Annotated in this window: 68 protein-coding genes and 1 pseudogene (1 of these 69 only partly in view); 23 read left to right on the forward strand and 46 right to left on the reverse strand. The window is 73.0% G+C overall.

The features are described 5' to 3' along the window. Positions 1-73: 73 nt before the first annotated feature. Positions 74-334 (reverse strand): hypothetical protein, encoded by a 261-nt coding sequence (locus QRT03_RS13405; protein WP_286053368.1) that lies wholly within the window; start codon positions 332-334, stop codon positions 74-76. A gap of 41 nt (positions 335-375) precedes the next feature. On the opposite strand from QRT03_RS13405, the gene QRT03_RS13410 reads away from it, so the two are divergent. After that, positions 376-633 (forward strand): hypothetical protein, encoded by a 258-nt coding sequence (locus tag QRT03_RS13410; RefSeq protein ID WP_286053369.1) that lies wholly within the window; start codon positions 376-378, stop codon positions 631-633. A gap of 2 nt (positions 634-635) precedes the next feature. Here QRT03_RS13410 and QRT03_RS13415 read toward each other — a convergent pair whose 3' ends face one another. From QRT03_RS13415 to gatC, 14 genes are all read right to left on the reverse strand, one after another. Further along, positions 636-923, reverse strand: a complete 288-nt coding sequence (locus QRT03_RS13415; RefSeq protein ID WP_286053370.1) for a gas vesicle protein K — start codon at positions 921-923, stop codon at positions 636-638. Continuing rightward, a complete protein-coding gene (locus QRT03_RS13420) occupies positions 916-1,206 on the reverse strand; it encodes a gas vesicle protein (RefSeq protein WP_286053372.1) in 291 nt (96 codons plus the stop codon). Before QRT03_RS13420 ends, QRT03_RS13415 begins: the two co-directional genes overlap by 8 nt. Continuing rightward, entirely contained in the window at positions 1,203-1,946 is a 744-nt protein-coding gene (locus QRT03_RS13425) for a GvpL/GvpF family gas vesicle protein (protein WP_286053373.1), read from the reverse strand. Before QRT03_RS13425 ends, QRT03_RS13420 begins: the two co-directional genes overlap by 4 nt. After that, on the reverse strand, positions 1,943-2,338 hold the full coding sequence (locus QRT03_RS13430) for a gas vesicle protein (RefSeq protein WP_425604836.1): 396 nt from the start codon (positions 2,336-2,338) through the stop codon (positions 1,943-1,945). Before QRT03_RS13430 ends, QRT03_RS13425 begins: the two co-directional genes overlap by 4 nt. An 11-nt stretch (positions 2,339-2,349) precedes the next feature. After that, complete coding sequence (locus QRT03_RS13435; protein ID WP_286053374.1) at positions 2,350-3,072, reverse strand: gas vesicle protein GvpO; 723 nt, start codon at positions 3,070-3,072, stop codon at positions 2,350-2,352. Beyond that, positions 3,069-3,314: a gas vesicle protein GvpG gene (locus QRT03_RS13440; protein WP_286053375.1), complete on the reverse strand. Its 246-nt coding sequence runs from the start codon at positions 3,312-3,314 to the stop codon at positions 3,069-3,071. The genes QRT03_RS13435 and QRT03_RS13440 overlap by 4 nt, the downstream gene beginning before the upstream one ends. Before the next feature lies 1 nt (position 3,315). Next, positions 3,316-4,152, reverse strand: a complete 837-nt coding sequence (locus tag QRT03_RS13445; protein ID WP_286053376.1) for a GvpL/GvpF family gas vesicle protein — start codon at positions 4,150-4,152, stop codon at positions 3,316-3,318. Continuing rightward, complete coding sequence (gene gvpJ / locus QRT03_RS13450) at positions 4,149-4,532, reverse strand: gas vesicle protein GvpJ (protein WP_286053377.1); 384 nt, start codon at positions 4,530-4,532, stop codon at positions 4,149-4,151. Before gvpJ ends, QRT03_RS13445 begins: the two co-directional genes overlap by 4 nt. Before the next feature lie 66 nt (positions 4,533-4,598). Beyond that, entirely contained in the window at positions 4,599-5,852 is a 1,254-nt protein-coding gene (locus QRT03_RS13455; protein WP_286053379.1) for an SRPBCC family protein, read from the reverse strand. Then, positions 5,845-6,807 (reverse strand): hypothetical protein, encoded by a 963-nt coding sequence (locus tag QRT03_RS13460; RefSeq protein WP_286053380.1) that lies wholly within the window; start codon positions 6,805-6,807, stop codon positions 5,845-5,847. Before QRT03_RS13460 ends, QRT03_RS13455 begins: the two co-directional genes overlap by 8 nt. 772 nt (positions 6,808-7,579) lie before the next feature. After that, entirely contained in the window at positions 7,580-8,137 is a 558-nt protein-coding gene (locus QRT03_RS13465; RefSeq protein WP_286053381.1) for a hypothetical protein, read from the reverse strand. A gap of 306 nt (positions 8,138-8,443) precedes the next feature. After that, complete coding sequence (gatB, locus tag QRT03_RS13470; protein ID WP_286053382.1) at positions 8,444-9,961, reverse strand: Asp-tRNA(Asn)/Glu-tRNA(Gln) amidotransferase subunit GatB; 1,518 nt, start codon at positions 9,959-9,961, stop codon at positions 8,444-8,446. Further along, entirely contained in the window at positions 9,958-11,478 is a 1,521-nt protein-coding gene (gene gatA, locus QRT03_RS13475) for an Asp-tRNA(Asn)/Glu-tRNA(Gln) amidotransferase subunit GatA (protein WP_286053383.1), read from the reverse strand. The genes gatB and gatA overlap by 4 nt, the downstream gene beginning before the upstream one ends. Next, on the reverse strand, positions 11,475-11,771 hold the full coding sequence (gene gatC, locus QRT03_RS13480; RefSeq protein ID WP_286053384.1) for an Asp-tRNA(Asn)/Glu-tRNA(Gln) amidotransferase subunit GatC: 297 nt from the start codon (positions 11,769-11,771) through the stop codon (positions 11,475-11,477). The genes gatA and gatC overlap by 4 nt, the downstream gene beginning before the upstream one ends. 306 nt (positions 11,772-12,077) lie before the next feature. On the opposite strand from gatC, the gene QRT03_RS13485 reads away from it, so the two are divergent. Further along, positions 12,078-12,755 carry an ACT domain-containing protein gene (locus QRT03_RS13485; RefSeq protein WP_286053385.1) on the forward strand — a complete coding sequence of 226 codons (678 nt, stop codon included), beginning with the start codon at positions 12,078-12,080 and terminating at the stop codon, positions 12,753-12,755. 52 nt (positions 12,756-12,807) lie between these two features. On the opposite strand, the gene QRT03_RS13490 is transcribed toward QRT03_RS13485, so the two are convergent. The 3 genes from QRT03_RS13490 to QRT03_RS13500 form a co-directional block, all read right to left on the reverse strand. Next, positions 12,808-13,620, reverse strand: coding sequence for a 3-keto-5-aminohexanoate cleavage protein (locus QRT03_RS13490; RefSeq protein WP_286053386.1), 813 nt, complete (start codon positions 13,618-13,620; stop codon positions 12,808-12,810). A 183-nt stretch (positions 13,621-13,803) separates the two neighbouring features. Beyond that, positions 13,804-15,930 (reverse strand): NAD-dependent DNA ligase LigA, encoded by a 2,127-nt coding sequence (ligA, locus tag QRT03_RS13495; RefSeq protein WP_286054359.1) that lies wholly within the window; start codon positions 15,928-15,930, stop codon positions 13,804-13,806. A gap of 89 nt (positions 15,931-16,019) precedes the next feature. Continuing rightward, on the reverse strand, positions 16,020-17,099 hold the full coding sequence (locus tag QRT03_RS13500) for a uroporphyrinogen decarboxylase/cobalamine-independent methonine synthase family protein (protein WP_425604837.1): 1,080 nt from the start codon (positions 17,097-17,099) through the stop codon (positions 16,020-16,022). A 25-nt stretch (positions 17,100-17,124) separates the two neighbouring features. Between QRT03_RS13500 and QRT03_RS13505 the strand changes: the two genes are divergently transcribed. The 6 genes from QRT03_RS13505 to QRT03_RS13530 are packed head-to-tail and all read left to right on the forward strand — an operon-like array spanning position 17,125 to position 21,512. Then, positions 17,125-17,946: a TSUP family transporter gene (locus tag QRT03_RS13505; RefSeq protein WP_286053387.1), complete on the forward strand. Its 822-nt coding sequence runs from the start codon at positions 17,125-17,127 to the stop codon at positions 17,944-17,946. Positions 17,947-17,974: 28 nt separating this feature from the next. Beyond that, positions 17,975-18,799, forward strand: a complete 825-nt coding sequence (locus QRT03_RS13510; RefSeq protein WP_286053388.1) for a ferredoxin reductase domain-containing protein — start codon at positions 17,975-17,977, stop codon at positions 18,797-18,799. A 10-nt stretch (positions 18,800-18,809) separates the two neighbouring features. Further along, on the forward strand, positions 18,810-19,070 hold the full coding sequence (locus QRT03_RS13515; protein WP_286053389.1) for a FitA-like ribbon-helix-helix domain-containing protein: 261 nt from the start codon (positions 18,810-18,812) through the stop codon (positions 19,068-19,070). After that, on the forward strand, positions 19,067-19,480 hold the full coding sequence (locus QRT03_RS13520) for a type II toxin-antitoxin system VapC family toxin (protein ID WP_286053390.1): 414 nt from the start codon (positions 19,067-19,069) through the stop codon (positions 19,478-19,480). The genes QRT03_RS13515 and QRT03_RS13520 overlap by 4 nt, the downstream gene beginning before the upstream one ends. After that, the gene (locus QRT03_RS13525; protein ID WP_286053391.1) at positions 19,477-20,121 is read left to right on the forward strand and encodes a nucleoside/nucleotide kinase family protein; all 645 of its coding nucleotides are present in this window, start codon (positions 19,477-19,479) and stop codon (positions 20,119-20,121) included. Before QRT03_RS13520 ends, QRT03_RS13525 begins: the two co-directional genes overlap by 4 nt. Continuing rightward, the gene (locus QRT03_RS13530; RefSeq protein ID WP_286053392.1) at positions 20,118-21,512 is read left to right on the forward strand and encodes an ATP-dependent 6-phosphofructokinase; all 1,395 of its coding nucleotides are present in this window, start codon (positions 20,118-20,120) and stop codon (positions 21,510-21,512) included. Before QRT03_RS13525 ends, QRT03_RS13530 begins: the two co-directional genes overlap by 4 nt. Here QRT03_RS13530 and QRT03_RS13535 read toward each other — a convergent pair. Genes QRT03_RS13535 through mrf form a run of 3 tightly spaced genes read right to left on the reverse strand, consistent with a single transcriptional unit; the run spans position 21,509 to position 23,330 of the window. Next, positions 21,509-21,850, reverse strand: a complete 342-nt coding sequence (locus QRT03_RS13535) for a hypothetical protein (RefSeq protein ID WP_286053393.1) — start codon at positions 21,848-21,850, stop codon at positions 21,509-21,511. The two genes, QRT03_RS13530 and QRT03_RS13535, sit on opposite strands and share 4 nt — an antisense overlap. After that, positions 21,847-22,098: a type B 50S ribosomal protein L31 gene (locus QRT03_RS13540; protein WP_286053394.1), complete on the reverse strand. Its 252-nt coding sequence runs from the start codon at positions 22,096-22,098 to the stop codon at positions 21,847-21,849. The genes QRT03_RS13535 and QRT03_RS13540 overlap by 4 nt, the downstream gene beginning before the upstream one ends. Beyond that, a complete protein-coding gene (gene mrf, locus QRT03_RS13545; protein WP_286053395.1) occupies positions 22,095-23,330 on the reverse strand; it encodes a ribosome hibernation factor-recruiting GTPase MRF in 1,236 nt (411 codons plus the stop codon). The genes QRT03_RS13540 and mrf overlap by 4 nt, the downstream gene beginning before the upstream one ends. A gap of 62 nt (positions 23,331-23,392) precedes the next feature. On the opposite strand from mrf, the gene rpmG reads away from it, so the two are divergent. The 5 genes from rpmG to QRT03_RS13570 are packed head-to-tail and all read left to right on the forward strand — an operon-like array spanning position 23,393 to position 24,466. Further along, the gene (gene rpmG / locus QRT03_RS13550) at positions 23,393-23,557 is read left to right on the forward strand and encodes a 50S ribosomal protein L33 (RefSeq protein ID WP_286053396.1); all 165 of its coding nucleotides are present in this window, start codon (positions 23,393-23,395) and stop codon (positions 23,555-23,557) included. Next, complete coding sequence (rpsR, locus tag QRT03_RS13555; RefSeq protein WP_286053397.1) at positions 23,557-23,796, forward strand: 30S ribosomal protein S18; 240 nt, start codon at positions 23,557-23,559, stop codon at positions 23,794-23,796. The genes rpmG and rpsR overlap by 1 nt, the downstream gene beginning before the upstream one ends. After that, positions 23,793-24,029: a 50S ribosomal protein L28 gene (gene rpmB / locus QRT03_RS13560; protein WP_286053398.1), complete on the forward strand. Its 237-nt coding sequence runs from the start codon at positions 23,793-23,795 to the stop codon at positions 24,027-24,029. Before rpsR ends, rpmB begins: the two co-directional genes overlap by 4 nt. Then, positions 24,029-24,334, forward strand: coding sequence for a 30S ribosomal protein S14 (gene rpsN, locus QRT03_RS13565; RefSeq protein ID WP_286053399.1), 306 nt, complete (start codon positions 24,029-24,031; stop codon positions 24,332-24,334). The genes rpmB and rpsN overlap by 1 nt, the downstream gene beginning before the upstream one ends. Before the next feature lie 9 nt (positions 24,335-24,343). Beyond that, on the forward strand, positions 24,344-24,466 hold the full coding sequence (locus QRT03_RS13570) for a ribosomal protein bL36 (protein ID WP_286053400.1): 123 nt from the start codon (positions 24,344-24,346) through the stop codon (positions 24,464-24,466). Here the strand turns inward: QRT03_RS13570 and QRT03_RS13575 are convergent. The 6 genes from QRT03_RS13575 to QRT03_RS13600 all read right to left on the reverse strand — a co-directional run bounded on the left by QRT03_RS13575 (position 24,457) and on the right by QRT03_RS13600 (position 29,585). After that, a complete protein-coding gene (locus QRT03_RS13575) occupies positions 24,457-24,666 on the reverse strand; it encodes a hypothetical protein (RefSeq protein WP_286053401.1) in 210 nt (69 codons plus the stop codon). The genes QRT03_RS13570 and QRT03_RS13575 overlap by 10 nt on opposite strands. 53 nt (positions 24,667-24,719) lie before the next feature. Further along, positions 24,720-25,073 (reverse strand): PRC-barrel domain-containing protein, encoded by a 354-nt coding sequence (locus QRT03_RS13580; RefSeq protein WP_286053402.1) that lies wholly within the window; start codon positions 25,071-25,073, stop codon positions 24,720-24,722. Between the two features lie 284 nt (positions 25,074-25,357). Then, the gene (gene mnmA, locus QRT03_RS13585) at positions 25,358-26,398 is read right to left on the reverse strand and encodes a tRNA 2-thiouridine(34) synthase MnmA (protein WP_425604838.1); all 1,041 of its coding nucleotides are present in this window, start codon (positions 26,396-26,398) and stop codon (positions 25,358-25,360) included. A 56-nt stretch (positions 26,399-26,454) separates the two neighbouring features. After that, the gene (locus QRT03_RS13590) at positions 26,455-27,675 is read right to left on the reverse strand and encodes a cysteine desulfurase family protein (protein WP_286053404.1); all 1,221 of its coding nucleotides are present in this window, start codon (positions 27,673-27,675) and stop codon (positions 26,455-26,457) included. Between the two features lie 128 nt (positions 27,676-27,803). Beyond that, positions 27,804-28,763 (reverse strand): electron transfer flavoprotein subunit alpha/FixB family protein, encoded by a 960-nt coding sequence (locus QRT03_RS13595; protein WP_286053405.1) that lies wholly within the window; start codon positions 28,761-28,763, stop codon positions 27,804-27,806. 36 nt (positions 28,764-28,799) lie between these two features. Next, entirely contained in the window at positions 28,800-29,585 is a 786-nt protein-coding gene (locus tag QRT03_RS13600) for an electron transfer flavoprotein subunit beta/FixA family protein (protein ID WP_286053406.1), read from the reverse strand. Positions 29,586-29,810: 225 nt separating this feature from the next. On the opposite strand from QRT03_RS13600, the gene QRT03_RS13605 reads away from it, so the two are divergent. Beyond that, on the forward strand, positions 29,811-29,969 hold the full coding sequence (locus QRT03_RS13605; RefSeq protein ID WP_286053407.1) for a hypothetical protein: 159 nt from the start codon (positions 29,811-29,813) through the stop codon (positions 29,967-29,969). Positions 29,970-29,982: 13 nt separating this feature from the next. Here QRT03_RS13605 and QRT03_RS13610 read toward each other — a convergent pair whose 3' ends face one another. Genes QRT03_RS13610 through QRT03_RS13630 form a run of 5 tightly spaced genes read right to left on the reverse strand, consistent with a single transcriptional unit; the run spans position 29,983 to position 34,605 of the window. Continuing rightward, positions 29,983-31,194 (reverse strand): metal-dependent hydrolase family protein, encoded by a 1,212-nt coding sequence (locus QRT03_RS13610; RefSeq protein ID WP_286053408.1) that lies wholly within the window; start codon positions 31,192-31,194, stop codon positions 29,983-29,985. Further along, positions 31,191-32,615: a sodium:solute symporter family protein gene (locus tag QRT03_RS13615; protein WP_286053409.1), complete on the reverse strand. Its 1,425-nt coding sequence runs from the start codon at positions 32,613-32,615 to the stop codon at positions 31,191-31,193. Before QRT03_RS13615 ends, QRT03_RS13610 begins: the two co-directional genes overlap by 4 nt. Next, entirely contained in the window at positions 32,612-32,845 is a 234-nt protein-coding gene (locus QRT03_RS13620) for a hypothetical protein (protein WP_286053410.1), read from the reverse strand. The genes QRT03_RS13615 and QRT03_RS13620 overlap by 4 nt, the downstream gene beginning before the upstream one ends. A gap of 14 nt (positions 32,846-32,859) precedes the next feature. Next, positions 32,860-34,044 (reverse strand): M20 metallopeptidase family protein, encoded by a 1,185-nt coding sequence (locus QRT03_RS13625; RefSeq protein WP_286053411.1) that lies wholly within the window; start codon positions 34,042-34,044, stop codon positions 32,860-32,862. 33 nt (positions 34,045-34,077) lie between these two features. Continuing rightward, positions 34,078-34,605 carry a hypothetical protein gene (locus QRT03_RS13630; RefSeq protein ID WP_286053412.1) on the reverse strand — a complete coding sequence of 176 codons (528 nt, stop codon included), beginning with the start codon at positions 34,603-34,605 and terminating at the stop codon, positions 34,078-34,080. A gap of 429 nt (positions 34,606-35,034) precedes the next feature. Between QRT03_RS13630 and QRT03_RS32180 the strand changes: the two are divergent. The 4 genes and pseudogenes from QRT03_RS32180 to QRT03_RS13645 all read left to right on the forward strand — a co-directional run. Further along, positions 35,035-35,235: pseudogene (locus QRT03_RS32180) on the forward strand (helix-turn-helix transcriptional regulator); the annotation flags it as partial. 222 nt (positions 35,236-35,457) lie between these two features. Beyond that, positions 35,458-36,267 (forward strand): hypothetical protein, encoded by an 810-nt coding sequence (locus tag QRT03_RS13635; RefSeq protein ID WP_286053413.1) that lies wholly within the window; start codon positions 35,458-35,460, stop codon positions 36,265-36,267. 44 nt (positions 36,268-36,311) lie between these two features. After that, positions 36,312-37,115, forward strand: coding sequence for a hypothetical protein (locus tag QRT03_RS13640; RefSeq protein WP_286053414.1), 804 nt, complete (start codon positions 36,312-36,314; stop codon positions 37,113-37,115). A 35-nt stretch (positions 37,116-37,150) separates the two neighbouring features. Next, positions 37,151-37,858, forward strand: a complete 708-nt coding sequence (locus QRT03_RS13645; protein ID WP_286053415.1) for a hypothetical protein — start codon at positions 37,151-37,153, stop codon at positions 37,856-37,858. Between the two features lie 2 nt (positions 37,859-37,860). On the opposite strand, the gene QRT03_RS13650 is transcribed toward QRT03_RS13645, so the two are convergent. The 5 genes from QRT03_RS13650 to QRT03_RS13670 form a co-directional block, all read right to left on the reverse strand. Continuing rightward, positions 37,861-38,256 carry a hypothetical protein gene (locus QRT03_RS13650; protein ID WP_286053416.1) on the reverse strand — a complete coding sequence of 132 codons (396 nt, stop codon included), beginning with the start codon at positions 38,254-38,256 and terminating at the stop codon, positions 37,861-37,863. Between the two features lie 378 nt (positions 38,257-38,634). Next, positions 38,635-39,594: an iron-siderophore ABC transporter substrate-binding protein gene (locus QRT03_RS13655; protein WP_286053417.1), complete on the reverse strand. Its 960-nt coding sequence runs from the start codon at positions 39,592-39,594 to the stop codon at positions 38,635-38,637. A gap of 67 nt (positions 39,595-39,661) precedes the next feature. Continuing rightward, positions 39,662-40,516, reverse strand: a complete 855-nt coding sequence (locus QRT03_RS13660; RefSeq protein WP_286053418.1) for an ABC transporter ATP-binding protein — start codon at positions 40,514-40,516, stop codon at positions 39,662-39,664. Then, positions 40,513-41,586, reverse strand: a complete 1,074-nt coding sequence (locus QRT03_RS13665; RefSeq protein WP_286053419.1) for a FecCD family ABC transporter permease — start codon at positions 41,584-41,586, stop codon at positions 40,513-40,515. The genes QRT03_RS13660 and QRT03_RS13665 overlap by 4 nt, the downstream gene beginning before the upstream one ends. Beyond that, positions 41,583-42,629 carry a FecCD family ABC transporter permease gene (locus QRT03_RS13670; protein ID WP_345783250.1) on the reverse strand — a complete coding sequence of 349 codons (1,047 nt, stop codon included), beginning with the start codon at positions 42,627-42,629 and terminating at the stop codon, positions 41,583-41,585. The genes QRT03_RS13665 and QRT03_RS13670 overlap by 4 nt, the downstream gene beginning before the upstream one ends. A 109-nt stretch (positions 42,630-42,738) precedes the next feature. On the opposite strand from QRT03_RS13670, the gene QRT03_RS13675 reads away from it, so the two are divergent. Next, the gene (locus QRT03_RS13675) at positions 42,739-43,491 is read left to right on the forward strand and encodes a class I SAM-dependent methyltransferase (protein ID WP_286053420.1); all 753 of its coding nucleotides are present in this window, start codon (positions 42,739-42,741) and stop codon (positions 43,489-43,491) included. Here QRT03_RS13675 and QRT03_RS13680 read toward each other — a convergent pair. Genes QRT03_RS13680 through QRT03_RS13690 form a run of 3 tightly spaced genes read right to left on the reverse strand, consistent with a single transcriptional unit; the run spans position 43,469 to position 44,430 of the window. Further along, positions 43,469-43,867: a type II toxin-antitoxin system VapC family toxin gene (locus QRT03_RS13680; RefSeq protein ID WP_286053421.1), complete on the reverse strand. Its 399-nt coding sequence runs from the start codon at positions 43,865-43,867 to the stop codon at positions 43,469-43,471. The two genes, QRT03_RS13675 and QRT03_RS13680, sit on opposite strands and share 23 nt — an antisense overlap. Beyond that, positions 43,864-44,130, reverse strand: coding sequence for a type II toxin-antitoxin system VapB family antitoxin (locus QRT03_RS13685; protein WP_286053422.1), 267 nt, complete (start codon positions 44,128-44,130; stop codon positions 43,864-43,866). The genes QRT03_RS13680 and QRT03_RS13685 overlap by 4 nt, the downstream gene beginning before the upstream one ends. Positions 44,131-44,175: 45 nt before the next feature. Next, a complete protein-coding gene (locus QRT03_RS13690; RefSeq protein WP_286053423.1) occupies positions 44,176-44,430 on the reverse strand; it encodes a hypothetical protein in 255 nt (84 codons plus the stop codon). A 71-nt stretch (positions 44,431-44,501) separates the two neighbouring features. On the opposite strand from QRT03_RS13690, the gene QRT03_RS13695 reads away from it, so the two are divergent. Together QRT03_RS13695 and QRT03_RS13700 are read left to right on the forward strand one after the other, a co-directional pair. Then, on the forward strand, positions 44,502-46,016 hold the full coding sequence (locus QRT03_RS13695) for a 1,4-alpha-glucan branching protein domain-containing protein (RefSeq protein WP_286053424.1): 1,515 nt from the start codon (positions 44,502-44,504) through the stop codon (positions 46,014-46,016). Continuing rightward, on the forward strand, positions 46,013-47,242 hold the full coding sequence (locus QRT03_RS13700) for a glycosyltransferase family 4 protein (RefSeq protein WP_286053425.1): 1,230 nt from the start codon (positions 46,013-46,015) through the stop codon (positions 47,240-47,242). The genes QRT03_RS13695 and QRT03_RS13700 overlap by 4 nt, the downstream gene beginning before the upstream one ends. A 62-nt stretch (positions 47,243-47,304) precedes the next feature. Here QRT03_RS13700 and QRT03_RS13705 read toward each other — a convergent pair whose 3' ends face one another. Continuing rightward, a complete protein-coding gene (locus QRT03_RS13705; protein ID WP_286053426.1) occupies positions 47,305-48,018 on the reverse strand; it encodes an acyltransferase in 714 nt (237 codons plus the stop codon). Between the two features lie 29 nt (positions 48,019-48,047). On the opposite strand from QRT03_RS13705, the gene QRT03_RS13710 reads away from it, so the two are divergent. Both QRT03_RS13710 and QRT03_RS13715 read left to right on the forward strand, forming a co-directional pair. After that, positions 48,048-48,905, forward strand: coding sequence for a ribokinase (locus QRT03_RS13710; protein ID WP_286053427.1), 858 nt, complete (start codon positions 48,048-48,050; stop codon positions 48,903-48,905). Further along, positions 48,893-49,831: a nucleoside hydrolase gene (locus QRT03_RS13715; RefSeq protein WP_286053428.1), complete on the forward strand. Its 939-nt coding sequence runs from the start codon at positions 48,893-48,895 to the stop codon at positions 49,829-49,831. The genes QRT03_RS13710 and QRT03_RS13715 overlap by 13 nt, the downstream gene beginning before the upstream one ends. A 3-nt stretch (positions 49,832-49,834) precedes the next feature. On the opposite strand, the gene QRT03_RS13720 is transcribed toward QRT03_RS13715, so the two are convergent. The 5 genes in view from QRT03_RS13720 to QRT03_RS13740 are tightly spaced (at most 33 nt apart) and all read right to left on the reverse strand, a layout consistent with a single transcriptional unit that may run on beyond the window. Continuing rightward, a complete protein-coding gene (locus tag QRT03_RS13720; RefSeq protein WP_286053429.1) occupies positions 49,835-50,398 on the reverse strand; it encodes a hypothetical protein in 564 nt (187 codons plus the stop codon). A gap of 10 nt (positions 50,399-50,408) precedes the next feature. Then, positions 50,409-51,575: a class I SAM-dependent methyltransferase gene (locus tag QRT03_RS13725; protein ID WP_286053430.1), complete on the reverse strand. Its 1,167-nt coding sequence runs from the start codon at positions 51,573-51,575 to the stop codon at positions 50,409-50,411. 1 nt (position 51,576) lies between these two features. Then, the gene (locus QRT03_RS13730; protein WP_286053431.1) at positions 51,577-52,521 is read right to left on the reverse strand and encodes a class I SAM-dependent methyltransferase; all 945 of its coding nucleotides are present in this window, start codon (positions 52,519-52,521) and stop codon (positions 51,577-51,579) included. After that, complete coding sequence (locus QRT03_RS13735) at positions 52,521-53,300, reverse strand: enoyl-CoA hydratase/isomerase family protein (RefSeq protein ID WP_286053432.1); 780 nt, start codon at positions 53,298-53,300, stop codon at positions 52,521-52,523. Before QRT03_RS13735 ends, QRT03_RS13730 begins: the two co-directional genes overlap by 1 nt. A gap of 33 nt (positions 53,301-53,333) precedes the next feature. Next, positions 53,334-53,385, reverse strand: partial view of an ABC transporter ATP-binding protein gene (locus QRT03_RS13740; RefSeq protein ID WP_425604839.1) — the 3' end only. It continues 782 nt past the right edge of the window; 52 of the gene's 834 nt are visible here — the last part of the coding sequence; the start codon falls outside the window, past its right edge; its stop codon occupies positions 53,334-53,336.

The raw sequence follows: 53,385 nt of genomic DNA on the forward strand, positions 1-53,385 counted from the left end.
CCTTCACCTGGACCAAGACCGCCGAAGAGATCCTGCCCCACGCCACCCGTCAGCGAACTTCAGACGCGCGACACTAGCGGGGTCTCGCCGCCGCCTGGGTCACGTAGCGCTCCACCGCGTCGCGCGCCTCGTAGATCGTCCGGGCGTGGCCGTAGCGGTTCGCGTCGAGCGTGGAGTGCGTCCAGCCGCCGGGCGGCACCCGGGTGCCGAGGGTCAGATACCCGATCTGGCGGTCCCAGAGGATTTCCGACTCGAATCCGCGCGGATCGTCCCAGCGCCACGAGTACCCGTGGTCCTCGGACGACTCGAACACCTCGATACCGTCGATCTCCATGATTTCTTCCTCCCCGTCGAAGTGAATCGTAGAGTCGATGCGTGACCGTCTACGTCTCGATCCCGCAGGTTCCGTTGACCCTCAAGTTCGAGGAGTCGATGGACGAGGTCGCGGCGCACCTGCAGGAGCTCGTCGAGGGCGCGAAGGTGCACCGCTACCACCTCGACAACGGAGCGATGGTGCTCGTGGCCTGGGGCGTTATCCAGGCGCTCACCATCAACGAGGGTCCGCGGACGCTGGAGCTCGACGAACTCAACCGGGGGTTGAGGGCGTCGGTGCAGACGATCGCGGACGGCTGACATCAGCGGTCCCGCGGCAGCAGCGACCCCAGCGGACCGAGATCGAGATTCAGGTCCGCCGGGGTCAGCCCGAACTGCTCGGTCAATTCGTCCATGGCATCGGACAGGTGCATGAGCGCGGTCCCGAGTTCCTCCTCCTGCTGCTCGGTGAGATCCTCGCTCTCGACCCGCCGAATGGCCTGACGTTCCATCAACTGGCGGAGCAGTTCGACGATCGTCAGGACCAGTTTCATGAGGTCCCGCCGGACCGCGTCCTTGTCGATCTCGATCCGGTTCGCGTCGTCAGCCATCGCGCACCCGCCCGGACTCCACCCGCTCGGACTCCACCCGCTCGGACTCCACCCGCTCGGACTCCACCCGCTCGGCCGGCACGGCCAGGGGCACGGTCGGCTCCGCGGGCGTGATCGAGGTGATCAGCGCTCGCAGCGACACGCGGACGAGGTCGACCCCTGCCAGGGAGATCGTCAGGTCGCCGGTGAGCACGACCCCGCCCGCGAGGAGCCGGTCGAGCAGGTCGACCAGCGCCACCTCGCGGTCCCCGAAGAGCGAGGTCTCGCGTGACTGGACGGTCACGTGGCACCCCCGGCGAAGGAGTACGGCACCCACGGGCCGGTGAGCTCGAGGTCCAGCCGACGGTCCTCGGCGAGCCGTCCGACCAGGGCACGGAGGTCGTCCGCGGCCGACCGGTCCACGAGGTAGGCGCCGTTGAGCACCATCCGCTCGGACCGCCCGGTCAACGACCGGTCCTGCGGCGCGTGCCGACGCGCCGCGACGGCGAGGTCCGCGAGGGCGGCGTCGATCTCGTCGGCGACCCGCTCGGCCTCGGTGACCGCGGCGTCGCCCTCGCGCAGCGCCGTCCGGCGGGCGCGCAGGTACGCCGCGCCCGACGTGGGCCGCTCCGGACCGGACCCGGAACCGGACGCCGAGGACGGCCGCATGAACGCCTTGACACCCCACTCGTCGCGGTCGGTGATCCGGTCGAGCACCGCGGTGAACGCCTCGTGGCCCTCGCGCAGCACCGCGCGGACCCGGTCGTCGTCGAGGTAGACGGTGGCCAGCGCCAACGGGGCGATCGCGTGCTCGCGCCCGGCCGCCTCCACCACCCCGTGGTGGGCGCGCGCGACCGTCGCGAGCCACGCCAGGTCCTCGCGGTGCTCGTCGAGGTCCTCGAACGCCTCCCGCTCGACGTCGGAGACGATCGCCTGCAGCCCCGCCTCCCCGACCAGCCGCAACGCGCCGCCGCCGACCCCACCCGACCCGACGTCGGGAATCTCGGACAGGTCGCGGCCGACGGCGTAGAGGTAGGTGATCATCCGTCGTCCTCCTCCTGCGCCACCGGCTTGCGACGACGGCGGGCCGGCGCCCTGGTCTGCGCCTGCTCGAGGGCCGCGATCCGCTCGCGCAACCGCTCGTTCTCCTCCTCCAGCTCGCCGCGACCGGCGGAGAGCGTCGGATCGCGCTCCCACCAGTCGATCCCCATCTCCTTCGCCCGGTCGACGGAGGCGACGACGAGGCGGAGCTTGATGGTCAGGAGCTCGATGTCGAGCAGGTTGATCTGGATGTCCCCCGCGATGACGATGCCCTTGTCGAGCACGCGCTCCAGGATGTCCGCGAGGTCGGTGCCCCCCGGTTGCCGCACGGTCTCCGGACCCTGGCGGCCACCGGCCTGGGGCATCGAGCCCGTCCACCGGACCGGCTCGTTCATGCAGCCTCCTCTCAGTCCTCGTCGCCGCGGCCGCGGGTGTACCGCGACACGCGGCGGTAGCCGACGAGCTCCCCGTCGGCGTCCATCTCGACCTCGTAGATGGCGAGCAGATCCGTGGAGTCCGGGATGCGGCGGCTCTCGACGACCTCCAGCCCGACCGTCCAGCCGTCCTCCTCACGGCGCACGGACGTGACGCTCTCGGACTCCTTGCCGGTCATCTCCATGACCTGCTCGGCGGCCCACCGGGCCACGACACGCGTCGGGACCTTCTTCGGCCGCTGCGGCTCGGGCTCCGGCTCGGGCTCCGACTCGTCCTCGACGTCGTCGAACTCGTCCTCGTCGTCCTCGAACTCGTCCTCGTCGTCGACGAACTCGTCCTCGTCCTCGTCGCCGTCCTCGAGGTCCTCGTCGAGGTCGTCCTCGGGTTCCGGCTCCGGTTCGGGTTCCCGACGACGGCGGCGCGGACGCTCCTGGTCCGTCGGCGCCGGCTCCGGTTCCGGCTCCCGACGACGACGGCGCGGGCGCTCCTGATCCGTCGGCGGTTCCGGTTCCGGCTCCGGTCGACGGCGACGCCGGGGTCGTTCCTGGTCCGTCGGTGACTCGGCCCCGTTCTCCGACCGGCGCCGACGCGGCCGCTCACCACCCGCCGAGGAGTCCGTGGCCCGTCGCGTCCGGCGGCGGTCGGACTCCTCGAGCGGGCTGCGGCGACGGCGGGGGCGTTCGGTCCCGCTCACGTACCACCGCCCCCGGGCTCACGTCCGGTCAGCCGGGCCAGCAGGACGTCCTGCTGGGCGTCGCGCTCCTCCTCGGTGATCTCGCCGCGCTCGAAGGCGTTGTCGAGATCGTCGATCTGCGCGCGGATGACCCCCGGGTCGTTCAGCCGGTGGTCGACCTGCTCCTCGATCCGCTCGGCCACCCACACCACACCGCGCACCGGGGCGAGCGGCAGCAGGAGGAGTTCGGTGAAGAGCCCCACCTCAGCCCCCGTCCCCGGCCGCGCCCGGCTGCGTGTCGCCGTCGGGGACGTCGTACTCCGGCAGGAAGTCGAAACACGCCGTCGGCCCGAACAACCGCAGGTCGACGCGCCCGGACCACTCGTCCCCGAGGTCGTCCACGGCCCGCTCGAAGTCGGTCCGGTGATCGCGCCGGATGAGGAACGCGACGTGGACCGCTCCGGTCTCGCCGCTCACCTCCTTGACCACCGTCGCGACGGCGTACCGCCCGAGGGCGTCCACCACGGCCTGGGCGTCAGCCGCGCGAATGGCGTCCATGGCCTGGGAGACGGCCTCGCCGAGCTTGACGCGGTCGTAGTACGAGGCGTCCTCGTCCATTCCGCTGATCCGCTCGCGCAGATCCCGGATCGACGGGTTCTCCTCGACGATCCGCGTCAGCACCACGTCCTGCTCGTAGTCCCCGCGCAACGAGAACTGCACGAGCTCGGCCATGTCCTCGAGCGCCCGGGAGAAGTACTCCCGGTGCGGGTCCAGCAGTTCCGCACGCACCGCGTCGTCGTCGGTCAGGACCGCGCCGAACCGCATCGGCAGCACGGCGGCGTCGGCCGCGATCGCGTTGAGCACGCGTTCGTGGGCGAGCAGGTGCTGACGGGTCCCGAGCGGCCGGTCGACCGCGACGTCGCTGATGACGGCCGCGAGCGGACCCGAGCTGACCAGGCCCAGCCCGGACTCCCCGCTCTCGCTGCCGGTGTCGACGGCCTCGAGGTCCTCGGGGATGCGCTGCCCGGAGCGCAGGATGCCGTACACGTAGGAGCCGATGCGCTCCCCTCCGGAGTCCTGCTCCGGAGCCTCGGCGCTCACTGCTCCTGCTTCCGGCTCGAACGACGCTCGTCGCGGAGCTCGTCCCACTTCTCCTTGCCGGCGTCGAGGACCCCCTTGGTCTTCCCCTTGGCGCCGCCCTTCATGGTGTTCTCGGTGAGCCCACCCATGAACTCGCCGAGGTCCTTGCCGCCCTTGGCGTGCAGGTCGAGACGGTTGGTCGCCTCGGCGAACCGCAGGTAGGTGTCGACGCTCGCCACCACGATGCGGGCGTCGATCGTGATGAGCTCGATCCCGACGAGCGAGACCTTGACGAACGCGTCGATCACCAGGCCCTTGTCCAGGATCAGATCCAGGACCTCGGCCAGGCCACCCTGCGGGGCCTTCTGCACCCCACCGCCCTGTCGTTGGCTGACGGTCACGTTGCCTCCTTGCACCACCTGGTCCGTGACCCGGGCGCGCTGCTGCACCCGGAGGGGCGTCGGGGATCAGGCCGGGGTCGGCTCCCGGCGGCCCCGGCGGCGGCGCGGCCTGCTGTCCCGGTCCGCGCCCTCCTCGTCGTCCGCGACGTCGTCCAGCTCGTCGTCCGGCTCGTCGTCGGCGAGATCCTCGTCGTCGGCGACGTCCTCGAGGTCGTCGTCGGCGAGCTCGTCGTCCGCGAGCTCGTCGTCGAGGTCGTCCTCGTCGGCCGCGAGCTCCTCGTCGGCCAGTTCGTCGTCGTCGAGCTCCTCGTCGGAGGGCTCGTCGGAGAACTCGTCGTCGTAGACGTCCTCGCCGTCGTAGTCCTCGTCCTCCTCCTCGGCGGCGCGCTCCTCCTCGAGGGCCTCCTCGTGGGTCTTGACGACCTCGCTGTCGCGAATCTCGCCGCGCCAGCCCTCGATCTGGTCGCGATTCACGAGGGAATCCATCATCACGTAGCGGCAGAAATGCTTGAACTCCAGGCGCGCCCGGCGCCCGACCGCCCGCCAGATGTTCCCGGTCTTCTCGAAGAATCCCTGCGGGTAGTACTCCATGATGAGCACGATCCGCGTCAGGTTCGGCGCGAGCTCACTGAAGGTGACGATTCCGTCCGCGCGACCCTTCTGCCCCGACGAGGTCCAGAGGATGTGCGAGTCGGGAATCTGTTCGACGATCGTCGTCTCCCAGGACCGCTTCGACCAGAAGACCTTGGCGTGCCACGTGACCTTCTCGTCCGAGGACTGGTCGACGTTCTCGACCTTCTTCATGAAGCTCGGGAAATCGGCGAACTGCGTCCACTGGTCGTAGGCCAGACGCAGCGGGACCCCGACGTCCTGGGCCTCGAAGATGTTCATGAACTTGAACTTGCCGCGGGCCCCTGCGGCCCCACCGCCGCCCGAACCGCCGGAGCCGCCCTCGCCGTCGTCGTCCCCGTCGTCGTCCGAGCCCCCGAGCCCGGGGATGACGTTGCCGAGCGCGCCGGTGACCCGGTCCTTGAGTGCCCCGGCCCCGGCGCTGAGGGCGCCCTTGATCGGGCTCTCGCCCTGGAGGGCGGAGGCGCCTCCGCCGAGCGCGCTGGTCAACCCGACCCCGCCGTTCTCCGCGACGTCGGACAGCCGATCGGCCAGTCCCTCCACCTGGGTCAGCGCGGCCTCGCCGAGCTTGCCGACGAGCCGGGTCACCAGGGTCTGGGCCGCCTCCTTCAGCCGGTCGGTCGGCAGGGCATCGGCGATCGAACCGGGCGCGCTCGTCCCGTTCGTCGTGTTCGTCGCGGTCTCAGTCATCGCTTCCCCTCGACCGTCGGGTCGACGAGGCGGCGGCGCCCGATCGCGAGCGGCCACCCCCCGACGAGGTCCGGGACGTCCGCCCCGAGGAGGCCGACCGCCCGTTGCTCGACGACCCCGACTTCGCGGAGCCCGCCTTGGTGGAGCCCGACTTGGCGGAGCCGGACCTGCTGCCCGACGAGCCGGCCTTCGTGCTCGTCCGCACCGCGGGCTTGCCCGAGGAACCGGCACCACCCGACGGGGCACGGCGGGCGCGCCGCGGCCGTTCCTGGTCCGTGACGGGACCGTCCGACGCGGCGGCCTCGTCCGGCTCGTCCGTGTCCTCCTGCGCCACCTCGACGGAGCCGGCGTCCGCGTCCTCCGCGTCCTCGGTGTCGTCGATGTCCCCATCGACGACATCGTCGACGGCGTCCTCGTCGAGCACCTCGTCGTCGGCCGGCGCCTCCTCGACCGTCTCGGGCTGCTCCTCGGCGGCGTTCTTGCGGCGGCGGCCCAGCCCCTTGCGTGCGGACCCCGCGACCCCGCCGACGGCCTTGCCGGTCTTCCCCACGGTGTCCCCGACGGCCCCTCCGGCCTCGGTCACCGTGTCACCGACGGCGCCACCCGCCTGCCCGGCCGCCTGCCCCGCGGCCTGGGCGGCGCCCGCGGCCGGCTTGCCGAGGTTCTCGACCCGGTCCACGAGGCTGTCGGTCAGGGACTCCATGCGGGACGAGGCGGCGGCCATCACCGCCTCCCGGCCGACCTCGAGCAGCCGGCCCCGCACCGCCGTGTCGAGCCGCTGGAGCTCGGGCGACGAGTCCACGAGCTTCGACGCGGCCGCGAGCAGCTGCGTGGGATCGGTGGGGAGCTTCTTCCCGACGAGGGCCCCGCCCAGCATGATCGCGAGCTTCATCTTCTTGGTCCGCCCGAGCAGATAACCGCCCACCACGGCGAGGACCAATTTCGCGCCACCCATCAGCACATACCCCGCATTCCCCTAGGGCGCGTGGGCACGACACCTCGCGCGTCGTCGACTTTCTTCCCGGACACTTGCGGCCTCCAAACGTCACCGGCCGAATCTCTGGATCATTCCGATCCGAGCCGGAGGGGCGGACCATACAAGTCGTGATCCATTGAGGCGACACCGGCGGCCGCGATCGGAGAATGTTCGGCCGTTCAGCCCTGGACCCGCCCTGGTAAACCATCCGGTGAATGCGCACTGATCCACAGCGAATGCACGAGAAATGCCGAGCAATTGGCTCCGCGACAGTTCGCAGAAGAATCCTCGCGCTGGACCTGCTGCATCGTCGCGGTTGGTCCGAACACGGAGCACGATCATGTCTCGGACCGGCAACGTCTTCCACGTGGCGAGAGAGTGGCCCAGATCACTAGAGCATGCGGGCCAGACGACGACGCGTGACGGCCGTCCCGTCGGTGCGCCGTCCGCGCCAACCGACTGCGGCCGTTCCCCGAGGTGACCGAGTGGTCACGGCGCGAGACCACGACCCGGCGGCGACCCCCGGACATGCCACGGCCCCGTGGTCCCACCCGGGGCAGCGGGAGGGAGCACGGGGCCGTGGTGCGGGGAGCGGACGAGCGGGAGGGGATGCCCCGCCGACCGGGTCGGAGTCGGTCGGGAGGGGCGCGTCCCGCGTTCGCCGCGGTGGTGCCGGACGGGGAGTTCCGGCACCGCCCCGCGTCGTTCGAGCCGGTCGGGGAGGGCCGGCGGACGCGGGGAGGCGTGCGGGTTACGAGAAGGAGAGCACGCTCGGCAGGCCGGCGGGGGCGGCCTTCGCGGCCCAGTGCTGCACGTCGGCCTTGCCGTTGGAGACGGCGTGCTGCACGTCGTCGCCCATCAGGCCGACCTGCTCCCGCGCCTCGTCGGCGGTCAGGCCGTCCTTCACCGCGGCGGTCCAGTTGTGCTGGGCGTGCGCGATGTCGTTCTTGGCGTTGTCGCCGGCGTGGCCGAGGTCCTTGACCATGTCCGCGACCGGCAGCTCCGGCAGCGACTCCGCGCTCGGCGCCGACTTCTTCAGCGACTCCGAGACGTCCTTCGCGTGGTGCTGCAGCTTCTCGCCGTGACCCTTGACCGAGTCGGCGCTGATCTTCTCGGTGCTGACCTTCTTCGAGGCGTCCGAGACCTTGTGCGCGCCCTCGGTGACCTGGTGCGCCACCTCGTGACCCATGGACTGGGGCGACGGCGCCTCGTGCGCGAACGCCATGGAGGCGGTGCCTCCGGCGACCGCCATGACGGCGGCGGCCGTGAAGGCGCCCCGTCCGGCGATGCGAGCGGCCTGGGACGCCACGTGGGGAGCGTGGGGAGCGAGATGAGCGCCCATGCGGAAGGCCTCCTCCTATCGGTGTCTACAGATACGACCTGTCGGCGGATCAAGCACTGATCCGACCGGAGCCTCGGCTACGAGCCGTTCTCCAAGGACTCCAACGGGTGAGCACCGTGTTGGTTACGGATCGGTCACGACGCGTCGAGAAAGGTCGTCCTCGTCACTCTGGGCGACCGGGGGCCACGATCAGTGATCATCTTCGGACACACGAACGGCACTCTCGCTGCATCTACGTGCGCGAGAGTGCCGTTCGTTCGGGAGGGGGGTGGGTCAGGCCCCGGCGGCCACCCGCTCCAGCACCAGCGACTGCACGCGGGCCGCGTCGGCCTGCCCCCGGGTCGCCTTCATGACCGCGCCCACGATCGCGCCGGCGGCCTTCGTCTTGCCCGCCCGGATCTTCTCCGCGACGGCGGGCTGCGCGGCCAGGGCCTCGTCGACCGCGGCCGTCAGGGCCGAGTCGTCGCTCACGACGGCGAGCCCGCGGCCGGCGACGACCTCGTCGGGCGTCCCCTCCCCCGCCAGCACGCCGTCGACGACCTGGCGAGCGAGCTTGTTGGTGAGCGTGCCCTCGGCCACCAACGCGATCACCCGCGCGACGTCCGTGGGCGTGATCGCGAGCTCCGCGAGCTCCACGCCCGCCGTGTTGGCCTGCTGGGTCAGGTAGGACACCCACCACGACCGGGCCGATTCCGCCGGTGCCCCCGCCTCGACGGTGTCCGCGACGAGGTCGAGTGCGCCCGCGTTGACCAGGTCGCGCAGCTCCTCGTCGGAGAGGCCCCAGTCGGTCTGGATGCGGGCCCGGCGTTCCCACGGCCGCTCCGGCAACCCGGCGCGCAGCTCCTCCACCCAGGCGGCCGACGGCTCGATCGGCACCAGGTCGGGCTCCGGGAAGAAGCGGTAGTCGGCGAAGGTCTCCTTCGGGCGCCCGGCGGAGGTGGTGCCGGACTGCTCGTCGAAGTGCCGGGTCTCCTGGGTGATCGTGCCGCCGGAGAGCAGGACGCCGGCGTGGCGGCCCATCTCGTAGCGGACCGCCCGCTCGACCGAGCGCAGCGAGTTGACGTTCTTGGTCTCGGTGCGGGTGCCGAACTCGGTCGTGCCCTTCGGCATCAGCGAGACGTTCGCATCGCAGCGCATCGAGCCCTGGTCCATGCGGACGTCGGAGACGCCCAGGCCCTGGACCACGTCGCGCAGGGCCGAGACGTAGGCCCGCGCGATCTCCGGGGCGCGCGTCCCCGCCCCGAGGATCGGCTTCGTGACGATCTCGATGAGGGGCACGCCCGCCCGGTTGTAGTCGAGCAGGGAGTACGAGGCGCCGTGGATGCGGCCCGTCGCCCCGCCCATGTGCAGCGACTTGCCGGTGTCCTCCTCCATGTGCGCCCGCTCGATCTCCACCCGCCACGTCGTCCCGTCGTCGAGGGGCACGTCGAGGTACCCGTCGAAGACGATCGGGTCGTCGTACTGGGAGATCTGGAAGTTCTTCGGCATGTCCGGGTAGAAGTAGTTCTTCCGGGCGAAGCCGCTGCGCTCGCGCACCTGACAGTTCAGCGCCAGGCCGATCTTGACGGCGCCCTCGACCGCGCGGCCGTTGACCCGCGGCAGCGAGCCCGGCAGCCCCAGGCACACCGGGCAGACGTTCGTGTTCGGCTCGGCGCCGAACTCGTTGCGGCAGCCGCAGAACATCTTCGTCGCGGTGTTGAGCTCCACGTGCACCTCGAGCCCCATCACGGGGTCGAAGCGCTCGCAGACCTCCTCGACGGTGTAGGGCGCCGCGTCGACGGTGCTGGTCATGCGTTCTCCAACACAGCTGGGTCCGGGATGGTGGAGGCGAAGGGGGTTCCCGACGACGTGTCCCGGGCCAGTTCGTAGGCGGCCGCGACCCGGTAGGCGCGGTCGTCGGCGAGGGCGGGGGCCATGACCTGCAGCCCCACCGGCATCCCGTCGTCGGCGGAGAGACCGCACGGCACCGAGAGCCCGGCGTTGCCGGCGAGGTTGGTCGGGATCGTGCACAGGTCGGCGAGGTACATCGCGACGGGGTCGTCGACGCGGTCGCCGATCGGGAACGCCGTCGTCGGGACCGTCGGGGAGACGAGCACGTCGCAGTCCTCGAACGCGGCCGCGAAGTCCCGCACGATCAGCGTCCGGGCCTTCTGCGCCTTGCCGTAGAGCGCGTCGTACGAGCCCGCCGACAGGGCGTGGGTCCCGATCATGATGCGGCGCTTCACCTCGGGCCCGAAGCCCGCCTCCCGGGTCAGCGACATGACCTGGTCGGTCGAGTGCGACCCGTCGTCGCCGACCCGCAGGCCGTAGCGCATCGCGTCGAAGCGGGCGAGGTTCGACGACGCCTCGCTCGGCGCGATGATGTAGTACGCCGGCATCGCGGCGGTGAACGACGGGCACGAGACCTCGACGACCTCCGCGCCCAGGTCGGTCAGCACCCGCACCGCGTCGGTGAACGCCGCGAGCACACCGGGCTGGTAGCCCTCGCCGGACAGCTCCGTGACGACACCGACCCGCACCCCGGCGAGGTCCCCGCGGGCGCCCGCCAGCGCGGCCTCCACGACCGGCGGCAGCGGCGCGGCGATCGAGGTCTGGTCGGCCGGATCGTGCCCGCCGACGACCTCGTGGAGCATCGCGGCGTCGAGCACGCTGCGCCCGAACGTGCCGATCTGGTCCAGCGAGGAGGAGAAGGCGACCAGGCCGTAGCGGGACACCGTGCCGTAGGTCGGCTTCACCCCGACGAGGCCGGTGAAGGCACCGGGCTGCCGGATCGACCCGCCGGTGTCCGAGCCGAGCGCGAGCGGCGCCTCGCCCGCGGCGGTCGCAGCGGCGGACCCGCCGCTCGAGCCGCCGGGCACCCGCGAGGCGTCCCACGGGTTGCGCACCGCACCGAAGGCGGAGTTCTCGTTCGACCCGCCCATGGCGAACTCGTCGAGGTTGGTCTTGCCCAGCGGCACGAGTCCGGCCTCGCGCAGGCGGGTCACCACGGTGGCGTCGTAGGGCGGACGCCAGCCCTCGAGGATGCGTGAGGCGCAGGTGGTGGGCATGTCGGCGGTCGCGATGTTGTCCTTGACCGCGACCGGCACGCCGGCCAGCGGGCCGCGGATCGTGCCGGCGGCGATCTCCTCGTCGATCGCGGCGGCGGCGGCGAGCGCGCCCTCGGCGTCGACGTGCAGGAACGCGTTGAGCGAGCCGTCGACGGCCTCGATGCGGGCCAGGTGCGCGCGGGTGACCTCGACCGAGGACACCTCGCGGGCCTGCACCCGGCGGGCGATCTCGGCGGCGGACAGGCGGGTCAGCTCGGTCACTGCGACTCCCCCAGGATGCGCGGCACGCGGAAGCGGCCCTCCTCGGCCTCGGGCGCGCCGGCCAACGCGGCCTCGCGGGGCAGGCTCGGCGCGGGCTCGTCGGGGCGCAGCACGTTGGTCAACGGGGCGACGTGGCTGGTCGGCGGCACGTCGTCGGGGATCTCGGAGACGCGACCCACGGTGTCGAGGATCGCGTCGAGCTGGCCGGAGAACACGTCGAGCTCGTCGTCGGTGACGGCCAGGCGGGCCAGGCGGGCCAGGTGCGCGACGTCGGAGCGCGTGATGTCGGACATGATCCTCCGTGTCGGGGGACGGACTCGGGTTCCGTCCCCTCGGAACTCCCGCACGCGGGTGCGGGCCGTACCGATCCATCCTAGGCGTCGGACGGATCCGCCCTCGACGAGGTTTGACGGCGCCGGCCGATGGCCATCTCCCGCCCGGACGTGCCGCGGCCCACCCCGTGCCGCACGGCACCGGCCCCCGCGACCCACCCCGTCGCCCGCGGGCCGCCCGACTGGCACACTCGCCGCGCCCGACGACGACGTCCGCCGGGCTCGTCGGCGTGCGCGGGAATCGCGAGGAGACAGGACGGAGGCGACGTGACCTACCTGCTGCGCGTGGTGCTCCCCGACCGGCCGGGCACGCTCGGCGCGGTCGCGTCGGCCCTCGGGGTCGAGGGAGCGGACATCCTCAGCGTGGACGTGGTCGAGCGTCACCAGGGACAGGCGGTGGACGACCTCGTCGTCGACCTGCCCTCGGCCCGCCCACCCGATGTCCTGATCACGGCGGCGGAGTCGGTGCGCGACGTGGTCGTCGAGTCGGTCCGCCCGTTCTTCGGACCGCTGGACACGGCCCGGGAGCTGGAGCTGGTGGAGAGCGTGGCCGCGGCCCCCGACGACGGGCTCTCGTTGCTGGTCGACGCGGTCCCGCGGATCTTCCGGTCCGCCTGGGCGCTCGTGGTGGAGGCGTCGAGCGGCGACGTCTGGAGCGACGGCGGCACCCGGGTCCGCCGGGTCGCGGCCAGCTCCGCGGCCCCCGAGACCGAGGCCGAGACCCTCCCGTGGCTCCCGCTCGTCAAGGCGACGGTGCTCGACCCGGCGGCCGGGCACACGGTCCCCCAGGCGTGGACCGACCTCGACACCGAGCTCGCGGCGGCCCCGCTGGGGCGTTCGGACCGAGCCGTGGTGGCGGGCCGTCCCGGCGGTCCCGGCTTCCGGCCGTCCGAGCTGGCGCGCCTGTCGCACCTGGCGGGGATCGTCGCGACGATGACGGGCTGAGCCGGCGCCGTCGGTCGTCGGCGGTGTGGTCGGCGGTGGTCGGCGGCAGGGATCAGCGGCGGCTGTCGGGGCGGCCGCGCAGACCGAACCCGCCGAAGTTCGACCCCCACCCGGACCGGCGGCGCTCCGCGAGTCGGGGGCTCACCGCCTGGCCGAGGGCGTAGCGCACCAGCTCCTCGTTGCCCGTCGCCAGCCACGTGCCGTCCGGACCCTTGAGCGTGTCCTCGAAGCCGATGCGGGTGTCGAGGTTGTTGCGCCGGGCGTAGTCGAGGACCGGCCAGGCGCCGCCCTCCTCGCCGTGCAGCAGGATCGGCACCTGCATCGGGCCGAGGGCCTTGAGGATCCGCACCGCTTCGGCGACCGCGGTGTCCGGGTCGGTGACCGTGACCTCGGCGAGCACCCGCACGGTGCCGCTCGGGACACCGGCCTGCTTGAGCTGCACGGCGTCGCCGGTGGTCCACACGCCCAGCTCGATCCCGATGCCCACCGAGTCCAGCGCCTCGCACACGATCTCCCAGCCGCGCTCGTGCACGTTGACCGAGGCGACGTCGGGCCGGGCGTGGTGGGGCAGGCGGGCCCACTGCTGCACCAGTTCGGTGCGTTTGAACGGGTTCGGCTCGACCCAGCGGGCCGTGGTGACCCCGATCTCCATCGACGGCGCGGCCTGCCGGATCGCCGACACGACGGCCCCGATCGGGCCCGGGTCGAGGCTCTCCTGGCCGTCCACGTCCCGCGGGTGGACGTGGAAGCTGGTGACGCCGAGCGCGGCGACCGCGCGGGCGTCCCGGGCCAGATGGCGCGGTGTCATCGGCACGGCGGGGTAGACGTCGGCGGGGCGGGCACCGTTCGGGCAGCACTGCAGCACGTCGGTGTCACCTCCCCTCGTCCCGTCGCGCGGACGGCCCCGCGGCGTCGACTGCGTACAGTCTTCAACCTCCCGGGTGTCGACGGCAACGTCTGCACGTGCGTCTGCACGCTTTTCCGACGATGCCACCCGTCCGCCACAGGTGCGGTCACTCTGTGCCGCAGCCCGAGTGTGACCTCCGACCTACTCCTGGTCCCCCTCCGACCCGGCGTCGTCCTCCCCGGCCGGCTGCGCCACCTCGCGGGCGGCGTCGGGCCCCCGGTCGAGCAGAACGCGGAAGCCGTCCTCGTCCAGGATCGGCACCTTCGCCGCGACCGCCTTGTCGTACTTCGACCCGGGCTCGTTCCCGACGACCACGAACGCCGTCTTCTTCGACACCGAGCTCGCCGCCCGGCCGCCCCGCGCGAGGATCGCCTCCTTGGCCTCGTCCCGGGAGAACTCCGGCAGCGACCCGGTGACGACGATCGAGAGGCCCTCCAGGGTGCGCGGCACGGACTCGTCGGCCTCCTCGGCCAGATCGACCCCCGCGGCGCGCCACTTCTCGACGACCTCGCGGTGCCAGTCCACCGAGAACCACTCGCGCACCGCCGTGGCGATCGTCGGGCCGACGCCGTCGACCGCGGCCAGCTCCTCCTCGCTCGCGGCGTCGATCGCCTCGACCGACCGGAAGTGCCGCGCGAGCGCCTGCGCGGCGGTCGGTCCGACGTGCCGGATCGACAGCCCGACGAGGACCTTCCACAACGGCCGGTGCTTCGCGGTCTCGAGGTTGGCGAGCAGCTTGCGGCCGTTCGCCGACAGGTTCCCGGCCTTCGTGCGGAACAGCGGCACCTGCTCGAGCTGGTCCTCGCTCAGCGCGAACACGTCGCCCTCGTCGTGCAGCACGCCCGACTGCAGCAGGGCCGTGGCCGCCTCGTAGCCGAGCACCTCGATGTCGAAGGCCCCGCGACCGGCCACGTGGAACAGCCGCTCCCGCAGCTGGGCGGGACAGGACCGGGAGTTCGGGCACCGGAGGTCCTTGTCGCCCTCGCGCATCTGCCGCAGCTCCGTGCCGCACTCGGGGCAGTGCGTCGGCATGACGAACGGCCGCTCGCTGCCGTCGCGGGCGTCGACCACCGGGCCGAGGACCTCGGGGATGACGTCGCCCGCCTTGCGGATGATCACGCGGTCGCCGATCAGGACGCCCTTGCGCTCGACCTCGCCCGCGTTGTGCAGCGTGGCCAGCGAGACCGTCGACCCCGCGACCAGCACCGGGTCCATCTCCGCGAACGGCGTGACGCGCCCGGTCCGCCCGACGTTGACGCTGATGTTGCGCAGCGTCGTGGTCGCCTGTTCGGGCGGGTACTTGTACGCGATCGCCCAGCGCGGCGCGCGCGACGTGGATCCGAGGCGCCGTTGCAGCGCGACGTCGTCCACCTTGACCACCACGCCGTCGATCTCGTGCTCGGCGTCGTGCCGGTGCTCGCCCCAGTAGCGGGTGTGCTCGATGACCGCGTCGACCCCGTGCAGCACCCGGGTGTGCGTGGACACCGGGAGCCCCCAGGCGGCCAGGGCGTCGTAGGCCTGGGACTGCCGCTCCGGGGTGAACCCGCGGCGCTTGCCCAGCCCGTGGCAGATGAGCCGCAGCGGGCGGGTGGCCGTGACCCGCGGGTCCTTCTGGCGGAGGCTGCCGGCCGCGGAGTTGCGCGGGTTGGCGAACGGCTGCTTCCCCGCCGCGACCAGCCCGGCGTTGAGCTCCTCGAAGTCCCCCACGCGGAAGAAGACCTCGCCGCGCACCTCCATCAGCTCGGGCACCGGGAACTCGTCGGTGCCGGTGAGCTCGGTAGGCACGTCGGCCAGCGTGCGCATGTTCAGCGTGATGTCCTCGCCGGTGCGCCCGTCGCCCCGGGTGAGCGCCCGCGTCAGGTGGCCGTTCTCGTAGAGCAGGTTGCACGCGAGCCCGTCGATCTTCAGCTCGCACAGGTACTGCAGCTCGTCCTGCGGGAAGTCGAGCTCGCGCTGCACCCGCAGCACCCACTCGCGCAGTTCCTCGGGCTCGAACGCGTTGTCCAGCGACAGCATCCGCTCGAGGTGGTCCACCGCGACGAAGTCGGTGGAGAACCCGCCGCCGACCCGCTGCGTGGGGCTGGACGGGGTGACGAGCGCGGGGTACTGCTCCTCGAGGCCCTGCAGCTCACCGAACAGCTCGTCGAACTCGCCGTCGGTGACGATCGGCGAGTCGAGCACGTAGTAGCGGAACTGGTGGTCCGCGACGAGCTCGGCCAGCTCCTTGTGCCGCGCCAGGACGTCGGCCGGCGCGTCCGGGGCGGTCATCTCGGGGGTCTCGCTGGTCACGGGCCCGAGAGTAGCCGCGGGGTCCGACAATCACGCCCGATCGCGGGCGGGCCTCGCCGGTCCGGGTGTCACCAGGACGACGGCGGGTCGGCGAAGGCCGCCGCCAGCTCCACCGTGCGCGCCAGCGCGGTGCGCGTCCACGCCGGGGTGGCTCCCGCGAGCCCGCACGCGGGCGTGACCACCGTCCGGTCGGCGAGCCGGGCGCGGTCGAAGCCGAGCCGGTCGGCGAGGTCGAGCGCCGGCCGCGCGAGGGCCGCGAGCTCCGGGGCCGGGCCCTCCGCGAGCGTGGGCACCAGCCCCAGCCACAGCTCCGTCGGGCCGTCCCACAGCTCGCCGAGGGCGTCCAGCACCGCGGGGGCACGGTCCAGGGCGAGCAGGTCGACCGCCATGCCGTCCACACCGGTCGCCCCGAGCAGCGCCAGCGGCGGCGTCGGGTGGCAGCAGTGCGCCACGACGCCCACCGCGCCCGCGTCCCGGGCCGCCTCCACCAGCACCGCGAGCCCGGACCGCGCCTCGGCGCCGGGCACCGCGCGCACGGTGCCGTACCCGCTCGGGGTCGGCAGTGACCCGGCGAGGACCGCGGGCAGCGTCGGCTCGTCGATCTGGACGACGACGCCCGCGCCGGTCCGGCGGGCGAGCTCGGCGACGTGGCCGCGCAGGCCCTCGGCGAGGCTCTCGGTGAACTCGGCGACCGCCCCGCGGTCGGTGAGCACGCGGTTGCCGCTGCGCAGCTCGACCCCGGCGCACAGCGTCCAGGGCCCCGCGACCTGCGTCTTCACCCGCCTCGGCGCGGCGCCGGTCTCGCCGATCGTCGTGTCGAGCGCGTCGACGTCGCGGCCCAGCAGGTCGACCCCACGCCGGTGCTGACCGCCCGGCCGTTGGGCCACGCGGTAGCCCGAGGGCCGCACCTCCACCGCCAGGTCGATCAGCAGCGCCGCGGCCCGGCCGACCATGTCGGCCCCGACCCCGCGGTCGGGCAGCTCGGCGACGTGCGGGAACGACGGCAGCTCCCCGACCACCACGCGCGCGGCCTCGTGGTGGTCGACACCGGGCAGCGACCCGATCCCGGTGGCACGCTCCTCGGGGCGCAGGGGCTCGGCCGGGTCCGGCACCGACCCGTCGTCGGGAAGACCGGGAAGATCGCTCACGCGACCAGGTGTACCAGGGAGGACCGTGCCGGACCGCAACGGACGACTGCTCGGCATCGGAGCGCTGAGCGGGGTCGTGGGTGGGCTGCTCGGCGGCGGGAACGGGGTCCTGACGGTGCCCGCGCTGGCGCACTACACGCGCCTGTCCCGACCCGCGGTGCACGGCACCTCCACGCTCGCCGCGGCCTCGGTGTGCGCGGTCGGCGCCCTGGTCTACTGGCTCGTCGGCGGCACGATCGACCTGCGGGCCGGGGCCGGGATGCTCGTCGGCGGGATGATCGGCGGGTTCTACGGCGCGAAGCTCGTCGCGCGGGCGTCCGAGACCCTGCTGCGGGTCCTGCTGATCGCGATCCTCGTGCTGACGGCCACGAAGCTCTACCTCGACGCGGCAGGGCTCGACCCCGTCTCCGACGGCGCCGTCGTGCCCGCCGACCTGCTCGCGACGTGGTGGTTCGTGGTGCCGCTGTCGGTGGTGGTGGGCGTCCTCGTCGGCGCGTGGGCGGGTGCGATGGGGCTCGGCGGCGGGCTGCTCGCGGTGCCGGCGCTGGTGCTGCTGTTCGGGGTCGACCTGCACACCGCGGCCGGGACGTCGTTGCTGGTGTTCCTGCCGAACTGCCTGGTGGGCGGCCTGTCCCACTGGCGGCAGGGCACGGCCGACCTGCGGATCGCGAACCTCGTCGGGCTCGCCGCGGCCCCCGGCGCGGCCGCGGGCGCGCTGCTGGCGCTCGCGCTGGGCAACGTGGTGCTGGGCGTCGTCTTCGGCACCTTCGCCGCGGTCATGGCGCTGCGGGAGATCGTGCAGCTGGTGCGGCGGCAGCGTCGTCGTCCCGGTCCCGACGCCGGGTGAAGCCCGGCCTGGCACCCTGGAGCGCGCGATGCTCCACCTCGACGAAGCCACGTGGCGTGCCCGCGAGCGGGCGCACGCCGAGCGCGCCGACGCGCTGACCGCCGCGCACCGGGCGCGGCGGGCACGTCACGAGTCGCACCCCGTCGAGGACTTCCTCTACACCTACTACCCGACGCGGCCGAACCGGTTGCGGGTCTGGCACCCCGGCCCGGGCGTGACGCTGATCGACAGCGACCGGTCGGGCTGGAGGCACTACTCCCCCGACGGCAGCCACGTCGACCCGACGAGCATCCGACCCGCGACCGTCGCCTTCGTCCGCGGCCTGCTCACCGCCACCGCCTCCCGTGCGCCGCACCTCGGCTGCTTCGGGCTGCACGAGTGGGCCATGGTCTACCGGGCGGACGCCACGCGGCACGCGGTCCCGCTACGGCTCGGCGGCGCGGGCACGGACGCCGTGGTGGAACAGCACCGGCTCCGCTGCACGCACTTCGACGCCTACCGGTTCTTCACCGACGAGGCCGCGCCCCGCAACGTCGAGACCCCGACGCGCGAGCGCCAGGTCGAGCTCGAGCAGCCGGGCTGCCTGCACGCGACCATGGACCTCTACAAGTGGGCGACGAAGCTCGGCCCGCTCGTCCCGGGCGAGCTGCTGCTGGACTGCTTCGAGCTCGCCCGCGACGTCCGCGTGCTCGACATGCGGGCCTCGCCCTACGACCTCGCCGACCACGGGTACGAGCCCGTCCCCATCGAGACGGCCGCGGGGAAGGCGACGTACGCGGAGGCCCAGCAGGAGTTCGCGGTCCGCGGCGCCGGTCTGCGCGAACACCTCCTGGACGTCCTGCGCGATTGCTAGCATTGCTGGCATGGCCACCATCACCGTGCGGGATCTCGACGACGAGGTGCGCTCCCGCCTGCGCGTCCGCGCCGCCGAGAACGGGCGGTCCATGGAGGCCGAGGTCCGGGCCATCCTCGAGGCGGCGGTCCGCCCGTCGCGCACGGAACGACGACGGGCCGGCCTGGAGAGAGCGCGCGCACTGGCTGCAGAGGTCGGCGGGTTCGACGACGTCTTCGCGAACATCCCGCCGCGTGCGGACTACCCGCGCGAGAGTCCGTTCGACCGGTGATCGTCGTCGACACGAACGTCCTCTCCGACCTCACGAAGCCGAACCGCAGCGACGGGCTGGAGAGCTGGTTCGCCACGGAGCCCGAGGTCGTCGTCGTGTCCGCGGTGACACTGGCGGAGATCGACATGGGCATCGCGATCATGCCGGCGGGAGCCCGTCGCGAGATGACGGCGTTCGCGATGCGCGCGATCGTCGACGACAGCCTCGAGGGCGTGGTCATCCCGTTCGATCGGGCGGCGGCCGAGCAGTACGGGCCCGTCGTCGCCGCCCGCCGGGCTGCCGGTCGGCCGATCTCGATCGCCGACGCCCAGATCGCCGCCATCTGCCGGGCGCGCGGAGCCACGCTGGCCACCCGGAACGTCCGGGACTTCGAGCACACCGGCATCACCGTGTTCGACCCGTCGTCGTGAGCCTCGAGGAGCTCGTCGCGCGGGCGCGGCGGCTCGTGAACCCCGATCGTCGAGCCCTGCTCGGCATCGCCGGCGCACCCGGCGCCGGCAAGACGACGCTCGCGCTCGCGCTCGTCGAGGCGCTCGGGTCCGAGGCGGTGCACGTCCCGATGGACGGGTTCCACCTGGCCGACGTCGAGCTGGACCGGCTGGGCCGCCGGGCGCGCAAGGGCGCGCCGGACACCTTCGACGCCGACGGGTACGCCACGCTGCTCGGCCAGCTGCGCGAGCCTTCGTCCGGAACGGTCTACGCGCCCGCCTTCGACCGCGAGATCGAGCAACCCATCGCTGGATCGATTCCGGTAACCTCCTCCTGCCGGCTGGTCGTCAGCGAGGGGAACTACCTCCTCGTCGACGATCCGGCGTGGCGGGCCGTACGCGCCCGGTTCGACGAGGTGTGGTTCCACGAGACCGACGAGGTCGCGCGGCGCGAACGCCTCGTCGGGCGCCACGTACGGTTCGGCAAGACCCGCGACGAGGCCGTCGCGTGGGTCGAGGCCATCGACGAGCCGAATGCGCGGCTGATCGAGGCCACCCGCTCGCGCGCCGACCTGACGACGGCGTGGGAGGGGCCGACGCGACGGGAGGACCAGGTCGGATGACGGCAACAGGGGACGACGCGGGCCTGGCGGCCGAGATCAAGCCCGGCGACCTCGACATCGAGACCCTCGGCCCGGCGCGGATCAGCTCGCCGCTCTCGCCGTTGCTCGACGCCAGCCGGGGCACGACGGAGCACTACGTCGACTCCGGGGACCGCGTGCTGCTCGACGACACCGCGGCCGGGATCGCCCGCCGCGGGGCCTCGCTCGAGGACCTCCCGGGCCTCGAGCCCTGCGGGCCCCGTCGCCAGATCTACTTCGACCCCTCGAAGACCCGCGCGGGCATCGTCACCTGTGGCGGCCTGTGTCCGGGCCTCAACGACGTCATCGCCGGCCTCGTCCGCACCCTGACCTACCACTACGGCGTCCGGCGGGTCGTCGGCTTCCGCAACGGCTACCGCGGCTTCGTCTCGGCCTACGGCCACGACGTCGTCGAGCTGACCCCGGAGTCGGTCCGCGACTCCCCGGTCGACGGCGGCACGTTCCTCGGCACCTCCCGCGGCCCGCAGGACCCCGAGGAGATCGTCGACTGCCTCGAGCAGATGCACCTCAACGTGCTGTTCGTGATCGGCGGCGACGGCACGATGCGCGGCGCGATGGAGATCGCCCGGGTGATCCGTGAACGGGGACTCCGGATCGCGGTCGTCGGGATCCCGAAGACCATCGACAACGACATCCCGTTCATCGACCAGAGCTTCGGTTTCCAGACGGCGTTCGCCGAGGCCAGCGACGCGATCCGCTCCATGACGGTCGAGGCCAAGTCGACCCCGGGCGGCGTCGGGCTGGTGAAGCTCATGGGGCGGCACTCCGGGTTCATCGCCTGCTACGCGTCCCTGGTGCGCTCGGACGCCGACGCGGTGCTGATCCCGGAGGTGCCCTTCGAGCTCGACGGCGAGACCGGACTGTTGGAACACCTGCGCCGCCGGGTGTCCACGCGCGGGAACGCCGTGGTCGTCGTCGCCGAGGGCGCGGGCCAGGACCTGCTCGACCCGATCGGCCGCACCGACGCGTCGGGCAACTCGAGGCTCGCCGACGTCGGACCGTGGCTCAAGGAGCGCATCGAGGACCACTTCGCGACGGCGGGCACGGAGACCTCGGTCCGCTACGTCGACCCGAGCTACCTGATCCGCAGCGTCCCCGCGAACCCCTACGACAGCGTCTACACGGTCCGGCTCTCCCATGCCGCGGTGCACGCCGCCATGTCCGGTCGGACCGCCATGGTGGTCGGGCGGGTGCGGCGCCGCTTCGTGCACATCCCGATGTCGCTCGCCGTCAGCCGCCGCAACCAGGTCGACCCGCACGGCGACCTCTGGATGGCCGTGCTGGAGTCGACCGGCCAGCCGTGGCGCTTCGGCGAGGACTCCGGCGCGCCGACCGGGGCGCCGCACGCCTAACCGGTGAGCAGCCCCGCCACCAGGTGCGACGGGGCGGGCGCCGGCGCGCCGGCCCGTAGCCACGCGCAGCACTCGGCCACGTCGGCCGGTTCGTGGAGCGGGCCGACCACGAGCGCCGGGCCGACCGGACGGCGATGGGTGTCGCAGGGCTGCACCAGCACGGTCGCGCCCGCCGACGTCGTTGCCGTGGAACAGCCCTGCAGGCACCCCGAACGCACGAGCACGCCGTGCGGCGTCGCCCGGATCGCGGCGCGGAGCTCGTCGTCGCAGTCGTGCGGTGCGGCGGCGGCGTGCGGGCAGGCCTCCACCCCGCAGGCGACCACGGTGACGCCGTTCATCGCCGGCCGTACCGCTGGTTGAACTTCTCGATCCGGCCGCCCCGCTCGATCGGCCGGGCCGTGCCGGTCCAGATCGGGTGCGACGACGAGGAGATCTCGACGTCGAGTACGGGGTACGTCTTTCCGTCGGTCCAGGTGATCGTGGGCAGCGTCCGCGTACCGACGACGGTGGACCGCGTCAGGAACGTGTCGCCGCTGGTCTGGTCCCGCACGACGACCGGTCCGTAGGTGGGGTGGATGTCCTTCATGCCTGCTCTCCTCGGTTCTCCACGGGGACCGCGGGCCCCTCCAGTTCGTCGCACGGATCGGTGTGGCTGAGGCCGAACGGGTCGGGGAACGCGCGCCAGGCGTCCTCGCCGAGGGCGAGCTCGTCGTCAGTCAGCAGCGCCAGGTCGAGGGCGGCCACGACGTCCGCGGGCTCGGCGTCGTGGAGCAGCACGACGAGCTGCTGCTCGCGATCACCCCAGCGCTCGTCCCAGCGCAGTGAGGCCGACGCGCGGCGCACCTCGTCGACGTCGTCCCACGCGAGCGAGTCCGCCAGCCACCGGCCCGCCATCCCGATCTGCAGCCCGCCACCGGCGGACTCGATCCACAGCGCGTGCTCCGGCCGGGACGCCACCCACACCCGTCCACGGACCCGCACCGTGCCGGTGAGCAGGACGTCGAACGCCTCGTGCAGGCGCTGTGGGTGGAACGGGCGTCGCAGACCCACGTGCAGCAGCGACACCCCGACGTCGCGGGTCAGCGGCGGCTGACCGCGCAGCAGCGGGCCGTGCGGGTCGTCCGGGACGCCGCACCGGGTGTCGGGGTGCAGCTCGGCGAGCACGGGGGTGACGTCCGGGATCGCGTCCACGCCGGCGGCGTCCAGCCGGCGGGCCTGCGGAGCGAGCCGCGCGAGGACGGCGTCACGCCGGACCCGCTCCCACGGCTCGGGCCCTCCCACGACGACCAGCACGTCCGCGAACTCCGCGTGGCCCACCACGATCTGCGCGACGGTGCGGTCGTCGTCCTCGGTGAGGGCCAGGCCGCGGTCGGCGAGGGCGTCGTCGGACCCGGCGTCGTCGAGCCAGCGCTCGCCGTCGAGGACGGCGACGACCCCGACGAGGTCGAGGGCCTCCGTCACCGGCCCGTTCCCGCCGTCCGGGACGACGTGCGCGAGCGCCTCGCAGACCGGCTCGGGCTCCATCCCCGGGTCCAGCAGCAGCACGACGCGCCCGACCCCGTCGTCGTCGGCCAGCTCCAGCAGCAGCGGCAGCAGGTCCTCGCGCAGGGTGCAGGAGACGCAGCCGTGCGCGAGTTCGAGGGCCGTCGTCGTCCAGCGGCCCTCGCGGTGCACCGCGCGCGTGACGACGCCCTCACCGAGTCGTCGCAGGTCGTGCGCCACGAGCACGGTGCGCGGGTTCGCCGTCGCCACCGCCTCTCCGGTGGCGAGCACGGCGTCGCGGTCGACCCCGCACACGATCACCAACGGGTCCGGCATCAGGGAATCCTCCTCGGTCGGCTAACGTTAACGATAATCGATACCAACACGGAGGAGGAGAGATGGCCCGCAACGAGATCCGGCCGATCGTCAAGATGCGCTCGACAGCCGGCACGGGGACGACGTACGTCACCCGGAAGAACCGGCGCAACGACCCCGACCGGCTCGTGCTCCGCAAGTACGACCCGCAGGTCCGCCGCCACGTCGACTTCCGCGAGGAGCGCTGATGGCCTCCGCGCGGGTCCCACGGCCCGCGCGGAGGAAGGCGAACCCGCTGCACCAGCGCGGTCTGACCTCGGTCGACTGGAAGGACACGACGCTGCTGCGGACGTTCGTCTCGGACCGCGGCAAGATCCGTTCCCGGCGGGTCACCGGGCTGACCGGGCAGCAGCAGCGTCAGGTCGCGTCGGCGATCAAGACCGCCCGCGAAATGGCCCTGCTCCCCTACACGTCCACCGCCCGATGAGCCGGCGCTGCCAGGTGACCGGGCGCGCCCCGTCGTCGGGGAAGAACGTCTCGCACTCGCACGTGCGCACCAACCGCTGGTTCCGGGTCAACGTGCAGTCGAGGCGGTTCTGGCTGCCCTCGGAGAAGCGGTGGGTGCGGCTGCGACTGTCGCCGAAGGGGATCCGGACGGTCGACCGGGCCGGGATCGAGGCGGTCGTGGCACGGCTGCGCGCGGCCGGGGAGAGGGTCTGATGGCGAAGCGGAGCAAGATCGTCAAGAACGAGCGTCGCAAGGAGACCGTCGCCCGGTTCGCGGCCCGCCGGGCGGAGCTGAAGGAGATCGTGCGGCACCCGTCGTCGTCCGACGACGCGCGCGCGGCCGCCGTCGCGGAGCTGGCCCGCCAGCCCCGGGACGCGAGTGCCACGCGGGTGCGCAACCGGGACGCGGTCGACGGGCGGCCGCGCGGCCACCTGCGGGCGTTCGGCCTGTCGCGCGTCCGTCTCCGCGAGTACGCCCACGCCGGCTACCTGCCGGGCGTGACGAAGTCGAGTTGGTGAGGGAGCGCGATGAAGGTCCGTGCGTCGCTGAGGGCGTTCAAGCAGAAGCCGGGCTCGGTCGTGGTGCGCCGCCACGGCAGGACACTGGTGATCAACAAGAAGAACCCGAAGTGGAAGGCCCGTCAGGGCTGATCGGTGACCCGCAGCAGGAGGGCGACGAAGGCGTCGGCCTGCAGTCGCCCTCCGCTGCGGGGCTCCGCTCCCCGGGCCTCGTCGTCGGCCCGCAGCTCGTCGGACACCCGGGCGAGCGCGCGGAGCAGGGATTCGGCGAGTTCCGGGGCGATGTCGCCGGTGAGCTCGAGATCGCCGTCGTCGCGACGCCGGGTGCGCACGCTCGCGAGCGCCTCGCGCAACGTGGCGCGGGGCTCGCCGGCGACGTCGTCCGTCAGCGCCGTGCCAGCCGCCGCCCGGTGCCCGGGGTGAGCGGGATGCCGTAGTGCTCGAAGATCGCGGGCTCGTCGGAGGCGGGCAGCTCGCCGTCGGTGTCGATCGACGGGGCGTCCTTGGCGAGGTCCTTGTCCACCGTGACCTTGACGTGGTCCGGGTGGACCGTCGCCCCGTGCAGCGGCACGAAGACGAGACGCTTGCCCGAGAAGATCCCGGTCGTCACGGTGACGAAGGCGGGCTCGTCGGTGGCGGTGTCGTAGTACACCGCCTCGAGGTCACCGATCTTCGACCCGCTCGGGTCGACGACCTTCTTGCCCAGCCAGTCGCGGATGTTCTCGGCCTCGAAGCCCATGGGCGCCGATCATAGGGCGCTTCCTTCCCGACGACGGGTCGGCGCGCTCCGACGCCCTCGGCTCCCTTGTCGCGGCGAATCACAACGACAAGCGACCTGGGCTCCCTTGTCGCGGGCAATCGCACCTCCCCCGACACCCTGTCGCTGGGAATCACAACGACAAGGCGGCGCCGCACCGGCAACTCCCCGCGACAAGGTGCACCGCGCGCCGGTGGGCGCGGACTTCAGTGGCGATCGGGTGCCATGAGAGCACCCGATGCCGCTGAAGATCGGTCGGACCGCCGTCAAGACGTGGCCGCGATGGTCGCCGAGCCGAGGACGCGGTCACCGTCGTAGACCACGACCGCCTGGCCCGGCGCCACCCCGCGCAGGGGCGCGCCCAACGCGACCGACAGGCCGTCGTCACGAACCTCCACCGCGGCCGGCGCGACCCCGCCGTGCGCGCGTACCTGCACCGTCACGTCGCTCACCGACCCGCGCGGGCCGTGCCACACTGGCGCCTCGGTCGACAGCGCCACCACGTCCAGCGACTCCACCGGGCCCACCTGCACCCGGCGCGACACCGGTTCGATCCCGAGCACGTAGCGCGGCCGGCCGTCGGGCGCGGGCCGCGACAGGCCGAGCCCGTGTCGCTGGCCGACGGTGAAGTTCTGCACCCCGCCGTGCCGACCCAGTACCGCCCCCGACGCGGCGTCGACCAGCTCACCCGGCGCCTCGTCGATGCGTGAGGACAGGAAATCCTGCGTGTCGCCGGAGGGGATGAAGCAGATGTCGTGGCTGTCGGGCTTCTCCGCCACGACGAGCCCGCGCCGGGCCGCCTCCGCGCGCACCACGGACTTGAGCGAGTCGCCCAGTGGGAACATCGCGTGGGCGAGCTGGTCGGCCGTGAGGACGCCCAGCACGTAGGACTGGTCCTTGTCCGGGTCCGCCGCCCGCCTCAGCACCCCGTCGTGCAGGCGGGCGTAGTGCCCCGTCACGACCGCGTCGAAGCCCAGGCCCAGCGCCCGGTCCAGCACGGCGGAGAACTTGATCTTCTCGTTGCAGCGCAGGCACGGGTTCGGCGTGCGGCCCGCCGCGTACTCGGCGACGAACGGCTCGACGACGTCCTCGCGGAACCGCTCGGCCATGTCCCACACGTAGAACGGGATGTCGAGCACGTCGGCGCAGCGGCGGGCGTCGCGGGAGTCCTCCACCGAGCAGCACCCACGGGCGCCCTCGCGCATCGTCGCGGGCTTCGCCGACAGCGCCAGGTGGACGCCGACGACGTCGTGTCCGGCGTCCTTCGCGCGTGCCGCGGCGACGGCCGAGTCGACCCCGCCGCTCATGGCTGCGAGGACGCGGAGCGGAGCGGAGCCGGACCGGGGGCTCGGGTCCCGCACGGTCAGGTCCCCACGCGCTCGGCGGTTCGCGCGGCGCGGGTGGACGCACCCCGGGCCCGCTCGACCACGGGTCCGATGGCCGCGACCGCCGCATCCACGTCGGCCGCCGTCGAGGAGTGCCCGAGCGAGAACCGCAGCGAGCCGCGAGCGGCGGCCTCGTCGACCCCCATCGCGAGCAGCACGTGCGAGGGCCGCGCCACCCCGGCGGTGCAGGCCGAGCCGGTGGAGCACTCGATCTCGTGCGCGTCGAGCAGCATGAGGAGGCTGTCGCCCTCGCAGCCGGGGAACGACAGGTGCGCGTTGCCCGCGAGCCGTGCCGGCCCACCGTTGAGCAGCGGGGCGTCCAGTGGCACACCGTTGAGCGTGGCGTCCGGGACGACCCCGATCAGCCGCGCCACCAGGTCGTCCCGCAAGACCGCGAGCTCCGTGGTGCGCCGCGGCACCGCGTCGACGGCGGACTCCACCGCCGCCGCCAGCGCCACCGTGCCGGCCACGTCCAGCGTGCCGGAGCGCACGTCGCGCTCCTGGCCGCCGCCGTGCAGCAGGGGCACGCACACCGCGTCCCGGCGCAGCAGCAGCGCCCCGACGCCGACCGGCCCGCCGAGCTTGTGCCCCGTCAGCGACAGGGCGTCCGCGCCCGAGGCGGCGAAGTCGACCGGCAGCGACCCGACCGCCTGCACCGCGTCCGTGTGCAGGGGGACGTCGAACTCGTGGGCCACCTCGGCGAGGGCGCGGACGTCGTTGACCGTCCCGACCTCGTTGTTCGCCCACATCACGCTGACGAGCGCGGTCTCGCCCGGGTGGGCCTCGAGCTCCGCGCGCAGCACCTCCGGGGACACCCGGCCGACCGCGTCGACCGGCAGCACGACGAGCGTCGCGCCCTCGTGCGCGGCGAGCCACTCGCCGGCGTCGAGGACCGCGTGGTGCTCGACGGCCGAGACGACGACGCGGGTCCGGCGCGGGTCCGCCGCCCGGCGGGCCCAGTACAGGCCCTTGAGCGCGAGGTTGTCGCCCTCGGTGCCGCCGGTGGAGAGCACCACCTCGGTGGGCAGCGCGCCGACGGCCTCGGCGATGGTCTCGCGGGCCTCCTCGACGTCGCGTCGCGCTCGCCGGCCCGCCGTGTGCAGCGAGGAGGGGTTGCCGACACGGCCGAGCGCCTCCGTGTAGGCGGCGACGGCCACGGGCAGCATCGGCGTGGTGGCCGCGTGGTCGAGGTAGGTCATCGTCTGCCGAGCGTAATCCTCATCGTGGCGTGCGCACCCGTGGATGTCCTCCAACGACGCACGGATCGGGCCCGGACGCGCGGAAGGGCACCCCCGGGAGTCCCGGAGGTGCCCTTCACGACGGCGGGTCAGGACGACCGCTTGCCGACCTCCTCGGTCAGCTGCGGGGTGACCGAGAACAGGTCACCGACGATGCCGAAGTCGGCGATCTCGAAGATCGGGGCCTCGGGGTCCTTGTTGACCGCGACGATCGTCTTCGAGGTCTGCATGCCGGCGCGGTGCTGGATCGCGCCGGAGATGCCCAGCGCGATGTACAGCTGCGGCGACACGGTCTTGCCGGTCTGCCCGACCTGGAACTGGTTCGGGTAGTAGCCGGAGTCGACCGCGGCGCGCGACGCACCGACGGCGGCGTGCAGCGAGTCGGCGAGGCCCTCGACGACGTCGAAGTTGTCGGCCGAGCCGACACCACGGCCACCGGCGACGACCACGGTCGCCTCGGTGAGCTCGGGGCGGTCGCCGCCGACGATCGGCGCCCGGTTGGACACCTTCGCCGCACGCGCGCCATCGATCGCGGGGAGGTCGACGGTCTCCTGCGTCCCGGCGCCCGCGTTCTCCTCGACCTCGATCGAGCCGGAGCGCCACGAGATGACCGCGGTGTCCGTGGTGACGTGCGACTGCACCGTGAAGGCCCCACCGAAGATCGAGTGGGTGCCCGCGCGCTCGCCGTCGACGTCGATCAGGTCGTTCAGCCAGCCCGAGTTGGTGCGCACCGCGAGGCGGCCCGCGACCTCGCGGCCGTCGGCGCCGGCGGGGATGAGCACCGCGGGGGGCGACACGCGCTCGACGAGGGTCGCGAGCGCGTCGACCTGCGGGGTCGACAGGTAGTTCACCGCGTCGTCGGACTCGGCGACGTAGATCTTCTCGGCGCCGTGGGCGGCGAGGCCCTCGGCGAGCTTCGCGGCCGTGCCCGGCGTGCCGACGACGACCGCCGACGGCTCGCCGATGCGGCGCGCCGCGGTCAGCATCTCGTAGGTGTTCTTCTTGATCTCGCCGTCGACGTGGTCGACGAGGACCAGCACTTCAGCCATGTCCGTGGGTCTCCTCTATCGCTCGTGGACGGCAGCTCAGATGAGCTTCTGGCCGACGAGGAACTCGGCGATCTTCGCGCCGCCGTCGCCCTCGTCCTCGACCTTCTGACCGCCCGACTTCGGCGGACGCGGGGCGAAGGAGTCGACCTGCACGAGCGAGCCGGCGAGCCCAACCTCGGAGGCGTCGAGCCCCAGGTCGGAGATCCCGATCTTGCTGACCGGCTTCTTCTTGGCCGCCATGATCCCCTTGAACGAGGGGTAGCGCGGCTCGTTGATCTTCTCGCCGACGCTGACCACGGCGGGCAGGGACGCGGTGACGTCGCAGGTGCCCTCGTCGGTCTCGCGCTTGACCGTGGCGGTGCCGTCGGAGACCGACAGCTCGTTGGCGTGGGTCAGCGACGGCCAGCCGAGCAGCTCGCCGAGCACGCCCGCCATCGCACCGCTGCGGCCGTCGGTCGCCTCGTTGCCGGCGAGGACCAGGTCGACGTCGCCGACGGTGCCGATCGCCTTGGCCAGGACCTTGGCGGTCGCGACGGCGTCGGAGCCGTGGATCGCCTCGTCGTTCACGTGCACGGCCTTGTCCGCGCCCATCGAGAGGGCCTTGCGGATGGCGTCGGTCGCGCGGTCGGGACCGGCGGTGAGGATGGTGACCTCGGCGTCGCCGCCGGCCTCCTTGATCTTGAGCGCCTCCTCGACGGCGCGCTCGTTGATCTCGTCCAGCACCGCGTCCGACGACGCGCGGTCGAGGGTCTTGTCGCCGTCGGAGAGCGTGCGCTCCGACCAGGTGTCCGGCACCTGCTTGATCAGTACGACGATGTTCATGGGTCCGCTGTGACCTCCTGTACTCAACGGCCGGCCATTGCCCCGCCGGTAACTTACCCGTCGGTAACAACGCCACTGACCCGACTGTCCCACGTCCACGCCCTCACGGCGACGTGGCGTACCCCTCTCATGTTACTCGCGAGTAGGTAGTAGGGAGCTACTGGTCGGTAACTTACGGGTCGTAGTGTGAAGGGGACACATCGGATTCCCGGTAGGAGATCAGTCGTGCCCGGTCTGTTCAGCAAGGTCTCGGAGTTCCTCAAGAGCCCGCAGGGCCGCAAGTACACCGACCAGGCCAAGCGCTACGCGTCGGACCCCAAGAACCGCGCCAAGGCGCAGGAGATGTTCAAGCGTTTCGGGGGCGGCGGCAAGAAGCAGCCCTGATGCCGACGGCGGGTCATCCGGTCACGGCCCGGCCGTCCCGGTAGACCGCCCGCAGGCGGGCCGAGAGGTCGTCGAGCCCGCCCTCGCCGGTGAGCCCGCCGTCGACCACGCACAGGTCGGCGGCGAGGCCCGGAGCGACGCGGCCGGTCACGTCGCCCAGCCCGAGCAGCCGCGCGCCCGCGGAGGTCGAGGCCGCGACGACGGCCTCGGGCGCCATCCCGCAGGCCTGCATCAGGGGCAGCTCGGACAGGTTGCGTCCGTGCGGCCCGACCCCGGAGTCGGTCCCCATGACGATCCGCACCCCCGCCTCGACGGCCCGCTGGATCGAGTCGGTGTGCACGTCGACCACGGCCGCGGCCTTCGCGACGACCTCGGCCGGCAACCGTGCGCCCGCCCCGGCCGCCTCCAGGACCGCCCGGGGCGCCACGAGCGTCGGGACCAGCGCCGTGTCGTGCTCCAGCATCAGCGCGATCGCCTCGTCGTCGAGGAAGATCCCGTGCTCGACGGACCGGACCCCGGCCCGCACGGCGTTCTTCACCCCGGTCGCGCCCTGCGCGTGTGACATCACCTCGCGCCCCTGCGCCGCCGCCTCGGCGACGACGACGGCGATCTCCTCCGGCGAGAACTGGGTGTGCTCCGGGTCGTCCCCGGGCGAGAGCACCCCGCCCGTCGTGCAGATCTTCACGACGTCGGCGCCCGCGCGCAGCACCTCGCGGACCTTCGCCCGCACGCCGTCGACCCCGTCGCAGACGCCCTCCGGGCGGCCGGGGTGCGGCAGGGACAGCGGGACACAGTGCCCGGAGGGCAACCAGCCGTCGGAGTGTCCGCCGGTCTGGCCGAGGATCGTCACCGCGATCCGCATGCGTGGACCGGCGACCAGCCCGTCCTCGACCGCCTTCCGCACCCCGACGTCGGCGCCGCCCGCGTCCCGCACGGTCGTCACGCCGGCCCGCAGGGTCGCCGTCAGGTTCCGTGCGGCGGCGAAGAACTGGTAGCTGAACGGCGTGGTCAGGCGGGACATCAGGTCGATCCCGGAACTCGTGACGTGCACGTGGGCGTCGACGAAGCCCGGGGTGATCGTCGCTCCCGCGCAGTCGAGGGCCTCGTCGCCGTCCAGGCCCGACCCGACGTCGAGAACGAGCCCGTCGGAGACGACGACGTCCGCGCGCGCGGCCGGCGCCCCCGTCCCGTCCAGGACCTCGCCGCCCTGCAGGACCAGCCTCACGTCGTGACCTCCTCACGTTCCGGGGCGCGCGTGCGCCGCTCGACCAGGGCTCCGATCCCGACGACGAGCAGGTTGGGCACCAGCGCGATCAGGCCCTCGTTCACGGTGCCGCCGTAGGGCCCGAACGTCAGGGCGATGACCACGACCTCCCCGACGACGAGGCCCGCGAGCACCGGCCTCAGCCCGACCCAGCGGCGGGCGAACAGCGCCAGCGCGAGCGCCGGGACGAGCTGGTCGAGCCCGGAGTAGGTGAGCAGCAGCAGGTTCGCGAGCAGGTCGGGCCGCGCGATCGCGAGGACGAGCGCGAGCGCCGTCAGGCCCACGACGGAGGCCTGGTTGGCCACGGTCTGGCCGCGGTCCGTCGTCGTGCGGACGATGTTGCGGGCGACGAGCGAGGACATCCCGATGATCAGGCCGGCTGCGGGGACCATCGCGGTCGCGGCGGTCGCGACGACGACGATCCCCACGAACCACGACGGGAACGCCTGCGCCGCCATCGCGAGGAGGGCACCGTTGCTGCTGGTCTCCGGCGGGAGCGCGGTGAACGCGACGAAGCCGGTGATCATCGGGATGACGAGACAGACCGAGTAGACCGGCAGGAAGGCGTAGTTGCGGCGGACCGCCCGCTCGGAGCCGGCGGAGAGCAGGGCCGGCCACATGTGCGGCAGCGTCAGGAAGAGCACGCCGAGGGTGGAGGCCACCGTCGAAGAGATGAAGTACCCGGCGTCGTACTCGCCCTCGTGGATGGTGAGCATGCGCGGCGCGTCGGCGAGCACGCGCTCGAACGTCGCGCCGATCCCGCCGTTGACCTCGGCCGGGATCACCACCAGCAGCACCACGAGGACGACGAGCATGAGCGCGTCCTTGAGGTAGGACGTCGTCGCGACGCCGCGGATTCCCGACCACAGCACGAACGCCACGACCAGCACGAACGCGACGACCATGCTCACCGTCCCGTTCGCCTTCGCCCCGGTGGCGAGCTGGACCGCGAGCCCGAGCCCGGTGATCTGCAGCTGCAGGTAGGGCAGGAGGAAGACCACGCCGAGGACCGCGACGAGGGTGCCGAAGCCGCGCGATCCGAAGAAGTCCGCGAGGAAGTCGGCCTGGGTGACCTGGCCCCGCTCGCGGGCCCGGCGCCAGACGACGGGTCCGAGGAAGTACAGGCCCGCGTAGGCCAGCGGCACGTAGGGCAGGGCGTAGAGCGCGGCCGCACCGCCGGCGAAGGCGAGCCCGGCCATGCCGAGGAACGTGAAGGTCGTGAAGACCTCGCCGGCCTGGAGGAACCACATCGTCCAGGAGCCGAAGCGCCGGCCGCCGACGGCCCAGTCCGAGACGTCGGTGATCGCGCCGCGGCGGCCGGCGAACCCGACGGCGGCGATGACGACGATCCCGACGACGGTGACCACCAGGACCGTGCTCATTCGCCGTCCTCCCGCGTCGAGGGGTCGAGCTCCGCTCCGCTGCGTCTCCCGTCCCGGGTGAACTCCAGCGCGGCGAGGACGGGGGTGATGAGCAGGACGAGCACGCCCATCCACACCATGATCGACGGCAGGCCGAACCACAGCGCGGGTGTGTTGACGAAGCCCAGGAGCGGCGCGGCGAGCAGCCCGAGGGTGATCAGCCCGAGCAGGACGTAGCAGGTGGGGCGCACGATCGGCCTCCCGGTCAGGGGTGACGCTGCAGGGAACGGCGGGCGAGCTCGGCGTGCAGGAGCACGCCGTCGGACATCACGGACTCGTCGAAGACGGCCCGGGGGCTGTGGTTGGACGGGGTGCGCTCCGGGTCGCCGACGGCGGCGCCGAGGAACGCGAACGCCCCCGGCACGGCCTCGAGCACCCGGGAGAAGTCCTCCGCGCCCGTCTCGGGGTGCGACATCTGCACCACGCGGTCCGCCCCGAGGAGCTCCGCCGCGACCCCGGTGACGAAGGCGGTCTCGGCGCCGTCGTTGACCGTGGCCGGGTACTCGCCGGCGACGACGACCTCGGCCTCGCAGCCGTGGGCCCGCGCGATGTCGTGGCACACCTGCGGCACGAGCTCGAGCATCCGCTCGCGGGCCCCGGCCGAGAAGGTGCGGACGGTCGCGTCGAAGGACGCGGAGTCGGGGATGATGTTGCTCTTCGTGCCGCCCTCGATCCGGCCGACGGTGAGGACGACGGGGTCGAACACGTCGAAGCGGCGGGTGATCATGGCGTGGAGCCCGGAGACGACCTCGGCGAGCGCCGAGATGGGGTCGCGGGCCCGGAACGGTGCCGACCCGTGCCCGCCCGCCCCGTGCAGCGTCACCTCGACGGTGGCCCGCGCGGCCATCACTGTGCCCGGGCGGGTGTTGACGGTCCGCGGGGCGTAGGTCGAGGCCATGACGTGCAGGCCGTAGGCGCTGGACACGCGCGGTCCGGCCGCGTCGAGGACCCCCTCGGCGATCATGTGGGACGCCCCGTCCCAGCCCTCCTCGCCGGGCTGGAACATGAACACGACGTCGCCGTCGAGCGCGTCGCGGTGGGCGCTCAGCACCTGGGCGGCGCCGACGAGCATGGCCGTGTGCAGGTCGTGGCCGCAGGCGTGCATCGCGCCGTCGACCTCGCTGGTGAACGGCTCGCCGGACTGCTCCTGCAGGGGCAGCGCGTCCAAGTCGCCGCGGAGCAGGACGGCTCTGTCGCTCCGCGCGCCCCGCAGCACCGCGGTCACGCTCGTCGTCGTGGTGCCGGTGGTGATCTCGAGCGGCAGCCCGCGCAGTGCCTCGAGCACCGTCTCCTGCGTCCGCGGGAGCTGCAGGCCGACCTCCGGGGCCCGGTGCAGGCGGCGCCGCAGGTCGACGAGGTCACCGGCCAGTGCCACCGCGTCGTCGCGCATGCGTGGGCAAACTACCGGTCCGCGCGCGTGCCGTCAGGTACGGCGGCCGAGCGTGCGGTGGATCAAGATGATCTCTGCAGTATTCGTGCGGCCCGGCCGTCGTTCGACGTGGACCTCGTCGACGAAGCACGTCTCGGCGATCGCATGACGCTGCCGCGCGAGGTCGTCGACGGTGAGGCCCACCGGAATCCACACGCGGACGACCGTCGCGCCGGGCATCGCGGAGCTGTCGATCACGCTCGGGGTGAGCCGACGGTGCCGGCTGCAGATCCCGAGTTCGAGGAACGCCTGCTGGAGCCGGCGCGACATCACGATCCGCCGCCACTGCCCGAGCACCATCTCACGCACCTCCACCGACAGCAGGGTCACCAGAAGCAGAGCGACGACGAGCAGGCGCGGCCAGGAGCCGGACCCGAGCCAGAGGGAGAAGCCGAGCGCGCCCAGGAGGGTCCCGAGCTCGATCTCCGTGCGGTGCCGGAGCACCACCCGGTGCGGCGCGCGGGGCTTGCGCGGCTGCGGACGTTCGCCCCAGTCCCCGGGGTCGAGCCGCCGGGCACTCATGTGCCACCGCCGTAGGACCACGGACCGAACGAACCAACACCTTCCATCACTGCCTACCCCCCGACTGCCTACTTTCGGGAACATCTGCAGCATGGCTGCCCGACATACGCCTACGTAATGCCTACCTCACGGCGTTGGCCGAATCGTTGCCAACTGCACCGGTGTAGGTAGATCACCTACCTATGCCCCTTGCACCCTGGACGAGGTCGCAATGAGGTCGCGGGGAGGTCACACCCTCGCGACGGCGTCACGGCGGGATATGGGAGTCTGCGCGCCATTACCTGGTGCAACGGGGGAATCATGGCGCAGGTCGTCCTCGGGGAATCATCACTCGGACGCTTGTCTACCGGTGAGTCACGGTGGAAAGGGACGAAGGTAGCGCCTACCCTACGTCTCCATGGCTCGTGTCCTACCTACTGCACTCCGGTGATGCCGGCCGAGCCGCGCCGACGCGAAAGCGCTTTCGGTACCGCTCTCCTCACCGCCCGGCGACGCGCAGGTCTGACGCAGACTGCGGTCGCGGAGCACCTCGGCGTGCAGCGGGCGATGGTGTCGCAGTGGGAGACCGGGCGACACCGCCCCTCCCAGGTCAACGTCGACAGACTCGGTCGACTCCTCGACGCGACGGAGGAATTGACCGCGGCAAGTGGGCTGACCACCCCGGCGGAGGGTCCACCGGCGATCGTTCCCGCGACGGAGGCACCGTCGGGCACAACCCTGTACGACGTACATCGCGGCCTGGGCCGGGTCCTCGTCGAGGCACTCGTGCACGACGACGACGGGCGACCGTCGGGGTGGCGACGCGATTTCCGCCCCGACCGTCCCCCGAGTGCCTTCACGACGGCGTCCGCGATGCGCCTCCTGACGGCCATCCAGGACCCGCCGTACGTCGACCGGCACGCCCTCGGTGAACGGCTCCTCGAGTTCCACTATCCCGAGGGTGGATGGGGCACGAGGGCGATCGGTCGCCGCCCCGAGGCGACGGCCGTCGTCATCGACGCGTTGGAGCGGATCGGCGCCACCTTCGACATCGACGAGGCACTGCACGAGCTCGCCACCATGCTGAGCGAGTCGGACCGGCAACACACCTACGTGCTGGTCGAGGCCCTGAGTACGACGGCCCGACTCCGACCGACCTCCGACCTGGCCCGTGAACTCGCAGCGCACCTGCTCGCCAACCGGGACGCCAGGAGTCTCGCCTGGCCGGAGAAGCGCCCGGCCGTCCCGGGCGCCGTCCCACGGCCGTCGACGGCCCACACGGCGCGCGCTCTGACCGTTCTCTCGTACGGGCTGGAACGTGGTCTCGACGATCCCGACGGCGAGTACCTCGGCGCGATCGAGTCGGGACAACGGTGGCTCGAGGAGAACGCGAACCTCGCGCCGATCCGGGAGAACGTCGAGCCGGAGGGGCAGCGCGACCTCGAGATCCGGCACTTCACCCCAGCGCTCGTGGCGCACGCCCTCGCGTCGGTCCGGTCGCCGTCGTGGGATCTGCTGGCGCGAGCGCTCGCCGAGGTGTGGCGGTCCTACAACTCGTCGATCGAGCGCTGGCAATGGCCGAACGGGGACGTTCCGGTCTGGCTCCAACTCGATGCCCTCCGCGCGGTGACGGCGGCCCACGCCCGACAGACGATGGTGCCGATCGAGGGTGGAGAGCAGTGATACCGGCAGCCGGCACGCATCTCTCGGTTCTCGAGATCGCGGACATGGTCGGCACCCGGCCGGAGGTCGAGGAGCTCGAGCACGCGATGACGTTGGTCCGCGAGAGCGGGCCCTCGGTGGCGGAGCTGTTGAACTCGGCGCTCAGTCAGCCGCTCCTCGCCCAGGTGACGTCCCGGTCCTACCTGCATCCCAACGGCTTCGCCAAGATCGTCCTGCACGACGCGGGCCCGACCGGGACCTCCGTGCGGTTGCACGTCTGGCCTGCCGTCGAGAACCCTTCACCGGAGGACCTGGCGAACCGGCGCGACTCCGCCCCGCACGGCCACCGCTGGAATTTCGCCTCCACCCTGATCGCGGGCAGTGGCCTGCTCGTCGAGGAGTTCGAGGTGCACCACGTCGACGACGACACCGTGGTCGACCCGGGCGAGACAGTGTGGGACGAGATGATGTTCCGGCCGTCCGTGACCGCCTCCCTCGTGCCGCACGGCAAGGCCCGCCTCACGTGCCGCGAGTACTGGGTGCGCGACCCCATCCGTGACATCTACTGGTGCGATGTGACCGACGTCCACACCATCGGCCCCATCGACGCCGACATGACGGCCACGCTCGTCCTCCAGGGCCCCGAGGTCCGACCGACCGCGGCGGTCTACCGGCGACCGGACAGCCCTGCGGATCCCGGCCGGCGGACTCTGGCGGAGCACGAGATCGCGGAACTGATCCAGACCGTGCTCGCCGCGATCGGCGGCCCGCGGTCACCGGAGCGGACCGAGCCCGCGGTCGGCGGGCGCATGGTCGCCGTCGGTCCGTCGACGACGGAGCTGGAGATTCTCGGACGACCTACTCTCTGACGAGCGGGAGCGGTCCGAACGGGGGTGGTGCGGACGTGGACGGGAGCAGCGCAGCACGACGTCTGGTCGATCTCGATTCGACCCTTCCGGCGCTCGCGGCGCCCGACCCGACGGTCGACCAGCTCGCCGACATCGTTCAGGCGTTGCAGCAGACCGACGCCCTCGCCCGGACGTTGCGCGAGGTCGGTGGCGACATCACGGCCTCCGCTGATCTCGGGGCGCACTCGAGCTGGCACCCCCTCGGATTCGCCAAGTTGCAGCTCGGGGCGCTGCCCGGCACGGAGGTGCGGCTTCGGCTGCACGTGTGGGCGGACTCCGGGCACGCCGTCCGGACCCAGGACGATCCGCACTCGCATCGGTGGCGCTTCGCGTCGACCGTGGTCTGGGGTGCGCCGCTCCGCGTGGTGCATTTCGAGGAGTCCGAGGCGGGCCAGGAGTTCCATCGGTTCGAGTACGCGCCCCCGTGCGGAGCACTCCATCCTGCGGGTCGACGCTCGTTGAGCGCGGTGGACCGGTCCGAGCGACGCCGGGGCGAGCTCTACCGGTGCGAGCGCGGGACGGTCCACACGATTCAGCCGGTCGATCCCGGTCTCCTCACGACGACGCTCATCGCGCGGGGCCCGGACCGAGGCGAGTCGACGCCGGTCTACCGACGGGACGACGATGCGGTGATCTCCGAGCGACCTCATCTCTCGGGAGCCGAGGTCCAGAGGCTCCTCGAGCGCGTCCTGCCGCCCGACTGATGTCAGTCCGGGCGGCGGTGACGGCCACCGGCGTCGCGGACCGGGTGGGGGGCACGGGCCGGACCCGGCGTCGGCGCCGACGGCAGCGCCAGTGGAGCGCGGGAGGCGGCGATCGCCTTCTGCGTCGGGGGCGCCATCCCGGAGCGCAGGAGTCGGACCAGGGCCTCGTACCACTGGACCAGCACGGCCCACGGAGTCGGCTGCGGTGGGCGCGACTCACGGCGGCGGCGCGTGACGGCTTCACGGCAGGGTCGGCAGACGTGCGCCGCGACCGCGCCCAGCGGGGCCATGTCCACCGCGACCCCGCACAGGGCCATCGGTGGCTGGCCGGTGCGGTTCGCCTGCTCGAGCTCGGTGGCCATCACGGCGTGTTCGGAGCGGTCGGCCCGCGAGGTCATCGACAGCGGACGGTCACCGGGTACCGGAGGCGGCCAGGATCCCCAAGCGCCGGCGGGACGCTCCCCGACCGTCGATCGCGCGTCGGTTGCCGTTCGGCGCGCGTCGGTGGTCATGGGCCCATTCTGCGGCCACGAGGGGCGACCCGGCGGATGGTCCGTGCCGCCCGTGCGGGTGAACTTGCTCGCCCGGCCACCACGGCGCTCCGTCACGTGATCGGCCGGTGGCCTGATCATGCGCGAGAAGTACATGAGGCACCTTCCGAGGTCCTCCTGCGTGCCTCATGTACTTCTCGGCGGAGCGGTCGCCGACGATGTGGCCTTCCTGGCGTCCAGTGCAAGCAGTGACGCATTGCTTGCAGTGGGGCCCGGGGACGCGACCTACCGGACCGCCTGCGCCAGCGGGCGCACCATCGCGTCGATCGCCACCGGCAGCGACAGCGGGCTGGAGAATCCGACCGCGCCGGCGAACAGCGAGGTCTCGGTGCCGAGGAAGGCGACGCGGTTCTGCGCCACCACGGGCAGCGAGTTGAACGTCGGGATCGCGCGGGTCGTGGCCTCGTCCGCACCGAAGACGGCGAGCGCGTCCTTGTTCAGCTCGCCGAGCTGCTCGGTGGACAGCGACTGCGTCACCGGCGGGACGGCGAAGCCGAGGCCGGCGAACACCTGGGTGCGGAGGTCGTCGGCGCCCAGGGAGTTGGTCTCCCCCGCCGCCGTCAGGTCGACCGCGATCGTCTTCCCGGCGAACTGCGGGTTGGCGGCCTTCGCGTCCGCGAACTTCTGCTCGACGCCCGCGATCGCCTGCTCGGCCCGCCCCGACTCCCCGAGTGCCTGCCCGGTAATGCGCGTCTGCTCCTGCCACGGCACGGCCACGTTGTCCTGCGGATCCGCGACGGTCGGCGCGATGCGCGAGAGCGCGTCGTAGTCCGGACGCTCCATGTAGGAGTAGACGCCCAGGATCAGGTCAGGGCGCAGCGAGGCGATCTTCTCGACGTCGAGCTGGTTGCTCCCGACGAGCTCCGGCCGCGCCCCGTTCAGGGCCTGCTGGGCCCACGGCCGGTTCGCGGCGTCGAACGAGCCCAGGTTCTCGCGCTGCCCGACCGGGACGACGCCGAGCGCGAGCGCGAAGTCGACGTCGTTGTAGCCCACCGTCACGACGCGCAGCGGCTTGGTCGGGATCGTCGTCTCGCCGAACTTGTGCTTGATGGTCACCGGGAAGCCGGGCGACGGGGCGGCCGACGGGGCCGGCTGCGAGGACTCCCCGCCGCAGGCCGAGAGCAGGAGGGCGGCGACGAGGCCGAGGACGAGCGCTGCGACGGATCGCAGACGGCGGACAGGCATCAGGACGGCTCCGAACGGACGACGATGGCAATTCGGTAGGTGAGGCTCACCTAAGAACTACCGAAGGTCAACTGTCCGTAACGTCACGATCGTGGCGATGCCGCCGACCGATCGGCAGGACCAGCGGCGAACCGCTCACCGGGTCCTCGACGACCTTCGCCTCGAGCCCGAACACCTCCCGCATCGTCGACTCGGTCAGCACCTCCGCCGGGGTCCCGGAAACCACGATCCGGCCGTCGCGCATCGCCACGAGCCGGTCGGCGTAACGGGCGGCGAGGTTGAGGTCGTGCAGCACCATCACCACCGTCCGCCCGCGCTCGCGGTGCAGGCGCTCGACGAGGTCGAGCACGTCGACCTGGTGGGCGAGGTCGAGGAACGTCGTCGGCTCGTCGAGCAGCAGGACGTCCGTGCCCTGGGCGAGCGCCATCGAGATCCAGACGCGCTGGCGCTGGCCGCCGGAGAGCGTCTCCAGCGGCCGGTCGGCGAACTCGCCGGTGCCGGTCCAGGCCAGTGCCTCGGCGACGACGGCCTCGTCGTCCGGACTCCACTGCCGGAACCACCGCTGGTGGGGGTGACGGCCGCGCGCGACGAGGTCCGCGACGACGAGTCCCTCCGGCGCGACCGGGTCCTGCGGCAGCACGCCGAGCACCGTCGCGACCTGCCGGGACGGCATGCGGTCGATCCGCTCACCGTCGAGCAGCACGTGCCCGTGCCGCGGGGCGAGCAGGCGGGCCATGGCGCGGAGCAGCGTCGACTTCCCGCACCCGTTCGGGCCGATCACGGCGGTCACGGTGTTCTCGACGACGTCGAGGTCGAGACCGCCGCCGTCCCCTCCCCCGACCACGAGCTCGTCGTCGTACCCGATCTTGAGGCCCTCGGCCCGCAGCCGCGTGCGCGCGGCATCGGTCACGTCGGAACTCACACGGTCCTCCTCCGGGTCCGGCGCACGAGCAGGTAGAGCAGGTAGGGGGCGCCGACGACGACCGTCACGACCCCCACGGGCACGGCCTCCCCGAGCACGGTGCGTGCGACCAGGTCGGCGGTGACGACGAGCAGCCCACCGCCCAGGGCGGAGGCGACCACGGGCGGGCGCGAGCCCCCGGAGAGACGCAGCATGATCTGCGGGACGACGAGCGCGACGAAGCGGATCGGGCCGGCGCACGCGGTCGCGACGGCGGCCAGCACGACGGCGAGACCGACGATCCCGGCCCGGGCACGGTCCACCCGCACCCCGAGCCCTCGCGCGGCCTCGTCGCCGAGCTCGAGCGCAGCCAGACGGAAGGCGAGCACGATCGCCAGCGGCAGCCCGATCGCGACGACGATGCCGGCCGGGACCACGTTCTCCCACGAACGGCTCGCGAGCGACCCGCGCAGCCACGTGAGGACCTGGCCCGCCTGCAGCACGTTCGCCGAGACGAGCAGCCACGTCGTCAGCGACACCGACGCCGAGCTCACGCCGATCCCGACCAGCAGCAGCCGGAACCCGTCGAGCCCGCGACGGTAGGCCAGGGCGTACACCAGCGCGGCGGCGAGCAGCCCGCCCGCGAGTGCGGCGAGAGGCGTACCGATCGGGGACACCGCCAGCCCGGCGGCCCCGGCCCCGCCGGTCAGCACCACCGACGCCACCGCGGCCACGCTCGCGCCGTCGGTGACGCCGAGGATGTCCGGGCTCGCCAGCGGGTTCCGGACGACGGCCTGGGTCAGCGCCCCGGCGAGCCCCAGCGCGGCCCCGACGAAGATGCCGGTCAGCGTCCGCGGCAGGCGCAGCTCGGTGACGATGTAGGCGTCGGCCGAGTCGCCGCCACCCAGCAGGATGCGCACGACCTCGGTGACCGGGATCGGGAAGTCCCCCCGCCCGAGGTTCACCGCCGACACCACGAGCAGCGCCACGAGCGCGACCACGGCCACGGTGACCGCACGCGGACGCCACACGCCGGTGACGGGCCCGGCGCGGAAGCCGCGCCGGGCCCTCGTCGTCAGGAACGGGGTCACAGCCGCGCCAACTTCCGCCGCCGGACGAGCGCGATGAAGAACGGGGCGCCGACGACGGCCAGCACGATGCCGACCTGCAGCTCCCCCGGGCGGACGACGAGACGGCCCACCACGTCGGCGACGAGCACGAGCGTCGCCCCGCCGAGGCCGGCGACGGGCAGCAGCCACCGGTGGTCGGGCCCGGTGAAGAACCGCGCGATGTGCGGCGCAACCAGGCCGACGAAGGAGATCGGCCCGGCGACCGCGACCGCAGACCCGGCGAGCAGGGTGATCGCGGCGATGCCGACGGCGCGGGCCCGGCCCACGTGGCGCCCGAGCCCGCGGGCGGTGTCCTCGCCGAGTGCGAGCACGTTGAGCGCCGGGGCGTTGGCGGCGGCGAGGACGAGCCCGGCGAGGACGAAGGGGGCGACCCGCAGCGCGGCGGACGAGCCACGGTCGTCGAGGGCGCCGGCCGACCAGAAGCGGTAGGCGTCGAGCGAGGAGGTGTCGCGCAGCACCAGCGCGGAGGTCGTGGCGATGAGCAGCTCGCTCACCGCGACACCGGCCAGTGCCAGCGTGACCGGGGTCGGGCCGCCCGAGCGGCTGCCGCCGAGGGAGGCGAGCGCGAACACCAGGCAGCTCGCGAGGGCCGCGCCGGCGAAGGCGAACCACACCGTGCCGTACAGGCTGGTGACGCCGACGAACTGGATCGCGATCACGAGCAGGAACCCCGCGCCGGCACTGACGCCGAGCAGGCCCGGGTCGGCCAGCGGGTTGCGAGTGTGGCCCTGCATCAGCGCCCCGGCGATCCCGAGCGCGATCCCGACCAGGGCGCCGAGCAGCGTGCGCGGGATCCGGAGGTCGCGCACGATCGCGACCGACTGGTCGGTGCCGCTCCCGGTCAGGCCCGCCCACACCTGCGCCGGGGTGAGCAGGGCCGCGCCGACCGCCACCGAGAGCACCGCAGCGACCAGGAGCGCGATCACCGCGATCCCGACGACGAGCAGCGGCCGGCGGGTGCGCGGGAGGTGCTGCTCGGTCGGTCGTGGGACCAACGTCGTCACCGGGGCCTCCCCTCGGGTCGCGGTCGGTGCGCGCGTGGGCACCGGAGGTGACTGAGGTGAGCCCAACCTAACCGACACCCCCGACAGCGACGGGCAGCAGGATGGCCCCGTGAGCGAGACCCTCCCGCTGACCGGCGAGCGCACCGTGCCCGGCATCCCGGCGGAGAACTACTGGTTCCGCCGCCACGAGGCGGTCTACCTCGCGCTCCTCGACGACTGCCGCGACGCGGTCGTGCTGGAGGCGGGGGTCGGCGAGGGGTACGGCGCGGCGCTGCTGGCCGGGGTGGCGTCACGCGTGGTCGGACTGGAGCTCGAGGAGGCGGCGGCGGCCCACGTGCGCCGCCGCTACGGACTCGACGTCGTCCGGGCCGATTTGCAGACGCTCCCGCTGGCGGATGACTCCGTCGACGTCGTCGTGAACCTGCAGGTGATCGAGCACCTCTGGGACCAGCCGGGGTTCCTGCGCGAGTGCGCGCGCGTGCTGCGCCCCGGCGGGCGGCTGCACTGCTCGACGCCGAACCGGCTCACCTTCTCCCCCGGCAACGCCCTCGACAACCGCCCGCTCAACCCGTTCCACACCCGCGAGCTGGCGGCACCGGACCTCGACGGGATGGTCAGGGCGGCCGGGTTCGAGGCCGTGACGATGCGCGGGCTGCACCACGGGGCGCGACTGCTCGAGCGGGACCGGCGCCACGGCGGGTCGATCGTGGACGCGCAGGTCGCGCTGGCCCTCTCCGGTGCGTCGTGGCCGGCCGCGCTGACCGACGACGTCGTCGCGGTGACGGTCGAGGAGTTCGACCTGCGCACCGACGACGTCGACGCCTCGCTGGACCTCGTCGTCAGCGCGGTACGGCCGGCCTGACGTCGGTGTGGACGAAGTCGTCACCCTTGTACAAGAGCGGCTCGTCGGCGTCCTTCGCCAGCGCGTAGGCGAAGCAGTCGCCGAGGTTCAGCTTCGCCGGGTGCCCGGAGCCACGTCCGAACTCGCGGTGCGCCTGCCGGGCGAGGCGTGCCTGGTCGACCGTCAGCGGTTCGATCTGCACCCGCATCCCCCGGAGGTAGCGATCGAGTTGGTGGCTCAGCACCGGGTCCCGACGCCCGTCGACGACCAGGGAGCACTCGACGTAGGTGCCCGCCGACATTCGGCCGCGACCGGCCGCCAGCAGGGCATCGTGATAGAGCCGGGCGTCGTCCTCCCCCTGGAGTACCGCGACGATCGCCGACGAGTCGACGATCACCGGGGGAGACCCGTCTCCTCGTCGTACAGGAACGCCGTCGGGTCCTCGTCGGGGTCGTACGGACCCCAGCGCGCTGCCGCGTCCCGGGCGATCGCCCAGGCCGCACGACCACGCTCCTCCTCGGCACCCTCGCGCAGCCTCAGCCGGGCGAGCCGCTCCCGGACGGCCGTCGTCACGGCCTCGGTCAGGCTCTCGCCCGCCTCGTCGGCCAGCTCCCGGGCGAGGGCGTAGGTCTCGTCGTTCTTGATGTTGAGCGCCGCCATCGTTCCTCCATGGTGGAATCCGACGGTACCATGGTGGAACGACGGTCAGGCCGGCTTCGAGGACTTCTCCCACAGCTCGCCGCCGGTGAGCACGTAGACGAACGGCACGACCGGGACGAGCGCGAGGACGCCCCACACGATCTTCGCGGTGCCGCTGAGTTCGGGCCGCACGATCAGGTTCAGCCACACCAGGATCACCGCGATCGGGTGCAGGAAGCAGACGAGCAGTTCGGCGATCTTCTTCATCTCGGGGGCCTTCCGCCGCAGGTCGCCCGACGGTAGCGAGATCGGGGGATCCACTCCAGCTCCCGACCTCCTGGGAGAGATCGACTACCCGGCGGTAACCTGCCCGGACCACCACGAGGAGGGCGATGAGCCGGTCGGAGGGCACGTTCTGCCTGGTCCTGCACTCCCACCTGCCCTGGCTGGCCCGGCACGGTTCCTGGCCGGTCGGCGAGGACTGGCTCTACCAGGCGTGGGCGCACTCCTACCTGCCCGTCGTCGACGTGCTGCACCGCCTCGCCGACCGGGGCCACCGCAACGTCCTGACCCTCGGCGTCACGCCGGTGCTCGCGGCGCAGCTCGACCACCCGTACACGCTGCGCGCGATGCACTCCTGGCTCGCCGACTGGCAGCTGCGGGCGCACACGACGCACGCGCGCCTGCCGGAGGTGGCCACCCGCGAGCACCGGGCGGCCGCGCAGGCCCTGGACACCTTCGAGCGGACCTGGCGCCACGGTGGGTCGCCGGTGTTCCGGGGCCTCGCCGACGCGGGCGTCGTCGAACTCCTCGGCGGCCCCCTGACGCACCCGTTCGGCCCGCTGCTCCCCGGGCGGGTCCGGCGCTTCCTGCTCGACGGCGGGTTGCGCGACACCGCGCGCCGGCTCGGCGCCCGACCGGAGGGCATCTGGGCGCCGGAGTGCGGCTACGCGCCCGGGATGGAGCGCGAGTACGCCGCGTCCGGGGTGGCGCGGTTCCTGGTCGACGGCCCCGCCCTGCACGGTGACACCGCCGCGGCGCACCCGGTCGACGGGTCGGACGTCGTCGCGTTCGGCCGCGACCTGGAGGTCACCTACCGGGTGTGGTCCCCGCGCGCCGGCTACCCCGGCGGCCCGGACTACCGCGACTTCCACACCTTCGACCACGCCTCGGGTTTCAAGCCGTTCCGCGTCACCGGGAAGCGGGTCGCCCAGAAGGCGCCGTACGACCCGGACCGGGCCGCGGCCGCCGTCGCGAAGGACGCGGCCGACTTCGTGGAGACGGTCGTCGCCCGCCTGCGGCAGGTGCGGCAACGCCGCGGACGGCCCGGGCTCGTCGTCGCCGCCTACGACACCGAGCTCTACGGCCACTGGTGGCACGAGGGGCCGGCGTTCCTGGAGGCCGTGCTGACCGCGCTGCCCGAGGCCGGGGTGCACGTGACGACGCTGCGGGGTGCGGTCGAGGCCGGGCACGTCGAGGAGCCGGTGGTGCTCCCGCCGTCGTCGTGGGGGTCGGGCAAGGACTGGCGGGTCTGGGACGGAGCGGCGGTGGCCGACATGGTCGCCGACAACACCGACGTCGCCACCCGCCTGCTCGCGGCCGTCGACGGCGTGTCCCGCCCGACCGGCCGCGACGCGACGCTCGACACCCTCGCCGTGCAGGCCGCGCTGGCGCTCTGCAGCGACTGGGCGTTCATGGTCACGAAGGACTCGGCCGCCCACTACGCGCGCCGTCGCGCCGCGGAGCACCGTGACCGGGTGCGCGAGCTGACCGACCTGCTGCCCGCGGGCCGGCACGCCGACGCCGCCCGGCGGGCGGCGGACTTCGCCGTGCAGGACGACCTGTTCGGCCACCTGGACGCGCGCCACCTGGTGCACGCCCGCTCCCGAGCGCTGGCGCACGCATGAAGGTGCTGCTGGTCTCCTGGGAGTACCCGCCGGTCGTCGTCGGGGGGCTCGGTCGGCACGTCGGCGCGCTCGCGACGCACCTCGCGGCGCAGGGCCACGACGTCGTCGTCCTGACCCGTCAGCCCACCGGCACGGACGCCTCGACCCACCCGACCACGGACACGGTCGTCGACGGCGTCCGGGTGCTGCGGGTCGCCGAGGACCCGCCGCACCTGGAGTTCGTCCGGGACCTCGTCGCGTGGACCCTCGCGATGAATCATGCCCTGGTACGCGCGGCCACGAGGCTGCTGCGCGACTGGCACCCCGAGGTGGTCCACGCCCACGACTGGCTCGTCGCCCCCGCCGCGATCACCCTGCGCGAGCTCGCCGACGCCCCGCTCGTCGCGACGATCCACGCCACCGAGGCCGGCCGGCACGGCGGCTGGCTCTCGCAGACGCTGAACCAGCAGGTGCACTCCGCGGAGTGGTGGCTCACGAACGCCGCGGACGCCGTCATCACGTGCTCGCAGGCGATGCGGACCGAGGTCGCGGACCTGTTCGAGATCGACCCGGCCGGGATCACCGTGCTGCACAACGGAATCGACGCGCGCGGCTGGTCCGGGGTCACGGCGCCCGCCGCGGGAGCGCCGACGCTGGTCACGTTCGGTCGGCTGGAGTGGGAGAAGGGCATCCAGGACGTCATCGCGGCGCTCCCCGCGATCCGGCGGGCGCACCCCGGCACGAGGCTGATGATCGCCGGGTCCGGCTCGCACGCGGGGTGGCTCGCGGCGCGGGCGCGCGAGGCCCGGGTGCGGCGGGCCGTCGTCATGCTGGGCCACGTCGACGACGCGTCGCTCACCCGGCTCCTGGGCTCGGCGTCCGCGGTCGTCCTGCCGTCTCGCTACGAGCCCTTCGGCATCGTCGCGCTGGAGGCCGCGGCGGCGGGCGCGCCCCTCGTGGCGTCGCGGGCCGGCGGGCTCGGCGAGGTCGTCCTCGACGGGGTCACCGGGCTCTCATTCGACCCGGGCGACGTCGCCGGCTGCGCGACGGCCGTGATCGCCGCCCTCGACGACCCCGCTGCGTCCCGACGGCGGGCCGACGCGGCCCGCGAGCGCCTGGACACGGACTTCGCCTGGCCGACGATCGCCGCGGACACGGTCGCGCTCTACCGCGCCACCCGCCGTCGCGAATACGTCGAGTTGGGCCGCCCGAAGATCCCGGGCGGCAACGTGTTCGGGCGGACCTGAGCGGACGAGAGGACCCTCATGGGGCTGCGACCGCGTGGCCCGGCCCCATGAGGGTCCTCTCGTCACTCCTGGGCCGCCTCCGCGGCGGCCCGCGCGGTCTTGCGCGCGATGTCGGCGAGGGCGGCCCGCTCGGCGGCCGCGGCTTCGTAGTCGGCGACCCGGTCGCGGACGACCCGCGCAGGCGCCCCGACGGCCACCGCGTAGTCCGGGACGATCCCCTTCACCACGGCGTGCGCGCCCAGCACGCAGCCCTTCCCGACCGTCGCCCCGCGCAGCACTGACACCTTCGTCCCGATCCACGTCTCCGGGCCGATGCGCACCGGGGACTTGACGATGCCCTGGTCCTTGATCGGGACGTGGATGTCCTCGTAGCGGTGGTCGAAGTCGGTGACGTAGATCCAGTCGGCGAGCAGGGTGGAGTCGCCGAACTCGACGTCGAGATAGCAGTTGATCGTGTTGTCGGCGCCGAACACGGCCTTGTCGCCGATGCGCAGCGACCCCTCGTGGCACCGGACCTTCGTCCGGTCGCCGATGTGGGTGAACCGCCCGATCTCGAGCCGGCCCAGCCCCGGCCGGCACTCCAGCGCGACGTCCTTGCCGAGGAACACCATGCCGCGCAGCACGATGTGCGGCTGGCGGACGCGCACCTTCAGGATCCGCCAGTAACGGACCAGGTACCAGGGGGTCCAGGCCCGGTGGCGCACGATCCAACGCAGCGTCGCCAGGGAGACGAGGCGCGCCTGTTCCGGGTCGTCCCGGGTCGCCCAACTGCCCACCGGCCGAGGGTACTGGGGAGGATGTGGCGGTGACCTCGGTGACCGTCGTCGGCAGCGTGAACCTGGATCTCGTCGCCCGTGTGGCCCGCCTGCCCTCCCCCGGCGAGACGTTGACGGCCCACGGCGTCACGCGCCACCCCGGCGGGAAGGGCGCCAACCAGGCGCTCGCGTGCGCGCGGCTCGGCGCGACGGTGCGGCTGGTCGGAGCGGTGGGCGCCGACCCACTGGCGGACGAGGCCCTGGCGCTGCTGCGCGCCGAGGGCGTCGAGCTCTCGGCGGTGACGGCGGTCGACGCCCCGACCGGCACCGCGATGATCCAGGTCGACGACGACGGCGAGACCACGATCGTCATCGACACCGGCGCGAACGGCCTCGTGTCGTTCTCCGACAGCTGGGGCACGGACGTCGTCATGACCGTCCTCGAGGTCCCCGACGACGCCGTCGCCGCCGCGATGGCCGCGCCCGGCTTCACCGTCCTCAACGCGGCCCCGGCGAGGGAGGTCCCGGCGGAGGTGCTGAGGACCGTCGACCTGCTCTCGGTCAACGACGACGAGCACGCCATCCTCGGCCGCACCGCCGACCTCGACGCACTCCCCGCCGTCGCCGTCACCCACGGGTCGGCGGGAGCGACGCTGTACCGCCGGGGCCGTGCGACCGCCTCGGCCGAACCACCGCCGGTCGACGCCGTCGACGGCACCGCAGCAGGGGACGCCTTCACCGCCGCGCTCGCGCTGTCGTTGGCCGAGGGCGGCCCCGACGACGCCGCCCTGCGCCGGGCCTGCCTCGCGGGCGCCCTCACCACCACCCGGGCCGGTGCCCAACCCGCACTGCCCACGCTCGACGAGATCCGCGACTACATCCTGGAGAACCCTGCATGGCTCCGCTGATCATCGACACCGACCCCGGCGTCGACGACGCGTTCGCCCTCGCCGTCGCGGCCCGGGCCCCGGAGGTCGACCTGCTGGCCGTCACGACCGTGCACGGCAACGTCGGGGTCGAGCAGACCACCGAGAACGCACGCCGTCTGCTCGGCACGTTCGGGCGGCCGGACGTACCCGTCGGCCGCGGCGCGGACCGGCCGCTGGTGCACCTGCTCGACCGTCGCGCCGACGACGTCCACGGCGACGACGGGCTGGGCGGGAAGTCGCTCGACTTCGGCCCGCCGGTGGAGGAGTCGCCGCGGCGGGCCGTCGAGCTGATGATCTCGGTGCTGGAGGCCGCGACCGAGCCGGTGACGATCGCCGCCATCGGGCCGTACACGAACGTCGCGACGCTCCTGTCCGCCCGGCCCGACCTGGAGTCGAGGATCGGCCGGTTCGTGCTGATGGGCGGGTCGATCGCCTACGGCGGGAACGTCACCGCGGCCGCCGAGTTCAACGTGTGGGGCGACCCCGAGGCAGCACGACGGGTCCTGGCGGGCTCACGGGTCCCGACGACGCTCGTCCCCCTCGACCTGACGATGCGGGTCACCCTCTCCGACGCCTGGCTGGACGACCTCGCGCAGGCCTCGCCGCTCGGCGCCGCGCTGTCGTCCACCCGGGACGCCTACCTCGCGGTGTACGCGGCCCGCTTCGGCACGCCGGCGATCCCGGTGCACGACGCGGTCGCGGTCCTCGAGGCGATCGTCCCGGGAACGGTGCGGACGATGCCGATGCCGGTGGACGTCGACACCTCGTCCGGTCCCGGCCGCGGCGCGACGATCGGCGACATGCGCGGGTCGGAGGCCGTGGAGCTGGGTCGACCGGTCGACGTGGCGCTGGACGCGGACGCGACCTTCATCCGGGCGGAGCTGCGCCGGCGGCTGACCGCCTGACGGTCACTGTTCCCCGGTGCTCACGTCGTAGTAGCCGACGACGCCCGTGCAGCCGTGGCGGGCGAACTCGGCGTCCTCGTCCAGCCCGGCCGGGTCGAGCGCGGCCACGGCCCGCAGGTCCCGGTCGACGAGGGTGTCGAGGGCCCGCCACCGGGCGGTGGGCTCCTCCTCGTCACCGGCGTCGAGGGCCCGCCGCACCAGGGCCGCCTGCTCGGCCACCCCCGTCGTCGGGAACGCGCGGGCGGCCAGGTCGGCGGCCCAGAGGACGTCCTCGACGTGGTAGCCGACCCAGCGGCGGCGCCGCGCGATCGGCCCGAGGGTCGGCCACCGCTTGCGGGCGGCCTGCCGCGAGTGCCCGGTGACCGTCGCCAGGTCGGCCAGGCTCGCCCCGAGCCACGCCGCGGTCTCGGCGGCGGCGACGGTCCGGGCGGCGGCCCGCGCCCGCACCGCCGCCTCGTCCTCCAGCGCCGCGTGGACCGCCGCGAGGGCCTCGTGCCGGCGGCGCTGCTCGTTCCCGCGGTCATCCGGCTTCGGACCGGGGTCGGCGACTGACAACTCCTGGTTCACAGCACGGAGCCTAGCGCTGTGAACCTGACGTTGTCACGGCTTCGCACACGGAGGCGTGCGCGCCCCGTCCCACCCGGGCGAGCACGACGGTCGCCGCGTGCGGCCCGGCCAGCTTGAGCCTCGGCCGGAGGCGGTCCGGGTCGACGTCGAGCCCGCGCACCAGGATCTCGACCCGCCCCACCTCCCGACGGCGCAGCGTCTGCCGGAGGGCCTTCTCGCTGTAGGGCCCGTGCTCCAGCACGCGGAACGCCCTCGTTCCCGACGGCGGGTGCGGTCCGGTCAGGTAGGCCAGGTGCGGGTCGAGCTGGGCGAGGCCGTGCCGGGCGGCGTAGTGGCGCACCAGTCCGGCGCGGACGACCGCGCCGTCGGGGTCGACCAGCCACTGATCGACGTCGGTCACGGGGCAGGTGTCGTCGTCGAGATCGGTGACCTCGTAGCCGGGGCCGGCCGAGAGCAGCACCGTCGCCCGCCGGCGCGGGCCGTCGTCGGGAACCAGCCCGGCCGACCACAGCGCCGCCTCCCGCACGCGACCGTCCAGCGACACCAGCTCGACCTCCCGCGCCCACGGCACGAGGGTGAAGTCCAGGCCGGGGGCGGTCGACACGACGAGGTCCGGGCCCGGCAACGAGCCCAGCGGCGGGGTCATCTCCTCGGGGCGCCGGACGCGGCGTCCCGAGGACGTCCGCCGCGCCGGGTCGGCCACGACCACCGAGTCCCGGGTCACGGGTGCGAGAGCGTCCGCCCGCACGAGCCACGCGGCCGGCACGTTCGCGCGCGCCATCGCCAGGCGCACCGGGTCGAGATCGGAGCCCACCACGCGGTCCAGCACCCCCGACAGCGCGGCGACCTCGACGCCCACCGAGCACGTCACGTCGTGCACCACGCGGCCGTCGGCGACCGCCGCGAGCCGCCGCGCCCGGTGGTCGGCCACGGGCACGGCGGTCGCCTGCTCGAGCGCGTCGGAGGTCCAGAACCAGCCGTCCGGGAACCGGTCGAGAGCGCGTCCCCGGAGCAGTGCCGTCTCCAGCAGCGAGGCGGCGTGCTCGTCGCCGATCAGTCGCCGGGCCGTGGCGACGTCGCGGAGCGGGTCCCCGGTGGGGACGAAGGACGCCAGCGCCGCGCGCCCCGCACCCGACGTCAGGAACCCGACGTCGGGGACGGAGAACGCGAACGGCACGTCAGAGGGAGACGGGCGGCGCCGGCTTCACCCCGGTGACCAGGGCGTTGTAGAACAGCCCGCGCGGGACGACCCGCGAGAGCACGTGCTCGTCGAGCCACGAGAGCCGCTGCCAGGACCGGTAGGCGAACATCGCCCAGGGGAACCCGAGCTTCTCCGGCGGGACGGCCGCCTCGAAGGTCCGCACCGGCCAGCCGAACAGCGCCGCGGCGAACTCCTCGGTCACGCACCGCACGTCGACCGCACCGGCCGCGAGCGCGAACCGCTCCAGACGCTCCGGGGAGAACGTGTGCTGGTCGACGACCGCCTCCAGCGCCGCCGCCCGCGACGACTCGTCCAGCTCCGCCTGCGGCCGCCGCCAGCCCTGCAGCGGGCCCAGCTTCGTCAGGGTGGTCGTGGCCCACCAGGTCGCCTGACCGAGCTTGCGGGCGTACAGGTCGCCGATCGTGGTCGGCTCCCCCGCGAACACGAACCGCCCGCCCGGCCTGAGCACGCGGAGGATCTCGCGGAAGGCCCGGTCGAGGTCCGGGATGTGGTGCAGGACGGCGTGCCCGACGACGAGGTCGACGGAGTCGTCCGGCATCGGGATCGTCTCCGCGTCGGCGACCTTGCCGTCGACGTCCAGCCCGAGGCCCTGCGCGTTCCGCACGGCCACCTCGACCATGCCCGGGGACAGGTCGGTGACGGTGCCCTTCGTCGCGATCCCGCCCTGCATGAGGTTGAGCAGGAAGAAGCCGGTGCCGGAGCCGATCTCGAGGGCGTGCTCGAACGGGCCGGCATCACCCGCGACGGCCCGGAAGCGGCCCACCGCGAACGAGATGCAGCGCTCGTCGTACGAGATCGACCACTTCTCGTCGTACGTGCCCGCCTCCCAGTCGTGGTACAGGACGTTGGCAAGCTTGGGGTCGTCGAAGGCCGCGTCCACCTCGGCCTGGGTGGGCGCCATCAGCGGCCCAGGAACTGGGCCTTGCCGGGCCCGTTCTCGACGAAGCTGCGCATGCCGATGACCTGGTCCTCGGTGCCGAACAGCGCGGCGAAGACCTCGGACTCGAAGTCCAGCCCGTCGCGCAGGTCCATGCCGAGCCCGCGGTCGATCGCGTTCTTGGCCGCCGCGAGCGCGCGCGTCGGGCCGTTGGCGAACTGCTCGGCCCACGCCCGCGCCCGGGTGTAGACCTCGTCCGGCGCGACGACCTCGTCGACGATCCCCAGCTCCAGCGCCTCCGGCATCTTCACGAAGCGCCCGGAGAAGATCAGGTCCTTGGCCTTCGCGGGGCCGATCAGCCGCGCGAGACGCTGCGTCCCGCCGCCGCCCGGGATGATGCCGAGCAGGATCTCCGGCAGGCCGACGGTGGCGTTGTCGCCCGCGATCCGCCGGTCGCACGAGAGCGCGATCTCGAACCCTCCGCCGAGCGCGTAGCCGGTCAGCGCGCACACCGTGGGCTTCGGGATCTCGGAGACCGCGCCGAAGCCGTGCGAGAGCTCGCGCGAGCGGGCCGCCATCTGGGCGTAGGTGAGGTCGGCCATCTCCTTGACGTCCGCGCCGGCCGCGAGGACCTTCTCGCCGCCGTAGACGATCACGGCGCGCACGTCCTCGCGCTGGGCCGCCTCGGAGGCGACCTGCGCCAGCTCGACGTTGACCTGCCGGTTCACCGCGTTCATCGGCGGGCGGTCCAGGCGGATGGTGCCGATGCCGCCCTCGACCTCGAGGCGCACGAACTCCGTCACGTCACAGCTCCTTTGATCGAGTTCCGCCGGAGACTAGCGCCGGTAGGCGGTGAACCGACCGCGCCGGCTCAGCAGCTCCAGCGGC

It is taken from the genome of Actinomycetospora termitidis (assembly GCF_030286555.1).
Lineage (GTDB): Bacteria > Actinomycetota > Actinomycetes > Mycobacteriales > Pseudonocardiaceae > Actinomycetospora > Actinomycetospora termitidis.

What these genes read in the sequence shown, in the direction of transcription:
- QRT03_RS13655 (WP_286053417.1), bottom strand. Translation starts at nt 39,594, where the DNA reads ATGCCTGTCCGCCGTCTGCGATCCGTCGCAGCGCTCGTCCTCGGCCTC.
- QRT03_RS13405 (WP_286053368.1), bottom strand. Translation starts at nt 334, where the DNA reads ATGGAGATCGACGGTATCGAGGTGTTCGAGTCGTCCGAGGACCACGGG.
- QRT03_RS13640 (WP_286053414.1), top strand. Translation starts at nt 36,312, where the DNA reads ATGGTCGGCACCCGGCCGGAGGTCGAGGAGCTCGAGCACGCGATGACG.
- QRT03_RS13570 (WP_286053400.1), top strand. Translation starts at nt 24,344, where the DNA reads ATGAAGGTCCGTGCGTCGCTGAGGGCGTTCAAGCAGAAGCCGGGCTCG.
- gatB (WP_286053382.1), bottom strand. Translation starts at nt 9,961, where the DNA reads ATGACCAGCACCGTCGACGCGGCGCCCTACACCGTCGAGGAGGTCTGC.
- QRT03_RS13615 (WP_286053409.1), bottom strand. Translation starts at nt 32,615, where the DNA reads ATGAGCACGGTCCTGGTGGTCACCGTCGTCGGGATCGTCGTCATCGCC.
- ligA (WP_286054359.1), bottom strand. Translation starts at nt 15,930, where the DNA reads ATGACCGCCCCGGACGCGCCGGCCGACGTCCTGGCGCGGCACAAGGAG.
- QRT03_RS13460 (WP_286053380.1), bottom strand. Translation starts at nt 6,807, where the DNA reads ATGGGTGGCGCGAAATTGGTCCTCGCCGTGGTGGGCGGTTATCTGCTC.
- QRT03_RS13415 (WP_286053370.1), bottom strand. Translation starts at nt 923, where the DNA reads ATGGCTGACGACGCGAACCGGATCGAGATCGACAAGGACGCGGTCCGG.
- rpmG (WP_286053396.1), top strand. Translation starts at nt 23,393, where the DNA reads ATGGCCCGCAACGAGATCCGGCCGATCGTCAAGATGCGCTCGACAGCC.
- rpsR (WP_286053397.1), top strand. Translation starts at nt 23,557, where the DNA reads ATGGCCTCCGCGCGGGTCCCACGGCCCGCGCGGAGGAAGGCGAACCCG.
- QRT03_RS13530 (WP_286053392.1), top strand. Translation starts at nt 20,118, where the DNA reads ATGACGGCAACAGGGGACGACGCGGGCCTGGCGGCCGAGATCAAGCCC.
- QRT03_RS13695 (WP_286053424.1), top strand. Translation starts at nt 44,502, where the DNA reads ATGAGCCGGTCGGAGGGCACGTTCTGCCTGGTCCTGCACTCCCACCTG.
- QRT03_RS13595 (WP_286053405.1), bottom strand. Translation starts at nt 28,763, where the DNA reads ATGGCTGAAGTGCTGGTCCTCGTCGACCACGTCGACGGCGAGATCAAG.
- QRT03_RS13535 (WP_286053393.1), bottom strand. Translation starts at nt 21,850, where the DNA reads ATGAACGGCGTCACCGTGGTCGCCTGCGGGGTGGAGGCCTGCCCGCAC.
- QRT03_RS13630 (WP_286053412.1), bottom strand. Translation starts at nt 34,605, where the DNA reads ATGAGTGCCCGGCGGCTCGACCCCGGGGACTGGGGCGAACGTCCGCAG.
- QRT03_RS13600 (WP_286053406.1), bottom strand. Translation starts at nt 29,585, where the DNA reads ATGAACATCGTCGTACTGATCAAGCAGGTGCCGGACACCTGGTCGGAG.
- QRT03_RS13685 (WP_286053422.1), bottom strand. Translation starts at nt 44,130, where the DNA reads ATGGCGGCGCTCAACATCAAGAACGACGAGACCTACGCCCTCGCCCGG.
- QRT03_RS13715 (WP_286053428.1), top strand. Translation starts at nt 48,893, where the DNA reads ATGGCTCCGCTGATCATCGACACCGACCCCGGCGTCGACGACGCGTTC.
- QRT03_RS13430 (WP_425604836.1), bottom strand. Translation starts at nt 2,338, where the DNA reads ATGAACGAGCCGGTCCGGTGGACGGGCTCGATGCCCCAGGCCGGTGGC.
- QRT03_RS13625 (WP_286053411.1), bottom strand. Translation starts at nt 34,044, where the DNA reads ATGCGCGACGACGCGGTGGCACTGGCCGGTGACCTCGTCGACCTGCGG.
- rpmB (WP_286053398.1), top strand. Translation starts at nt 23,793, where the DNA reads ATGAGCCGGCGCTGCCAGGTGACCGGGCGCGCCCCGTCGTCGGGGAAG.
- mnmA (WP_425604838.1), bottom strand. Translation starts at nt 26,398, where the DNA reads ATGAGCGGCGGGGTCGACTCGGCCGTCGCCGCGGCACGCGCGAAGGAC.
- gatC (WP_286053384.1), bottom strand. Translation starts at nt 11,771, where the DNA reads ATGTCCGACATCACGCGCTCCGACGTCGCGCACCTGGCCCGCCTGGCC.
- QRT03_RS13635 (WP_286053413.1), top strand. Translation starts at nt 35,458, where the DNA reads ATGCGCCTCCTGACGGCCATCCAGGACCCGCCGTACGTCGACCGGCAC.
- mrf (WP_286053395.1), bottom strand. Translation starts at nt 23,330, where the DNA reads ATGCCGGACCCGTTGGTGATCGTGTGCGGGGTCGACCGCGACGCCGTG.
- QRT03_RS13510 (WP_286053388.1), top strand. Translation starts at nt 17,975, where the DNA reads ATGCTCCACCTCGACGAAGCCACGTGGCGTGCCCGCGAGCGGGCGCAC.
- QRT03_RS13455 (WP_286053379.1), bottom strand. Translation starts at nt 5,852, where the DNA reads ATGACTGAGACCGCGACGAACACGACGAACGGGACGAGCGCGCCCGGT.
- rpsN (WP_286053399.1), top strand. Translation starts at nt 24,029, where the DNA reads ATGGCGAAGCGGAGCAAGATCGTCAAGAACGAGCGTCGCAAGGAGACC.
- QRT03_RS13515 (WP_286053389.1), top strand. Translation starts at nt 18,810, where the DNA reads ATGGCCACCATCACCGTGCGGGATCTCGACGACGAGGTGCGCTCCCGC.
- QRT03_RS13590 (WP_286053404.1), bottom strand. Translation starts at nt 27,675, where the DNA reads ATGACCTACCTCGACCACGCGGCCACCACGCCGATGCTGCCCGTGGCC.
- QRT03_RS13425 (WP_286053373.1), bottom strand. Translation starts at nt 1,946, where the DNA reads ATGATCACCTACCTCTACGCCGTCGGCCGCGACCTGTCCGAGATTCCC.
- QRT03_RS13700 (WP_286053425.1), top strand. Translation starts at nt 46,013, where the DNA reads ATGAAGGTGCTGCTGGTCTCCTGGGAGTACCCGCCGGTCGTCGTCGGG.
- QRT03_RS13540 (WP_286053394.1), bottom strand. Translation starts at nt 22,098, where the DNA reads ATGAAGGACATCCACCCCACCTACGGACCGGTCGTCGTGCGGGACCAG.
- QRT03_RS13730 (WP_286053431.1), bottom strand. Translation starts at nt 52,521, where the DNA reads ATGGCGCCCACCCAGGCCGAGGTGGACGCGGCCTTCGACGACCCCAAG.
- QRT03_RS13650 (WP_286053416.1), bottom strand. Translation starts at nt 38,256, where the DNA reads ATGACCTCGCGGGCCGACCGCTCCGAACACGCCGTGATGGCCACCGAG.
- QRT03_RS13580 (WP_286053402.1), bottom strand. Translation starts at nt 25,073, where the DNA reads ATGGGCTTCGAGGCCGAGAACATCCGCGACTGGCTGGGCAAGAAGGTC.